This is a genomic window from Lentibacillus sediminis (genome assembly GCF_002763455.1).
GTDB lineage: Bacteria > Bacillota > Bacilli > Bacillales > Amphibacillaceae > Lentibacillus_D > Lentibacillus_D sediminis_A.
In genome coordinates this window covers 1-57,357 of sequence record NZ_NIXK01000010.1, presented here as the reverse complement: position 1 = coordinate 57,357, position 57,357 = coordinate 1, and the positions used below count along the sequence as shown (strand labels likewise).

The 57,357-nt window shown below is 46.0% G+C and carries 60 protein-coding genes, 12 tRNA genes and 1 pseudogene (1 of these 73 only partly in view); 55 read left to right on the top strand and 18 right to left on the bottom strand.

Annotation, left to right across the window (positions count from 1 at the left end):
* The 3 genes from treC to CEG13_RS15520 form a co-directional block, all read left to right on the top strand.
* Positions 1–276, top strand: partial view of an alpha,alpha-phosphotrehalase gene (gene treC, locus CEG13_RS15530; protein WP_100012802.1) — the final stretch only. The gene continues 1,386 nt to the left of window position 1, outside the view; 276 of the gene's 1,662 nt are visible here — the last part of the coding sequence; the start codon falls outside the window, past its left edge; it ends in the stop codon at positions 274–276.
* Between the two features lie 12 nt (positions 277–288).
* Positions 289–1,008 (top strand): trehalose operon repressor, encoded by a 720-nt coding sequence (treR, locus tag CEG13_RS15525; protein ID WP_100012801.1) that lies wholly within the window; start codon positions 289–291, stop codon positions 1,006–1,008.
* A 113-nt stretch (positions 1,009–1,121) separates the two neighbouring features.
* Positions 1,122–1,400, top strand: coding sequence for a YkvA family protein (locus CEG13_RS15520; protein ID WP_100012800.1), 279 nt, complete (start codon positions 1,122–1,124; stop codon positions 1,398–1,400).
* A 37-nt stretch (positions 1,401–1,437) separates the two neighbouring features.
* On the opposite strand, the gene CEG13_RS18935 is transcribed toward CEG13_RS15520, so the two are convergent.
* From CEG13_RS18935 to CEG13_RS15510, 3 genes are all read right to left on the bottom strand, one after another.
* Entirely contained in the window at positions 1,438–1,611 is a 174-nt protein-coding gene (locus CEG13_RS18935; protein WP_192869558.1) for a hypothetical protein, read from the bottom strand.
* Positions 1,612–1,696: 85 nt separating this feature from the next.
* Positions 1,697–2,119 carry a DUF4064 domain-containing protein gene (locus CEG13_RS15515; RefSeq protein WP_100012799.1) on the bottom strand — a complete coding sequence of 141 codons (423 nt, stop codon included), beginning with the start codon at positions 2,117–2,119 and terminating at the stop codon, positions 1,697–1,699.
* 567 nt (positions 2,120–2,686) lie between these two features.
* Entirely contained in the window at positions 2,687–2,845 is a 159-nt protein-coding gene (locus tag CEG13_RS15510; RefSeq protein WP_100012798.1) for a YfhE family protein, read from the bottom strand.
* A 191-nt stretch (positions 2,846–3,036) separates the two neighbouring features.
* On the opposite strand from CEG13_RS15510, the gene CEG13_RS15505 reads away from it, so the two are divergent.
* From CEG13_RS15505 to CEG13_RS15490, 4 genes are all read left to right on the top strand, one after another.
* On the top strand, positions 3,037–3,603 hold the full coding sequence (locus CEG13_RS15505; RefSeq protein ID WP_100012797.1) for an RNA polymerase sigma factor: 567 nt from the start codon (positions 3,037–3,039) through the stop codon (positions 3,601–3,603).
* On the top strand, positions 3,593–4,420 hold the full coding sequence (locus CEG13_RS15500; protein WP_100012796.1) for an anti-sigma factor: 828 nt from the start codon (positions 3,593–3,595) through the stop codon (positions 4,418–4,420). Before CEG13_RS15505 ends, CEG13_RS15500 begins: the two co-directional genes overlap by 11 nt.
* A gap of 199 nt (positions 4,421–4,619) precedes the next feature.
* Entirely contained in the window at positions 4,620–5,972 is a 1,353-nt protein-coding gene (locus tag CEG13_RS15495; RefSeq protein WP_100012795.1) for a copper amine oxidase, read from the top strand.
* A 38-nt stretch (positions 5,973–6,010) separates the two neighbouring features.
* Positions 6,011–6,652 (top strand): class F sortase, encoded by a 642-nt coding sequence (locus CEG13_RS15490; protein WP_100012794.1) that lies wholly within the window; start codon positions 6,011–6,013, stop codon positions 6,650–6,652.
* 460 nt (positions 6,653–7,112) lie between these two features.
* Here the strand turns inward: CEG13_RS15490 and CEG13_RS15480 are convergent, their stop codons facing one another.
* The 3 genes from CEG13_RS15480 to CEG13_RS15470 form a co-directional block, all read right to left on the bottom strand.
* Positions 7,113–7,907, bottom strand: a complete 795-nt coding sequence (locus CEG13_RS15480; protein WP_100012793.1) for a sporulation protein — start codon at positions 7,905–7,907, stop codon at positions 7,113–7,115.
* A gap of 98 nt (positions 7,908–8,005) precedes the next feature.
* Complete coding sequence (locus CEG13_RS15475; RefSeq protein ID WP_100012792.1) at positions 8,006–9,052, bottom strand: DUF2325 domain-containing protein; 1,047 nt, start codon at positions 9,050–9,052, stop codon at positions 8,006–8,008.
* A 112-nt stretch (positions 9,053–9,164) separates the two neighbouring features.
* Entirely contained in the window at positions 9,165–10,388 is a 1,224-nt protein-coding gene (locus CEG13_RS15470) for an MFS transporter (protein WP_158234713.1), read from the bottom strand.
* A 137-nt stretch (positions 10,389–10,525) separates the two neighbouring features.
* On the opposite strand from CEG13_RS15470, the gene CEG13_RS15465 reads away from it, so the two are divergent.
* The 3 genes and pseudogenes from CEG13_RS15465 to CEG13_RS15455 all read left to right on the top strand — a co-directional run.
* Entirely contained in the window at positions 10,526–11,830 is a 1,305-nt protein-coding gene (locus tag CEG13_RS15465) for a helix-turn-helix domain-containing protein (RefSeq protein WP_100012790.1), read from the top strand.
* 208 nt (positions 11,831–12,038) lie between these two features.
* Positions 12,039–12,854 carry a DUF368 domain-containing protein gene (locus tag CEG13_RS15460; protein WP_100012789.1) on the top strand — a complete coding sequence of 272 codons (816 nt, stop codon included), beginning with the start codon at positions 12,039–12,041 and terminating at the stop codon, positions 12,852–12,854.
* A 32-nt stretch (positions 12,855–12,886) separates the two neighbouring features.
* Positions 12,887–13,243, top strand: a pseudogene (locus CEG13_RS15455) (thioredoxin family protein); the annotation flags it as partial.
* A 53-nt stretch (positions 13,244–13,296) separates the two neighbouring features.
* Here CEG13_RS15455 and CEG13_RS15450 read toward each other — a convergent pair.
* Positions 13,297–13,908, bottom strand: coding sequence for a VOC family protein (locus tag CEG13_RS15450; protein WP_158234712.1), 612 nt, complete (start codon positions 13,906–13,908; stop codon positions 13,297–13,299).
* 92 nt (positions 13,909–14,000) lie between these two features.
* On the opposite strand from CEG13_RS15450, the gene CEG13_RS15445 reads away from it, so the two are divergent.
* The 5 genes from CEG13_RS15445 (at position 14,001) to CEG13_RS15425 (ending at position 18,195) form a co-directional block, all read left to right on the top strand.
* Positions 14,001–14,582, top strand: a complete 582-nt coding sequence (locus CEG13_RS15445) for a GNAT family N-acetyltransferase (protein ID WP_100012786.1) — start codon at positions 14,001–14,003, stop codon at positions 14,580–14,582.
* Positions 14,579–15,271: a response regulator transcription factor gene (locus tag CEG13_RS15440; RefSeq protein WP_100012785.1), complete on the top strand. Its 693-nt coding sequence runs from the start codon at positions 14,579–14,581 to the stop codon at positions 15,269–15,271. The genes CEG13_RS15445 and CEG13_RS15440 overlap by 4 nt, the downstream gene beginning before the upstream one ends.
* Positions 15,268–16,611 carry a HAMP domain-containing sensor histidine kinase gene (locus CEG13_RS15435; protein WP_100012784.1) on the top strand — a complete coding sequence of 448 codons (1,344 nt, stop codon included), beginning with the start codon at positions 15,268–15,270 and terminating at the stop codon, positions 16,609–16,611. Before CEG13_RS15440 ends, CEG13_RS15435 begins: the two co-directional genes overlap by 4 nt.
* Before the next feature lie 137 nt (positions 16,612–16,748).
* Positions 16,749–17,366, top strand: a complete 618-nt coding sequence (locus CEG13_RS15430) for a PepSY domain-containing protein (RefSeq protein ID WP_100012783.1) — start codon at positions 16,749–16,751, stop codon at positions 17,364–17,366.
* 229 nt (positions 17,367–17,595) lie between these two features.
* Complete coding sequence (locus CEG13_RS15425; protein WP_100012782.1) at positions 17,596–18,195, top strand: PepSY domain-containing protein; 600 nt, start codon at positions 17,596–17,598, stop codon at positions 18,193–18,195.
* A 38-nt stretch (positions 18,196–18,233) separates the two neighbouring features.
* Here the strand turns inward: CEG13_RS15425 and CEG13_RS15420 are convergent, their stop codons facing one another.
* From CEG13_RS15420 to CEG13_RS15400, 5 genes are all read right to left on the bottom strand, one after another.
* Positions 18,234–19,817 carry a bifunctional metallophosphatase/5'-nucleotidase gene (locus CEG13_RS15420; protein ID WP_239984671.1) on the bottom strand — a complete coding sequence of 528 codons (1,584 nt, stop codon included), beginning with the start codon at positions 19,815–19,817 and terminating at the stop codon, positions 18,234–18,236.
* Between the two features lie 657 nt (positions 19,818–20,474).
* Positions 20,475–21,275 (bottom strand): phosphonate ABC transporter, permease protein PhnE, encoded by an 801-nt coding sequence (gene phnE / locus CEG13_RS15415; protein ID WP_100012781.1) that lies wholly within the window; start codon positions 21,273–21,275, stop codon positions 20,475–20,477.
* Positions 21,275–22,090, bottom strand: a complete 816-nt coding sequence (gene phnE / locus CEG13_RS15410; RefSeq protein WP_100012780.1) for a phosphonate ABC transporter, permease protein PhnE — start codon at positions 22,088–22,090, stop codon at positions 21,275–21,277. The genes phnE (CEG13_RS15415) and phnE (CEG13_RS15410) overlap by 1 nt, the downstream gene beginning before the upstream one ends.
* On the bottom strand, positions 22,087–22,863 hold the full coding sequence (phnC, locus tag CEG13_RS15405; protein ID WP_100012779.1) for a phosphonate ABC transporter ATP-binding protein: 777 nt from the start codon (positions 22,861–22,863) through the stop codon (positions 22,087–22,089). Before phnC ends, phnE (CEG13_RS15410) begins: the two co-directional genes overlap by 4 nt.
* A 111-nt stretch (positions 22,864–22,974) precedes the next feature.
* Positions 22,975–23,928, bottom strand: coding sequence for a phosphate/phosphite/phosphonate ABC transporter substrate-binding protein (locus CEG13_RS15400; RefSeq protein WP_100012778.1), 954 nt, complete (start codon positions 23,926–23,928; stop codon positions 22,975–22,977).
* Positions 23,929–24,161: 233 nt separating this feature from the next.
* Here CEG13_RS15400 and CEG13_RS15395 point away from each other — a divergent pair, with 233 nt between their 5' ends.
* The 5 genes from CEG13_RS15395 to CEG13_RS15375 all read left to right on the top strand — a co-directional run bounded on the left by CEG13_RS15395 (position 24,162) and on the right by CEG13_RS15375 (position 28,052).
* The gene (locus CEG13_RS15395; RefSeq protein WP_100012777.1) at positions 24,162–25,064 is read left to right on the top strand and encodes a diacylglycerol/lipid kinase family protein; all 903 of its coding nucleotides are present in this window, start codon (positions 24,162–24,164) and stop codon (positions 25,062–25,064) included.
* Positions 25,065–25,650: 586 nt separating this feature from the next.
* A complete protein-coding gene (locus CEG13_RS15390) occupies positions 25,651–26,271 on the top strand; it encodes an SDR family oxidoreductase (RefSeq protein ID WP_100012776.1) in 621 nt (206 codons plus the stop codon).
* Between the two features lie 192 nt (positions 26,272–26,463).
* Entirely contained in the window at positions 26,464–26,727 is a 264-nt protein-coding gene (locus CEG13_RS15385; RefSeq protein WP_100012775.1) for a glutaredoxin family protein, read from the top strand.
* A gap of 103 nt (positions 26,728–26,830) precedes the next feature.
* A complete protein-coding gene (locus tag CEG13_RS15380; protein WP_100012774.1) occupies positions 26,831–27,184 on the top strand; it encodes a YppG family protein in 354 nt (117 codons plus the stop codon).
* A 160-nt stretch (positions 27,185–27,344) separates the two neighbouring features.
* Positions 27,345–28,052: an alpha/beta hydrolase gene (locus CEG13_RS15375; RefSeq protein ID WP_100012773.1), complete on the top strand. Its 708-nt coding sequence runs from the start codon at positions 27,345–27,347 to the stop codon at positions 28,050–28,052.
* A 485-nt stretch (positions 28,053–28,537) separates the two neighbouring features.
* Here the strand turns inward: CEG13_RS15375 and CEG13_RS15370 are convergent, their stop codons facing one another.
* On the bottom strand, positions 28,538–29,392 hold the full coding sequence (locus tag CEG13_RS15370) for a DegV family protein (protein ID WP_100012772.1): 855 nt from the start codon (positions 29,390–29,392) through the stop codon (positions 28,538–28,540).
* Between the two features lie 78 nt (positions 29,393–29,470).
* Entirely contained in the window at positions 29,471–30,382 is a 912-nt protein-coding gene (locus tag CEG13_RS15365) for a DMT family transporter (RefSeq protein ID WP_100012771.1), read from the bottom strand.
* 476 nt (positions 30,383–30,858) lie between these two features.
* Here CEG13_RS15365 and cshA point away from each other — a divergent pair, with 476 nt between their 5' ends.
* The 7 genes from cshA to CEG13_RS15330 all read left to right on the top strand — a co-directional run bounded on the left by cshA (position 30,859) and on the right by CEG13_RS15330 (position 36,814).
* The gene (gene cshA, locus CEG13_RS15360) at positions 30,859–32,337 is read left to right on the top strand and encodes a degradosome RNA helicase CshA (RefSeq protein WP_100012770.1); all 1,479 of its coding nucleotides are present in this window, start codon (positions 30,859–30,861) and stop codon (positions 32,335–32,337) included.
* A gap of 278 nt (positions 32,338–32,615) precedes the next feature.
* Positions 32,616–33,095, top strand: coding sequence for a PH domain-containing protein (locus CEG13_RS15355; RefSeq protein WP_100012769.1), 480 nt, complete (start codon positions 32,616–32,618; stop codon positions 33,093–33,095).
* Positions 33,085–34,557 (top strand): PH domain-containing protein, encoded by a 1,473-nt coding sequence (locus CEG13_RS15350; protein WP_239984670.1) that lies wholly within the window; start codon positions 33,085–33,087, stop codon positions 34,555–34,557. The genes CEG13_RS15355 and CEG13_RS15350 overlap by 11 nt, the downstream gene beginning before the upstream one ends.
* Positions 34,558–34,573: 16 nt before the next feature.
* Positions 34,574–35,101: a DUF6141 family protein gene (locus CEG13_RS15345; RefSeq protein WP_100012768.1), complete on the top strand. Its 528-nt coding sequence runs from the start codon at positions 34,574–34,576 to the stop codon at positions 35,099–35,101.
* Positions 35,088–35,528, top strand: coding sequence for a hypothetical protein (locus CEG13_RS15340; protein ID WP_100012767.1), 441 nt, complete (start codon positions 35,088–35,090; stop codon positions 35,526–35,528). Before CEG13_RS15345 ends, CEG13_RS15340 begins: the two co-directional genes overlap by 14 nt.
* A 22-nt stretch (positions 35,529–35,550) precedes the next feature.
* The gene (locus CEG13_RS15335) at positions 35,551–36,426 is read left to right on the top strand and encodes an alpha/beta fold hydrolase (protein WP_239984669.1); all 876 of its coding nucleotides are present in this window, start codon (positions 35,551–35,553) and stop codon (positions 36,424–36,426) included.
* Position 36,427: 1 nt separating this feature from the next.
* On the top strand, positions 36,428–36,814 hold the full coding sequence (locus CEG13_RS15330) for a nucleoside 2-deoxyribosyltransferase (RefSeq protein ID WP_100012766.1): 387 nt from the start codon (positions 36,428–36,430) through the stop codon (positions 36,812–36,814).
* 150 nt (positions 36,815–36,964) lie between these two features.
* On the opposite strand, the gene CEG13_RS15325 is transcribed toward CEG13_RS15330, so the two are convergent.
* The 3 genes from CEG13_RS15325 to CEG13_RS15315 all read right to left on the bottom strand — a co-directional run bounded on the left by CEG13_RS15325 (position 36,965) and on the right by CEG13_RS15315 (position 39,967).
* Positions 36,965–37,699: a YqcI/YcgG family protein gene (locus CEG13_RS15325; RefSeq protein WP_100012765.1), complete on the bottom strand. Its 735-nt coding sequence runs from the start codon at positions 37,697–37,699 to the stop codon at positions 36,965–36,967.
* Positions 37,700–38,347: 648 nt separating this feature from the next.
* Positions 38,348–39,187: an SDR family oxidoreductase gene (locus tag CEG13_RS15320; protein ID WP_100012764.1), complete on the bottom strand. Its 840-nt coding sequence runs from the start codon at positions 39,185–39,187 to the stop codon at positions 38,348–38,350.
* Between the two features lie 18 nt (positions 39,188–39,205).
* On the bottom strand, positions 39,206–39,967 hold the full coding sequence (locus CEG13_RS15315; protein WP_100012763.1) for a rhomboid family intramembrane serine protease: 762 nt from the start codon (positions 39,965–39,967) through the stop codon (positions 39,206–39,208).
* 155 nt (positions 39,968–40,122) lie between these two features.
* Here CEG13_RS15315 and acpS point away from each other — a divergent pair, with 155 nt between their 5' ends.
* From acpS to CEG13_RS15235, 15 genes are all read left to right on the top strand, one after another.
* A complete protein-coding gene (acpS, locus tag CEG13_RS15310) occupies positions 40,123–40,482 on the top strand; it encodes a holo-ACP synthase (protein WP_100012762.1) in 360 nt (119 codons plus the stop codon).
* Positions 40,483–40,541: 59 nt separating this feature from the next.
* Positions 40,542–42,059: an NAD(P)H-hydrate dehydratase gene (locus CEG13_RS15305; protein ID WP_100012761.1), complete on the top strand. Its 1,518-nt coding sequence runs from the start codon at positions 40,542–40,544 to the stop codon at positions 42,057–42,059.
* A 57-nt stretch (positions 42,060–42,116) separates the two neighbouring features.
* Positions 42,117–43,130: a LolA family protein gene (locus tag CEG13_RS15300; protein ID WP_100012760.1), complete on the top strand. Its 1,014-nt coding sequence runs from the start codon at positions 42,117–42,119 to the stop codon at positions 43,128–43,130.
* Between the two features lie 292 nt (positions 43,131–43,422).
* Positions 43,423–44,553 carry an alanine racemase gene (gene alr / locus CEG13_RS15295; RefSeq protein WP_100012759.1) on the top strand — a complete coding sequence of 377 codons (1,131 nt, stop codon included), beginning with the start codon at positions 43,423–43,425 and terminating at the stop codon, positions 44,551–44,553.
* Between the two features lie 155 nt (positions 44,554–44,708).
* Complete coding sequence (locus CEG13_RS15290; RefSeq protein WP_100012758.1) at positions 44,709–44,993, top strand: CopG family ribbon-helix-helix protein; 285 nt, start codon at positions 44,709–44,711, stop codon at positions 44,991–44,993.
* 4 nt (positions 44,994–44,997) lie between these two features.
* Entirely contained in the window at positions 44,998–45,363 is a 366-nt protein-coding gene (locus CEG13_RS15285) for a type II toxin-antitoxin system PemK/MazF family toxin (protein ID WP_100012757.1), read from the top strand.
* Positions 45,364–45,736: 373 nt separating this feature from the next.
* A complete protein-coding gene (locus tag CEG13_RS15280) occupies positions 45,737–46,609 on the top strand; it encodes an RsbT co-antagonist protein RsbRA (RefSeq protein WP_100012756.1) in 873 nt (290 codons plus the stop codon).
* Between the two features lie 4 nt (positions 46,610–46,613).
* Positions 46,614–46,970: an STAS domain-containing protein gene (locus CEG13_RS15275; protein ID WP_100012755.1), complete on the top strand. Its 357-nt coding sequence runs from the start codon at positions 46,614–46,616 to the stop codon at positions 46,968–46,970.
* A gap of 2 nt (positions 46,971–46,972) precedes the next feature.
* Positions 46,973–47,374 (top strand): anti-sigma regulatory factor, encoded by a 402-nt coding sequence (locus tag CEG13_RS15270; RefSeq protein WP_100012754.1) that lies wholly within the window; start codon positions 46,973–46,975, stop codon positions 47,372–47,374.
* Between the two features lie 177 nt (positions 47,375–47,551).
* Entirely contained in the window at positions 47,552–48,565 is a 1,014-nt protein-coding gene (locus tag CEG13_RS15265) for a PP2C family protein-serine/threonine phosphatase (protein WP_100012753.1), read from the top strand.
* Positions 48,566–48,668: 103 nt separating this feature from the next.
* Positions 48,669–49,001 (top strand): STAS domain-containing protein, encoded by a 333-nt coding sequence (locus CEG13_RS15260; RefSeq protein ID WP_100012752.1) that lies wholly within the window; start codon positions 48,669–48,671, stop codon positions 48,999–49,001.
* Complete coding sequence (rsbW, locus tag CEG13_RS15255) at positions 49,001–49,477, top strand: anti-sigma B factor RsbW (protein WP_100012751.1); 477 nt, start codon at positions 49,001–49,003, stop codon at positions 49,475–49,477. Before CEG13_RS15260 ends, rsbW begins: the two co-directional genes overlap by 1 nt.
* On the top strand, positions 49,449–50,240 hold the full coding sequence (sigB, locus tag CEG13_RS15250) for an RNA polymerase sigma factor SigB (RefSeq protein WP_100012750.1): 792 nt from the start codon (positions 49,449–49,451) through the stop codon (positions 50,238–50,240). Before rsbW ends, sigB begins: the two co-directional genes overlap by 29 nt.
* Positions 50,237–50,830 (top strand): SpoIIE family protein phosphatase, encoded by a 594-nt coding sequence (locus CEG13_RS15245; protein WP_100012749.1) that lies wholly within the window; start codon positions 50,237–50,239, stop codon positions 50,828–50,830. Before sigB ends, CEG13_RS15245 begins: the two co-directional genes overlap by 4 nt.
* A 286-nt stretch (positions 50,831–51,116) precedes the next feature.
* Complete coding sequence (locus CEG13_RS15235; RefSeq protein WP_100012855.1) at positions 51,117–53,270, top strand: Tex family protein; 2,154 nt, start codon at positions 51,117–51,119, stop codon at positions 53,268–53,270.
* A 92-nt stretch (positions 53,271–53,362) separates the two neighbouring features.
* Here CEG13_RS15235 and CEG13_RS15230 read toward each other — a convergent pair whose 3' ends face one another.
* A complete protein-coding gene (locus CEG13_RS15230) occupies positions 53,363–54,826 on the bottom strand; it encodes a catalase (RefSeq protein ID WP_100012747.1) in 1,464 nt (487 codons plus the stop codon).
* Positions 54,827–55,032: 206 nt separating this feature from the next.
* Between CEG13_RS15230 and CEG13_RS15225 the strand changes: the two genes are divergently transcribed.
* From CEG13_RS15225 to CEG13_RS15165, 13 genes are all read left to right on the top strand, one after another.
* On the top strand, positions 55,033–55,491 hold the full coding sequence (locus CEG13_RS15225) for a SprT family protein (protein WP_100012746.1): 459 nt from the start codon (positions 55,033–55,035) through the stop codon (positions 55,489–55,491).
* 329 nt (positions 55,492–55,820) lie between these two features.
* Positions 55,821–55,895 (top strand) — tRNA-Asn (locus CEG13_RS15220).
* Between the two features lie 3 nt (positions 55,896–55,898).
* Positions 55,899–55,989, top strand: a tRNA-Ser gene (locus CEG13_RS15215).
* A gap of 8 nt (positions 55,990–55,997) precedes the next feature.
* Positions 55,998–56,069: transfer RNA gene (locus tag CEG13_RS15210), tRNA-Glu, on the top strand.
* A gap of 29 nt (positions 56,070–56,098) precedes the next feature.
* Positions 56,099–56,175 (top strand) — tRNA-Asp (locus CEG13_RS15205).
* 5 nt (positions 56,176–56,180) lie between these two features.
* Positions 56,181–56,255 (top strand) — tRNA-Gln (locus CEG13_RS15200).
* A gap of 159 nt (positions 56,256–56,414) precedes the next feature.
* Positions 56,415–56,490 (top strand) — tRNA-Lys (locus CEG13_RS15195).
* 5 nt (positions 56,491–56,495) lie between these two features.
* A tRNA-Leu gene (locus CEG13_RS15190) sits at positions 56,496–56,580 on the top strand.
* Positions 56,581–56,640: 60 nt separating this feature from the next.
* Positions 56,641–56,724: transfer RNA gene (locus CEG13_RS15185), tRNA-Leu, on the top strand.
* 63 nt (positions 56,725–56,787) lie between these two features.
* Positions 56,788–56,864, top strand: a tRNA-Arg gene (locus CEG13_RS15180).
* Between the two features lie 5 nt (positions 56,865–56,869).
* Positions 56,870–56,946, top strand: a tRNA-Pro gene (locus CEG13_RS15175).
* Between the two features lie 51 nt (positions 56,947–56,997).
* Positions 56,998–57,071, top strand: a tRNA-Gly gene (locus tag CEG13_RS15170).
* Positions 57,072–57,083: 12 nt separating this feature from the next.
* Positions 57,084–57,157 (top strand) — tRNA-Ile (locus CEG13_RS15165).
* Positions 57,158–57,357 lie beyond the last annotated feature (200 nt).

Sequence of the window (57,357 nt, the reverse complement as noted above, 5' to 3'; positions counted from 1 at the left end):
ATTGAACTGCGCAAGCAATATGATATCATTACCTATGGAGACTATCAGCTGCTTTTGGCAGAGGACAAGCGTGTCTTTGCCTTTACGCGCAACTGGCAGAAGGAGAAGATTGTGGTTGTGAGTAATTTTTACGGTGAGGAAACAGCGGCAGAGCTTCCTGTTGACGGGCTGGAAGACGCAGAATTGCTGCTGTCTAATTACCAGGGTGCTGCTCCAATCGCCGATGAGAAAATTTCGCTCCGGCCATATGAGTCTGTCGTGTATCATGTGAAGTGATGAGGGATCAGCATGCAGAAAAAATATTTGACAATTTATGAAAAGCTGGCAAAGGAGATAGAAGCAAAGGTGTGGGCGGCAGGGTACAAGCTGCCATCGGAGAATGAACTATCCACAACCTATGACACATCACGGGAAACGATCCGCAAAGCGCTGAATTTGCTGTCGCAGAATGGTTATATACAAAAAATCCGCGGGAAAGGATCGATTGTGATTGATGTCGATAAATTTTCTTTTCCGGTTTCCGGCATTGTAAGCTTTAAGGAGTTGTCACAGAACCTCGGACTCGATAGCAAAACCATTGTCGATTCGCTAGGGTTTATTGAACGTGATGACAGTGTGCATAACGCACTGGGGACGAAGCCAGCGGATGCGGTGTGGGGAGTGACACGGGTCCGGGAAATTTCCGGGGAGAAGATCATCCTTGATAAAGATTATTTCATCGAGGAGCATGTTCCCCTGCTCTCTGAGGAAACATGCGCGGATTCGATTTACAATTATATTGAAAATAAACTGGAACTGCCGATTGCCTTTGCCCAAAAGGAAATAGTGGTGGAGGAGCCTACTGCGGAAGATCGACGGCTTCTGGATTTGAGCGGGTTCAGTAATATTGTGGTGATCCGCAGTCATGTCTACCTGGAGGATACAACTTTGTTTCAATACACGGAATCCCGGCACCGGCCGGACAAGTTCCGCTTTGTCGATTTTGCCAGGAGAGTAAAAAATCCATGAGTCGTTTTATGGTATAATGACGGGTGGATTCACTGCGTGGCAAATCAGCACAACTAAGGCCCAGGTTTCCACACAGCTAAAACGAGGTATAACAGAACAAGGAAGGTGATTCCATGTACCGCTTTTTTAGACGGATGCGTTTTTTGTTTACCTTTCGAAAATCGATTCCGTTTGCGAAGGATTTTTTTCTGTCCCACGAAGTGACAAAGGGAAAGAAAGGATTGTTTGCTGCTCTTTTGCTTGGATATGTTTTATTCCCATTCGATGTGATCCCTGATTTTTTGCTGATGTTCGGGATTCTTGATGACATAGCTGTCGTGACGTTCCTGCTCCAGCAAATGGTCAAGGCGGCACCGGATTCCCTAAAGGAAAAACATCAATTATTTGAGTAATATAAGAAAGAGGCTGCCTGCTCGGCAGCCTCTTTCATTATTTCTTTTTTTTATCATTGGGGATATACTTGGAAAAATAGGTGGCCATAATCAGGCAGATGAGTGCCAGGCCCCATGCGGCAATTCCGCTCCAGTATAGGTCAACACTGAGTCCAATGACAATAATAATTGCGCTCAGACCAATTAAAATTGCGGTTAAATAACGTTTCACGCCCAACACTCCAGAATATCGCTGAAAATAAGCTTCTACTTTATTATAATATGTTATGCATGATCTTTCTAATTATCCGCCGGTATTATTCAGTCAGTGGTGTTTTAGGTTTGCGCACTAGAAGCATAATTCCTGCGATGAGATAAAAGAGACCGGAGAACATGCCTGCAATGACCATAGTAAACACCCCGATGATGGAAACAACGATCAGGATAATTCCGGCAGCTTTCGGTTTTTTATTACCTTTCATAAATACCAGGGCCAAAATGCCTGCCACAATTGCGACCAGTGCAGAGATCAGTATCATCATTCCGCCTGCCCCTGCCGTTTCAATCATCGTCATCAACTGTTCCTGTGACAGTTCAGGACTCTGTGCGTCCGGCGGGAGGTCCTCCACTATTTGCGAATTGTTGCCAAGCCATATCAAAGCCCCGCCAATCAAAGCAAAAAATGCATAAATTAACATGCCAATAATAACTAATACAATTTCGCCTGTTCGTTTAATCAAAATAAAACCCTCCAATAAATAAGTATAGTAATATGTACGGCGCCCATGAGAAAAAGTTTCATCTTTTTTCGTGTGCTGGGCTGAGCGTGCCGTGTGAGCAAGTTTATCAGGGAATAAACCTGCATGGGGAGCGCAGGATGGTCTGGGCGAGCGTTCTCAAGATCAAAAGAAGGCTACTGGATGCCAGAAAAGACGAATAGTGCGGTTCTCAAGATCAAAAGGGAGCTGCTGGACATCTGAAAAGATTGATAGAACGGTTCTCAAGGTCAAAAGAAAGCTGCTGGATGCCAGAAAAGATTGATAGACCGGTTCTCAAGATCAAAAGAAGGCTACGGGACGTCTGAAAAGATCAATAGACCACTTCTATCGGACAAACTCATGGAAAAAGCTTTAGAAATGTCCAATAGCCATCACCCATGCTCCGTCACATCCAACGCTAGATCGCTGAGAAAAGCTATGGCTTCATCAGTATTGCCCTTTCTCTAATTATATAGAAGTTTACTTTCCTAGTAAAAACATCCACAAAAAAGCACCCTGTCAGCGACAAGGTGCAGTCGAATTTCCTATTTAATTAATCAACTCAGGATTATTCTCTTTCGCCGCTCGGACACGTGGTTTGCGGTAGCCCCCCGCGATGTCGGCCTGTTTGAAAACTTTGGCGTAACGGACTTCCTGTGCGTCGGTCAGCTGTTTATTTTTTGTTGGCTGATATTGTACTTTTGCCATTGTAGAACGATCCTTTCTTTAGATGAATTACTATATAATGTGTATTCCCGAATTCACTGAGCCTAAACATCACAAGAGAGTGATCCAAATTCCATTTTTTTACGTATTCTTTTTATCAGTTATCCTAAATTCCTTTCTGTATTCGGACTATGGTATGCTATAGGAAATATTATATATAGAAGGAGAATATTATGCGAGTAAAGGATGTCGATCTGTTTCAGCGCGTCCAGAGCCAGGACGAAGATGCCTTGGAACAGCTATATGATCGCTATGAGAAACTGTTATTCTCTTTTTCCTTCAAAATGACCAACAATAAATTTCTTGCCGAGGAAGCGGTGCAGGATGTTTTTACGAAAATATGGTCAAAACAGAGGAATTTTGATGAAGGGAAGGGGAAGTTCTCCTCATGGCTGCTGACGGTGACACGCAATACGTGTATTGATTTATTGCGGAAAAAGAAAGATACACCTTATGAGCTGGAGGAGCGCGATTCACTGAACGAGACAGAACCTACGCCTGAAGAGGAACTGGAATGGAAAGAACGCGGGGAAGAGGTTCGCATGGCGGTCGGAGAATTGTCCCAGGAACAGCAGGAAATCATTGAACTATTTTACTTTAAAGGGATGTCCCAATCATCCATTGCAGAAAAACAGGATATTCCGTTGGGCACGGTGAAAGGAAGATTGCGTTTATCTTTAAAGCACCTGAAAGGGATACTGAAGGAAAAGAAAGAAAGGGGGGTTCGGGATGATGTCTAAACACGATTTGCTGCTTGATTATTTTAACGGTCAGTTGTCAGAGGAAGAGAGAAAAGCGTTTGAAGAACATTTGACAGAATGCGCAGACTGCCGGGAAGAGCTTCGAGAACTGGAAGAACTGACAGAAGATCTTCCGTTCAGCAGTGAACCTGTGGCCCCGCCTGAAGGTATGAAAGAGCGTGTTCTTTCCAATATTACAGGGACGGCCGGAGCATCGGATGCAAAAGACAATCCTGAACCAAGTGACAACACGATCACACTGGGGAAAGAAAGTCAGCAACCAGAGCCGAAGCGCAAAAAGATGAGCTGGTATAAACCATTAATGGCAGCAGTGCTCACCCTTTCTCTGGCGGGAAATGGTGCAGCGTTAATCTATATGTCAAATAACGAAACCACGGAACCGGCGCCACCGCAAGAAACACCGCCAGAAGAGACGCCGCCGGAAGAGACACCTGAAGAAACAGAGCAGCCGACACTGGATATTGTACAGCAAATCCATGAACTGCAGCCGTCTGAAGGGGTGGATGCCCAAGCAACAGCGACCATGATCGAACAAAGTGAAAATACGAATCTGGTTGTGCAGGCAAGTGATTTACCGCCACTTGAAGGTGAGGAGACGTATCAGGTCTGGGTGCTGGAAGACGGAACACCATTCAGGGCAGGAACCTTTGTGACCAATGAGCAAGGAGTGGGCGCAGTGTCCTATCTGATGGAGTACGAAGGCGAGCATCAATTTGACACCTTGGCAATCACCAGGGAGCCAAACGCGCACAGTGAAGTGCCGCAGGGCGATATTTTATTAAGTGCGCCCTTGTAGGGAGTTGGAATTTGAGAACCCGGAATGCATGATGAGCGTGCATTTCGGGTTTTCTATGTAATTTTTTTATCCCCGCCACATCAACCCTCACCCACCTTTTTGACAAAAATATTACTTTTTTTTAATAAAATGTGATCCATTTACAAACTCCTTCCGTTAGCCTAGTAGAAACAAAAAAACACAAAGGGAGTGTCAGGAAATGAATTGGAAAAGAGTATTAGTTGCAGCACCACTGAGTGCGACGCTGATTTTTTCAGCAGGCGCAGGAGCAGTAAGCGCGGAGTCAATGGAACATGAGCCAACGGTGGAAACCGCGGCGGTGGATTTGCGGGTGGATCTTGGGCATCTACTTAGTGAACACGCATTTTTGGCCATTGAAACCATGCGTAATGGAGCAGATGGATCGGAGGACTTTGACGCTTCTGTAGCGGCATTGAATTCGAACACGGAAGACCTGACAGCAGCGATCTCCTCTGTTTACGGGGAAGAAGCAGGTCAGTCATTTAATGAAATGTGGAGCAATCACATTGGCTATTTTGTTGACTATGTGAATGCAACTGCTGAGGGAGACGAAGAAGCGAAACAGATGGCGTTGGATGAGTTGTCCCAGTATAAAGAGGATTTCGCCCAGTTCCTTGAAACAGCAACAGGGGAACGCCTGGAAGCAGGTTCTCTCGCTGAAAGCCTTCAAATGCATGTGGATCAGTTGATTGGCGCATTTGACAGCTATGTAGCAGGAGATTATGAGACTGCTTATCAGCATGAAAGAGAAGCAATTAATCATATGCACATGGTAGCAAAAGGATTGTCTTCGGCGATTGTTGATCAGATGCCGGAACAGTTTAACAACACCATGGCTGTGACACCTGCAGGCGATCTGCGCGCTAATCTTGGCCACTTGCTTTCTGAGCATGCCGGTCTTGCAGTAATTGCTATGCAGAATGGAATTGACGGTGCCGAGCATTTTGATGCATCCACCATGGTATTGAGCGAGAACACCGGTGATCTTTCCGCAGCTATTGGTTCTGTTTACGGAGAAGAAGCCGCTCAATCCTTTGAAAATATGTGGTCTGAGCATATCGGCTACTTTGTTGATTATGTAAATGCAACGGCCGAAGAGAACGAAGAAGCAAAACAGGAAGCATTGGATAACCTGTCCACGTATAAAGAAGACTTCTCTGCTTTTATTGAAACAGCAACAGGAGGCAATGTGCCGGCAGAGGACTTGGCTAACGGCCTGCAAATGCATGTGGAACAGCTAATCGGCGCATTTGACAACTATGCACAGGGCAACTATGAAGAAGCATACAACCAGGCACGTGAAGCGTATGGCCATATGTACGATGCAGCAACATTGTTGTCTTCCGGTATTGTAATGCAGAACCCGGATATGTTTGCGAGCGATATGCCATCCGGAATGCCGCAAACTGGACTTGGAACGCCTGCCGATGACAATAACATGGCATGGGCATGGATTCTTGGAGCAAGTGTATTTGGCTTAGCTGGATTTGCTGCTATCCGCAAATTCAAGCCTGCTGAAAATCAGAAGTAAGCACGACGAGAAACCTAAGACGAACAGGAGGAAACAGGATGCGCAAACTTCTCTATCTGCTGCTTTTCCTGATACTGGCAGGATGCAGCCAAACCATGGGCATGCAAAATGGATCCAGTGACCAAATGGATAATGGGGGCGGACAGGAAGATGCGCAGCCTGAGACAGCGGAAAGTCAGGAAACAGACGAGCCGCTTGAGACCAGTTCGTCACCGGTTATCGAGGATCCAAAATATAATGTTATACCTGAGAAAATTACCATTGAATCAATTGGTGTTGAGTCAGCGGTGGTCCCGGTTGGCCTCTTAGAAAATGGCGAAATGGCCGTACCGGAGGATTTCAAAAAAACAGGCTGGTTTGACCTGGGCACCAACCCCGGAAACAGGGGCAGCTCGGTGATCGCAGGCCATGTGGATGATCCGACAGGCGAGGGTGTGTTTTACAACCTGAAGGATTTAAAGCCGGGCGATGAAATCCAGGTAAGCGGCGAGGGGGAGACCTTGACATTCGAAGTAGTCGACAGTCAGGTTTTCCCGCAGGATGAGGCACCAATTGATGATATATTCGGCTACACCTCCAGACGGATGTTGAATCTGATCACCTGTATTGGCGATTATGATGTGGAAAATGGGGGAAGAACGGAGCGGCTGGTGGTGTTTACGGAGTTGGTAGAAGAATAGGAGAGAGTAGAGCCACTGATTATCCTTTGAGGATAATCGGTGGTTTTTTGTGTTGATGAAACCCAGAATTGCTTTAATAAAGTAGTTTTCACAATTTTATGATTATTTGATTATAGAAGGGTGTTATAATAATGGTAACAACCAAAGGGACGGGGAAAATCATGAAATGGTCAGAGGTCTGAGAAATATACCCCAATCAATTTGTTAAGTTAAAAGTATTATCGTCTCACATGGAAAATAGTCAGGAATTTTTTATTGAAGATATAGCGAATATAAAACCTGTGTCCGACAAAAGGGCAACAAGGGAACTAGTAAACTCAAAAGGTGACGAACTGGTCTATCATACTGCTCATGAAAACATTGTGCTTGAGGTTCGCCAAGATGTTGGGTTTATTAATTTATCAACCTTTATCTAAAAGACACAGAAAAGACCAATCCGCCCAGCGAATTGGTCTCCCCATCAAACCACACTATCAATAATATCCTCCAACTGATCACAAACATGATCAATGTCATTTATAATCGTTTCATTTTCAAGCGTAATCGATCCCCGATATTCATTCAAGTTCAGTTTATCAAAAATGGACCCGCTTGGTTCTCCTGTGTATTTATCCACTTCAAAATATACTTGTGTTTCCTTTTCACCTGGAACAATATATAGCTCTAATTCTTCCAGCTTGCGGGCGTATTTGCCGAGTTTCGGTTCAAATTCGAATTGCTGCACATAAGCACGCTCGGTGTCAATTGCTCGTGGTGTTTTTTCATTTTCCATTTGCCGAAATCCGAAGCCGAGCATTTTAACGGCGTCAATGATTCGTTGATACGATTCTGTCGGTTCCACCGAGATATTGTCTTTGTCCCTTGGGTCAAAGGCTGCTTTGATCTCCAGCCCTGTTTCTATCCATACAGGCGGAACATTGAGTTGGGTTTCCGGATCCCACATGGTCATTGGGGTATCGAGAGGAATCTCAAAAGAGAAAGGGATTTCTTTCTTTTCCCCTTGCTTTATCGTAAATGGTTCGTTGACCTTATGTGTAAGGATTTCTGCCCTTGTCAGACTGTCGGTGTTTTCACGTCCATACAGCGTCATGAGTTGGAGTTTGATAGATTCGATTTCTTGCTCTGCGTCACCCCCGAGGACGATGATCGATCCATGAAGCGTTTCTCCCTGTTTGACAACGTCATTGGTGACCTTCGTATTGACTTTGGCCGAACCAATCCCGAAACTTGCAATCGTTTTCTTCAGTAATGACATGTATCTAAGCCCTCCTGTGCATTTATTGAAACTTACTTAAAGTCTATCTTATTTAACATTGGTGATGCAATAAAAACTAGCATATTCCATTATTTGTTTTAAAATTCTTCAGCAATGCGCAGAATAGAAGACTGGCCATTGCTCCAGGTGGTTTCAAAAATAACATTATGGTTTTTACACATTTGTTTAATATGCTCCATGCCGGTATGGCCGGAGACACCCAATAAAAATACCACAATATCTGCCTTTCTCACTTTTGCTTCAACACGGGTAAAATCTTCTTTTGCATCGCCCCATAAAAAGGTGCCTCCTCGCTGCTCAATGGAATATTGATATAGACTTTTCTTCGGTTCATTGCCGATCACAAGAATGGTTTTTTCTTTTAATGTCTGATCATAGATGGTTACAGGCTTTTTTTCCGGTTTTTCGCTCTTTTTGCTGGTATGATTTAATGTCTCGGGGATAGATAGGCTGGCTTCTTTTATCTTATGGGTCCAGATCACCTTGGCATGGGTCGGGGTCCCGTCAAAATACGCAATATCGACTAAGTCGCCTTCATTGATGCGCTGCTTGAATACATCATCTTCACTGAGCACAATCGTGTAAGGGCCTTCATTAAAGCGGATGAATTCCCCGGTTTCTTCGCTTTTTTCCACTACGAGCCTGCCTGCTTCTTTTTTAACTGGACAAAAATTCAACTGAATGCGATACGGGGCATCCTCTCCGTCTCCCTTTTCCGCAATCTCATATTCAAAATGGGAGCGTTGCGGATCGTTCGTATTAATGGCCTTGGCATAGACCATGTCGCCGTGCTCCAGCCCCAGCTTTCTTACAACCCCCTCCGGCACGAAGCCATCAATTTGTGGGACAATACCACCGCGCAGTTTGCGCTCAAACTGGTATGATTTTCGTTCCGGGGGAGCGCTGGGTTGGCTGGGTTCAGATTCCTCATCTTCTTCTAAAGTCTCAGGTTGACCTCCGTAAGATTCATTTTCTTTCAGTCTGTTAATTTCCCACAGATGGCTGATGACTGCCGCTTGCTTTTCCAATAAATGTGTCTGTGTGTCCATGTTGTCCTGATCCATTTGCTCAATGTTTTCGAGGATGTCCTGTTTTAGCTGCTCTATCATTTCTAACTCTTTCATTTGATTCCCTCCCTTGCTTTAGAATTGTAAAGGCGTTGTTAACATTATATCTGAAAATTGGTTGCATTTGGTTGTTTTTTGTAATATTTTTTAGGTGAGGGTTTATTTTAAATTAGCCTTCAGGCAGCTCCTTAATGGAACGGACATCTTTATCAATAAGAGGGAAGAATCCGAGTGCTATCATCCAGATACCCGCAAACAGAAACAAATAATGCACCTGGAAAAGGTCGGCCACATAGCCACCGGTAACCGCAACTACAGGGATTAACAGGGAAGCAAGTGCACTAGTGAGTGTCATCACCCTGCCGCGAAATTCATCTTTTACCAGAATGATTAGTAAGGAGCCAAACACAATATTGATGATGATACTGCTGAACGTCATCAGAAGGAAGAAAAATGTACCTATGTATAAATTCGTGACCATCCCCATGCCAATAAAGGCCAACCCTCCCAGCAAGTTCATACTGCCTAACATAATATTCGGCTTTGCCACGTGAATAATTTTGCTGGCAATCAATCCGATGATAATTCCCATCAGAGCTCCGGCAGCGTTCATAAAACCAAACTGTATAGCGTTTGCTCCATATCTATCGATTACAAGCACAACCAGGAGTGAACCTGCGACTGTAGTGACATTCAGGGCTGTAGCGAAAAGGACCATTTTAAAAATTGGCCGGTTCCGGTAGAGCGTTAAGAATCCATCTTTCAGTTCCCTGAACCAACCAGACGTTTTAGAAGCTGCAGCTGTTTCTTCTACCCCCTCAGAAGTTTTCTTTATCGAAATAACAAACATCAGCAATATACTTGCCAGAAGATATATTCCGGAATGGGTAAGCATGACACCGGCAAAACCAATCAGTCCGATTAGAAAACCGCTGATCGACTGACCAATCAAATCCCCAGTTTTTCCGGTCGAAGAAATATAGCCGTTGACACGGACAATACGACTTTCCCCGACAATGCGCGGCAAAAGCTTTCCAAGCGCTGGGTTGATCAACACCATGCACATATTTTGGATAACGATCGCAACATAAATAAACATTAATAAGACATCAAGCCAAAGCATAAACACAAGACTCAGCATGATTCCAACGAAAATCATGAGACAATAGCCAATTTGCATAGATGTTTTTGGTGTGGTGCGGTCAATAAAAACGCCGATCAGCGGTCCGGCTGTGATTCCTGTTAGAACCACAATGGCCGTCACCATAGATGCATACAGTGCAGAATCCGTCAGCTGATAAACATACCACAGAATTGCCAAATCGAAAATGCTGTCCGCAATGGCAGTGAAAAACTGATTAGTGACGATGAGCGACATATTCCGTTTGATCAAGCGAGACATCCTCTCTTTTAATTTGTTGAATTTAAGTTTAAATATATTTAATAATTAAAGCAAGAGGTTTTGCGAATTATTTTTAAATATATTTAAATGTGATAAACTAAAAGTATCCTGCTGAAAAGAGGGAGCTCATGCAACAGATAGGTGAAATCATAAAGAAACGAAGACAAGAAAAGAAACTAACCTTGGCTGAAGTCGCCAATGGCAAAATGTCGCCAGCAATGGTCAGTCTGGTGGAAAACGACAAAACTAGCCTTTCTGCTGATAAACTGCAGCATATCGCCAAGCAACTTGATTTAAACGTTGCGGATTTGCTGGGCGGGATGCCAAAAGAGCAGCTGCGGAATGAACTGGCAGAGCTGGAAAACACACTTTCAGGAATGATAGAGACGCAGGTACTACGAAAAACACTACAGCACATCACCACACTTCTCCCTGGATTGGGCAGCAACTTCGAATCGGCCAGAATTTATGAACTTTATGTGCTGAATTTGTTTCGTTATTATCTACTGGACCAACGTGGTTTTGATCAACTGGAGGACAGCGACTGGAACAGATATGCAGCGGTGGCAGCCAGAATTTACGAAGACTTGCAGATGGAAAGCAGAGTGCTTCGAATTCAATATTTTTATGCAGCAGTCGAGTCTCATCATGGAAATTATCAGAAGACCCTGGAACAGATTGACAAGAGTCTCAGTCAGGTACGGTCAGAAAAAAATTATGAAACTATCGCCATTATGATTGAATTCCTGCTGCTGAAATTGTATACACTGATGGCGCTCGGGGAGACGGAGCAATGTCTGGCTACTCTGGATGATGTTATTCAGTTATCCAATAAATATAAAATGTTTCACGAGTTTTTTGAGATTCATAATAAAGGGGCTTTAATCCATTACAATGAGGGGAATTTTTCCAAAGCAAGGGAATACAAAAATAAGATTGAGACATTTTTTGAATTAATTGATGATGACGATTATCTCTATTTGGATAAGGAACTTATTTTTATTCATTACATGGAATTTTTTGAAAGGGAGCCGCAGACTGCGCTAGAAATGTTGGATCAGTATGAACTGCGGATTGCTTCTATCTCAATCCCAAACGCAAACCTCCGGCAGACACTGGAGGATCATATTGCAGACGCAAAAGCGAGATGCTACACGCAACTGGGACGGCCGGTGGAGGCCTTGCCGCTCTTCCGTCAATTGGTAAAGGATGAGCACAGCTATATTGAAATGCACCCAATAGACGTGGCGCTTCGGGAGATAACAAAAACCTACCAGGCGCTGTGCTACAAGGAAACAGGGGAAATAAAAAGAGCGCTTGATTGTGCTGGTGAAGCTGTGAAACGTTTGCGGAGGCATCCGCATACCGCCTATTATCACTTTGCCAGAAGAGTACTGCATGATCTTCAATCACATAAAAATAGAAGGGAGTGAGAGCGAGAATTTTCGCTGGTAAACGGAGACTTCCGTCCAGCAGAAACTTCTCCCAAGAACGTTGCAAGCTCCACTTCAATTTCATACAAAAGCCAAACATTCTCTGATATACTTGTTTTGGCAGGTAAGGGTGTATAAACCTTCTTATCGTGCATAAGTTCAACTAAGGCTTGTCTAATTAATTGACACTGCAAGGGAGACAACGAGAATGGAATGGAAAAATTTATACCGCGGTTTGTTCATGGGAGCCAGTGACGTTATTCCCGGCGTGAGCGGCGGAACGATTGCTGTATTGCTCGGGATCTATGATCGGCTGATTGCAGCGGTGAATGGAATTTTAAGCAAAGATTGGAAAAAACATCTGCTGTTTCTTGTGCCCTTGGGGATAGGGATTTTGACGGCCATTTTCCTTTTGGCCAATGTGATTGAATGGTTGTTTGAGCATTATCCGGGACCGACCCAGTTTTTCTTTTTGGGATTGATTCTTGGCGTGTTGCCGTACCTGTTCCATCAGGCAGATGCCAGGCATGCGTTTAAACGCAGCCATTTTGTGCTGCTAATGATTGCGGTACTACTTGTGGGTTCGATGGCATTTTTCACCCCCGATGAGGGCGGGATTATAGAGAATCTTACTGCCTCGACCTTTATTCTCTTATTTGTTTCCGGCTTTATTGCCAGCAGTGCGATGATTATTCCGGGCATCAGCGGTTCGTTTATGCTGCTTTTGATTGGGGTTTATCCCACGATTATTGCGGCGATCAGCAATTTGCAGCTTGCCATCATCGCGGTAACCGGGGTTGGGATCGTCCTTGGACTTTTGACGATGAGCAAAATCATTCATTACTTTTTGACCAATCATTATACTGGTACATTTGCCATCATCATCGGACTGGTAATTGGATCTGTTTTCGTGGTATTTCCGGGATGGCCGGGAAGCACGGACTTATTGATGCTTAGTGTGGTGGCATTTGCGGCAGGACTTTTGAGTGCGTATCTGTTGGGACGACTGGAATACAAGACATGAGCAAACGATAAGACAGCTGCAGGCAAAACGATTACAATGGAACTAGATTCAGGAAAGGAGCAGATTCTATGGAACATATTCAATCCGAAGAGCAATTTAATGAAGTGATCCAGAGCGAGGAACCGGTTATTGTGAAGTTTTTCGCGGACTGGTGCCCGGACTGCAAGCGAATGGACATGTTCATTGGCGATATTTTGGATGAATTCAACAACTATAAATGGTATGAAGTCAACAGTGATGAAGTCAGCGGGCTTGCCGAAAAGTATGATGTGATGGGCATCCCAAGCATTCTGATTTTCAAAAATGGTGAGAAGCTGGCCCACCAGCACAGCGCCTATACAAAAACACCGGAATCGGTTACGGACTTTCTGCATCAGCAGTTGGCATAGAGACGAAAAAAACCGCTCAGGACAATGGAGTCCCTGAGCGGTTTTTTTCGTCTCTACTCCAAAGAGAAATCCATTTTATTGTCGCCTGTCAGGTGCAGGTGGCTGTTTTCAAGCTGAATCCCACGGAACACTTGCCGAAATACCTCAAGGTTCTGCGGATAGGTGACCGAAGCAATCGATCGCTGGTTGATCAGCTGCTCATCTTCCGGCATGTTTTTGCCATCGCCCCATTCTATCAAAAACGGAAGCACTCCACTTTCTGCTTCAGGGAATAGCATTTTCCAGTTCAGCATGCTGCCATCAGGCTTTTGCCGGCTGCCGGGGATTGGCCCGGTAAAGCGGATAGACGAATTTTGGAAATGCTGAACCATATGATCCATGTCCTGCGTTCTCAGGGCAAATTGCACCGGCCCTTCCAGATGTTGTTTCAGCGCGTGGGAGACCTGATGAATCAACGGGTTGTCCGAATTCGCAGCAGTCGTTTCATCAAAAATACCAATCCACTCTATATAGCAGTCATTAGCAAAATTGGCCAGATGATTATAGGTGCCCCATTTCTCATGCCTGCCGCCTTCCATCGTCTTTACATGATATTTTGCGGCAAACGCCTTTGCAGCGCTGGCTGGGTCCTCTGCTGTGATGACAATATGATCAAGTTCAAACAAAGCTATCATCTCCTAATCAATTAATTATCGCCATAACTCTTTAAAATCAGTATAATAAAAAGAAAGAGAAATAGCGAGAGGGGAGAAGTTTGGTGGAACCCATATTGAAAGATTTTCCCAATGAATTTTATACGGAACGTCTTCTGATCCGTCTGCCACTTCCGGGAGATGGCGAGGCCGTGTTTCAAGCCATGCAGGCAAGCAGGGAAGAACTGAAAAAATGGATGGCCTTTGCACAAAAAAACCAGTCCTTGGAGGACACGGAGGTCAATGTGCGCGAGGCTCATTTGCAGTTTCTCAAACGGGAGAATATGCGGCTGCACCTATTCAGGCGGGAGACGGGTGAATTTATTGGCACTTCTGGTCTTCACCGGATTGACTGGGATGTGCCGAAATTTGAGATTGGCTACTGGATCGACCAGCGACACAACGGGAAAGGGTACATAACCGAAGCGGTTGAAGGCATTACGCAATTTGCTTTTCGGGAATTAAAGGCGAACCGTGTGGAGATCCGTTGTGATGCGAAAAACACGAAAAGCAGAGCTGTACCTGAACGGCTGGGATTTGCACTGGAAGGCGTGCTGCATCAGGATTCAGTTGAGATTGGCGGCGACCAGCTAAGGGATACTTGTATTTATGCAAAGGTCAGAAAAAAGGCAGGTGAACAAACATGAATCAGCCAGCAATTCTGATCGTGGAAGATGAACAAAAACTCAGCAGGGTGCTGCAACTGGAATTGGAATACGAGAATTACCGGACAGAAATTGCCAGCAACGGAAAAGATGCACTGAAACGGGTCGAGGATGAAGAGTGGGATCTGGTGCTCCTGGATATTATGATTCCCGAATTGAGCGGGCTGGAGGTACTCCGGCGCATGCGGCGGACAGATGCATCTACGCCAGTCATTCTGCTGACTGCCAGGGATGAGATTCATGATAAGGTCGGCGGGCTGGATTTGGGTGCCAATGATTATGTCACCAAGCCGTTTCAGATTGAGGAGCTGCTGGCCCGTATCCGTGTGCATCTCCGGCAGCCGCAGATGAATAAAACGGAAGAGCAGCAACTGACAGTAGGAGATCTCCAGGTGGATCTCAACAGCCGGGAAGTGAACCGGGACGGCCAGCAGGTGACGCTCACTCCCCGGGAATATGATTTGCTCGTCTGTCTCTTGAAAAATAAAAATATCGTCCTTACCAGGGACCAGCTGATTGAACAGGTGTGGGGCTTTGCTTACTTTGGCGACACCAATGTGGTTGATGTATATATCCGTTATTTGCGGCAAAAAGTCGACAAGGGATTTGACCAGCCCTGTATTCAGACAGTCCGTGGTGTCGGCTATACGATTAAGGATCAGGCACAATGAAGCTCAGAACCAAGATTCAGCTGTTTGCCAGTTTGTTTATGCTGCTGATTTTGCTGCTTGTTAACACATCGATTTATTTTCTGTTTTATAGAATTGCTGCGGAGGGGGAGCTTGATCAGCTCTCCACCCAGTCCAATGCGCTTGTGGAGACACTGGCAGACTCTGAGCTAGTGTCAGACGAACTGCTAAATGCCTACTTGCCCGCCGATGGAATGATACGGGTTATTGGAGAGAATGGCCTGAAGGTACCGGTAAAGACAAGGGCAACTGAATATGAGTCCTTGCCCGGGGAATTTTCTACTACAGAGTCTCAGGAGATTGTGGAACATAACAACATACCGACAGCTGTTATCGCCAAGCCAGTAATTTGGAATGACGGAGAGGTTGTTACGGTCCAAGTTTCCAATCAGCTTGTTCATTTGCGGGAAACGATGACGACGTTGTTCTATGTGCTCGCAGCGGCTACGGTTATCATGCTGGTTCCAACGGTAATTGCCGCAGCCGTGCTAAGCCGATTTTTACTAAGGCCGATTCAAAAATTGATTCAAGCCATGAAAGAAAACACCGGACAGGGCAAATGGGAAAAAATCGATCTGGAAAACCGATCGCGGGATGAATTGTACGAGATGGAGAAGACATTTAATGAAATGATTGATCAGCTGCAGGAGAATTTTTCCAAACAGGAACGGTTTGTGTCTGATGCTTCCCATGAGCTGAAAACACCAATTTCGATTGTGAAAAGCTATGCCCAGCTGCTGGAGCGAAGGGGAACGGACAATCCTAAACTTGTGAAGGAATCGGTGGAAGCCATTGACACCGAATCCGACCGGATGAAAAAGCTGGTGGAACAGATGCTGGCGTTGGCGAAAAATAAGCAGGCACAGAAAATGGAAAAATTTGATCTTGCCGAGCTTGGCGAAGAAACGGCCTCGACATTCCAGGGCGCTTATCCGACACGAGATATCCGCTTTGAGGCAAATAAGGAAAGTCTGCCTGTCACCGGCAGTCGGGATCAGCTGGAGCAGGTGCTGTATATTTTGCTGGACAATGCATTGAAATATACGAGTGAAAATGTCGATTTGCGTATTTCCAACGAGGATGGGCAGGCGGTTGTACGGGTCAGGGATTATGGCAAAGGGATTCCTGAAACGGAGCAGGCACGGATTTTCGAACGATTTTACCGGATTGATAAGGCAAGAAGCAGGGATACTGGAGGAACAGGGCTCGGACTGGCGATTGCTGCTTCGATTGCTGAGGGGCATGGTGGCAGACTGGCTGTGGAGAGTGAAGAAGGCGCAGGGGCGACATTCATACTGCGGCTGCCATTGGAAGGATTTTAGCGTTTCTCAGCAAATTCTCATTTTCTTCACAGCAAAATATCATTCTTTTTCCGTATACTAAGGTAAACAATGCCTGGTGACGTCAGGCAGCCGGAGAGTGATTTTCTACCGGTTTTTCCGATAGGGGGTCATCGATTATGATAAAAAAAGTAATATTGCCTCTGGCCGCAGTGGTGGTCGCTGTTGTTCTGGGGTTAGCGATCTTCCAATCGAATGCCTTCACCTCTTCGCCAGAACTTTCGGCAGAGGAAGTGAAAGGGCTCTTGGAAGCACAATATGGAGGGGCGGTGCCAGATATCGCGTTCCTTGAAAAAACAGGCACCTATCAAGCAGAATTGGAGCGGGAGGGCGTCCGCTACCATGTGACTGTGGATGGAGAAAATGGAGAGGTACTGAATTTACAGACAAGCGGTGAGACACCAGAAACTTCAAGCGAAACCGGCGATCAGCAGGAAGAGCCTGCTGAGAATGCAAAAGAGGAGTCGGGAAGCACAGAGAATCAGGGAAACGAAGAGGAGCAGTCCAAAGATAATCAGCAGACCTCCAACGATGGCACCCTTTCCAAAGAAGAAGCAAAAGCTATAGCCCAAGAGGAATTTTCCGGAACAGTGGAGGAACTGGAACTGGATGGGGATGACGGCCGGCTTATTTATGAAATAGAAATGGTAAATGGAGAAGACGAAGCGCAGATTGAGCTCGACGCCTTCACCGGTGAAGTGATCGTTTTGGAAATTGATCGGGAAGATGAGGATTAAATGAGGTGAAGGAGGCTGCCAGGGCATGGATGATGCTTTGGCAGTTTTTTTGATTTTGTGAGAGCGGGGCATTATTCAGCGGAAGCACCACAATATCCTTGCTTTTAATAATAAGGGGATAAGATTACGGAAAACAAATTGTTTTCTAATCAAATTCTAATCTGGCTCACAGCTTCTTTTCATACGCGGCGGCTATGATAAGAGTATCAAAGAAAAGGAGGAAACAATCATGAAAAAGAAATCAATGATATTTGCCGGTGCCCTGACAGGAGCTGTGCTGCTGGTGGGGGGAGTTTATCAGACGAGCGCCGATCAACAGGAAGGGGAATTATCCGCCGATAATATCCGGCAAATGGTTGGGGAGCAATATACCGGAGAAATTACCGAGCTGGAATTGGAGAAAGAACAAAACCGCAGAGTCTATGAGGTGGAAGTGGAAGACGGAGATCAAGAAGTTGAACTGAAAATGGATGCAGCAACCGGAGAAGTTTTAAACGAACGCGTCAAGGATCAAAATGGCCGGAATGAGAATCAGCGTGATGACGGGGGCGATGATAGAGATGATGACCGTGATGACCAGAACAACAATAGCGTGGACAAAAGCGAACTGATCAGCTCCGAGGAAGCAGGGAAGATTGCCAAGGGTGAATTCTCCGGGAAAATCACTGAACTGGAATTGGATGAAGACGACGACCGGTATAAGTATGAAATCGAGCTGGTCAATGGAAATGAAGAGGCAGAAATTGAAATCGACGCACGAACCGGAGAAGTATGGGAAGTAGATGTTGATACAGAAGATCAAGACGACGATGACAACGATGATGATTAAAAAAAGAAGAGGCTGCCCGGCCTCTTCTTTTTTTAATATCAGCTTTCCGCGATAACAGTAAAATTCCTGGTTGCCTTAGCTTTGACAGTGCCATATTTTTCAAAGTAACCGTAAATCAGTGCAACGGCGTCTTTTTGAATTTCTTTCACAACGGGTTTGTGCTGGAACATGATGTAATTGCCGCCGCCGGATGCACGGTAATTATTTAACACGACCTTATAAGTTCGGTTTTCCTCGAGTGGCTCTCCCTGATAGCGAACATCTTCAATCCGCGAGCCGACTGGTTTGGCAACATTGATCGTGTACGTTATGCCTTCCCACATATCATAATTATAGTGCTGCGGTTTAGGCTCCACATAATCAGGGTTCACCGTAATTTCTCCGTTTTCATCAAGCATGAAATATTCCGCGCTCTTTTCCAGGGCTGCAAGAATATCGGCCCCGGTTAATTCCAGTACGACCAATGTGTTTGGGTACATATAATTGGCGACAATATCCCGCATGGTCACAACAGAGGAAAAGCCGGTTGAGTTGTTATTAAGGAGGGAAGTCACTGAAATATCCGCACCGCTGGCTTCCATCTGCACGTTTTGGATAAATTCAATAAACGGATGCTTGGCCAGCCGTGCTTTCAGTGGATCGGCAATCGTCATATCCCCGTCAATATACCCTGCCGGCTGATCGAGCCAGCCCTGAGTGGATGTCTCCATCTCTTCCATATAATCGAGAATTTCCGGAGCGGCTTCCACATCTTTTAGAGGCTGCAGGCTGGCCTGTTTATCAGTTATGGTCCATTTGCCATCCTGCTGCTCCAGCTCGATCTGGATTTCTCCATAATTCTGCGCATTATTTCCGGGCTGAACGACCAGGACATCACGAAGAAAGTTGGTCAATTTACGGTGCTGATGCCCGGTTAGCAGGACATCAATCCCGTCAATTTCCATCGCCATTTGGTAACCCTGATTTTCCCCGGTCAGCTCCTCGGTGGGTTCACCGCTTTCCAGGTCGCGCTCAAATCCGCCATGATACATGGCAATTAGCACATCCGGCCGTTCCTTGCTGCGAATTTCCTCCACCTGTTTTTTTAAGGTGGAAAAAGCATCGGCAAACTGCACGCCTTCAATGTGAGCAGGTGATTCCCAGTTTGGAATATAATGAGTCGTCACGCCGACGATGGCTGCTTTGACACCATTATTCAGTGTTTTGATAATATATGGCGGTCCATAATACGGTTCTTGAGAAGTTTTGTCCAGTGTATTTGCCGACAGCCAGGGGAAACGAGATTGGTCTATGGCATTATTCAAAATGCCTTTGCCAAAATTGAACTCATGATTGCCGATCACGCTGGCTTCAATGCCAATTTGGTTCATAATCCCGATCATCGGATTTTCCTTATCTGTATGGGACTTCACATAATGTGTCATCAGCGGTGTGCCCTGAATTAAGTCGCCATTATCAAGCACCAGCACCTGCTCCCGGCTGGAACGGGTGGATTTTACTGCTGTTGCATAACGTGCCAGCCCAATACTCGCTGGCTGATTGGTGCCATAGGAAATTGGCATGGCGTGACCATGAACATCGCTGGTGTAAAGAATAGTGAGAGTTGTATGATTGCGTTGCAAAATTGGTACATCCTTTCTTGTTGTTGTTGCTGAAGTTGTTGCAGTAAGTATTTTTTATAGGTAAGGCTGTTTTCTAAATAGAATGTTGTTTTTTGATAAAATCTATAAACCGTGACTTAACTTAACTCTGGTATTACAAAGGATAATTCGACATATGTGCTCGTTGATTTCCGCTGCGGGCAGCCGCGCACCTTAGGGCACGGCTTCAGCCTCGGGCTAACAGGATGTTAGTCATGAAGGCGCCTGAGACAAACGGTTTTCGGTGGGACGAGCATTTACGCGCAGTCCCAGGACGTCGCGATTTTAGCCTTCCATCCTTTGCCACTTCCTGCTCAGGTCTAGACTCGTGCTTTCCCCCAGGAGTCGGCTGCCCTCCGCTTCAATCAACCATCAAAAATGTGGATAGCTGTTTTTTGAATGAAACAAGCGGTAAATAAACGGGATGAAGGTGCAAAGCTCATCACCTAGCGGAGGGTATTTCCGCAGCGGCAGGTGCTATGTCACAGTTTTCATCAACTATGAAATAAATAAGCAACGAAACTTACGAATAGAGCCATAGTTAATGTTCTTGGTTAGGGGGAGCTCGACTCCATGCAGTCTCCTGTTCATCCCCACCCACGACACAAACAAAAAACCCCACCACAGTGGGGCTTCGCTTTATACTATTTTACGTCTGATTCTGGCTGATGTAAAGTCGATCACCGTAACGACAATAATGATTGCCAGCAAGATCATGCCCATTTCGTTCCAGTTCCGGTTGTTGGAAGCGAAGATGATCATCGTACCGATACCGCCGGCACCGACGATACCGAGGATGGACGATGCCCGGATGTCCACTTCAAACCGATAGATCGCAAAGGATAGGAACTCCGGTATAATTTGCGGCATGACGGCATAAAACAGCACCTGAATTTTGTTGGCGCCATTCGCTTCCATGCCCCGTACTACTTCCATGTCGATCGACTCGATAATTTCCGAGAACATTTTACCAAGCATCCCGGTGGAGCCAATGGCGATTGCCATCACCCCGGCGAACGCATTCGGTCCGACAGCAACCACGAACAGAATAGCAAGAATCAACTCAGGAAACGCACGGACGGCGGAAAGAATCCATTTCCCTGTTGCGGAGAAAATTTTCCCGCCCATCATATTCGATGCAGCCAAAAAGGACATTGGCACAGCCAGGATGGCAGCCATCAGGGACCCGGCAAAGGCGATAAATACCGTTTCAAGCATTGCCAGAGAAACTTCACCGGCTGCCGACCAGTCCGGACTGAACAATTCAGGAATGACCCGCTGGAAGTTATCCATTGCCCGCTCGATGGCCCGTGCCCAGTCAATATCGATGCTGGCAAAGGTCCATACATACATAAGGACAATCAGAACAGCAATAACGATCCGCTTTGCCATTTTAACGCCTGAGTTCTTTGGTTTTGGAGGTAATTGATAATCTGCCATTAGATTAATGCCTCCCTTAATTTATTACTGATATACTCAATAATCAATACGACCGCAAAAATAAGAATTACGATCGCCATGGCATTCGGGTAATTATAAAAACCGAGCTGCTGATCGAGAATCAGGCCAATACCGCCAGCACCAACCAGTCCTAATACCACGGAGGCGCGGATATTGATTTCAAACACATACAAAGTCAGTGAGGTGAACTGCGGCAAGACCTGTGGAACCAGGGCATACCAGATCACCTGGAAGACATTTCCCCCGGAAGCGCGCATGGCTTCGAGCGGGTTCATGTCCACCGCTTCAATTGTTTCACTGATCAATTTCGCTAAAATCCCTATAGAGAAGATGAATAATGCCAGGATACCAGGGAACAGACCGATGCCGAACAAGCCAACAAAAATAACGGCAAGGACCAGGTCAGGGATCGTCCGCAAAATATTCAAGAATGTTCTTGATGCAAAATAAAGCGGCCGGTATGTTGTAATGTTTTCAGCTGCCAAAACAGCCAGCGGCACGGTCACAATTGCCGCTCCCGTCGTCGAGATAATCGCCATTTGGATCGTCTCTACCATAGGATCCCAAATTGCCGGCAGGACAGCGAAGTTCGGCGGGAAGAATTTGCTGATAACATTAAACATATTGCCAAGCGCACCATCAATTCCGCCAACCATTTCCCGCTGGGTCCAGTACATGCTGAATAAATAAACTGCCAGTACGGCGAAAAAGATGATCGTAACCTGCTTCTTTGTTTTTGCCGGATAAATGGACGGTGTTTTCCCTTGGGTTACCGGATTTTTTTCGTTTGTCACGATTCCTCTGCCCCCCCGCGCAAGTCATCTTGGCGGATGGAACGGCCGTAGATTTCTTCAAATGTTTGCTCTGACACTTCGGAAACCGGGCCGTCAAACACCACTTCACCCGCCCGCATACCGATGATCCGGTCGGCATATTCCATTGCCATATCGATAAAGTGCAGATTCACAATCGTGGTAATGTTATCTTCCTTATTGATCTTTTTCAAATAGGTCATTACCTGATGAGAAGTAGGCGGATCAAGAGATGCCACCGGTTCGTCCGCTAATATGTATTTCGGCTGTTGCGTCAGCACACGGGCGATGCTAACGCGCTGCTGCTGGCCGCCACTCAGTTCATCTGCCCGATTGTGAACTTTTTCTTCAATATTGACGCGCTTCAGACTCTCATAGGCCAGGCCGACGTCTTCCTTTTTATATAAGTTGAGGACCGAACGAAATGTTCCGGTATGGCCGAGCCTTCCAGCAATCACATTTTTCAGTACATTGGAGCGTTTTACCAGATTATAGTTCTGGAAAATCATGCCAACCTTTGTGCGCAGTTTGCGGAGCTCCCCGCTGTGATAGCCAATAATATCTTCTTCATCCACCTGAAGCGAACCAGTAGTAGGTGTCACAAGCCGGTTAATGCTGCGGATGAAGGTGGATTTTCCGGCCCCGGACAAGCCGACAATGACGACAAACTCTCCATCATTAATGGTAACATTTATATTTTTTAAGCCTTCGGTACCGTTTGGATAAACGAGGCCCACATCTTTAAATTCAATCATAATCCATATTTCCTCCAATATAGGTTGGTGCCGGAATAACCCCGGGCATTAGGAAAAAAGGGGAGTATGCGCTCCCCTTTAGTCAATGTGCTATTATGTTATCGATGGATCTTATAGTTCAATGTTGTCTTTGAACTCCTGGTACACGTCTTTTACAACTTGATACTCTTCGTCCGTTGCTTCGTCAATGGCATCCCAGTTATATACATCATTCATAATCTGAATCATCTCTTCATCTTCATTGAAAGAAAGGAAAACCTCTTTGATTTGCTGAACGAATTCGTCATCAAGTTCTTTTGTAACCGAAATCGTATCGTTTGGAATCTCATTCGTGTAAGTAAGCACGCTCAGTTCTTCCATGACGTCCGGATATTCTTCTTCCAGTTCTGTACGAACATCATCGAATGTGGTAGCGACATCTGCGTCCCCTTCATATACAGCAATAGCTGAGTTGTCGTGGCCGCCGGATTGAACCACGCCGCCGAAGAAATCCTCTTGTAATTCTGTCGCTGTTTCATAACCGAATTCCTGCATTAATTGGTTAGCCGGAAAAAGATAGCCTGAAGTGGAACCCTGATCGGCATAGGCCCATGTTTTGCCTTCCAAATCTGCCAGGCTTTCAATTCCGGAATCGGAACGTACCAGGTATTGTGCTTTATATGTGCCGGAACCGTAACGAATCGATTTCAGGATAACTTCCACACCATACTGCTCATTCGCTAAAACATAGCCGAATGCCGGGATGAAACCGACTTGGACCTGATTGGCGCCCATTGCTTCAACCAATGCGTTGTAGTTCGTCATAACCTGACCTTGTACTTCAATTCCCAGTTCCTCGCCAAGGCGCTCGGCTAAAGGTTCAACCGTATCAGCAATTGTTTCGGAATCCTGGGATGGCACAAACCCAATAACCAGTGTGTCGGGAATCATTCCTTCGCTTTCTTCTGTGCTTTCACCTTCAGCACCGGCATCACCGCTCGCTGCGTCCTCTTCACCCGAACCGCCGCAGGCAGCCAATAATACGACCAAACCCAAGATGAGCAGCAGACTGTAAAACTTCTTCATGTTGACCCTCCTATGTAATATAATGTATTATGTCTTACTCCTATATTAAATACTATCTGGGGGAAAAATACTAGTCTATTTTTGGTTTTTTTACAAAAAAATTATATCAGATTCGTAGGAACAGTATGACTTAATGTCAAACTATGTTCACATGTCATAGGGAGAGCTTGCTTAAGCCGGGTTTTTCATGTTTAGGAAAGGGTATAACTATGGAGAGACAGGAGAGAATCGTGATGCCAAAATACAGAAAAGGATTATTCCTCTACAACGGAAACGCTGGAAACAATAACATAGAGCAAAATCTCAAGCTTACCCTGCCTGTACTGGCCCAGGCCATTAAGGAGCTTACCGTCATCCAAACAGCATCGGAGGAAGAGGCGCAGGAATCCTGCAGGACATTTGCTAAAGATATTGACATTCTCATCATTCTTGGCGGCGACGGAACGGTGAATGCCTGCATCAACAGTCTTGCTCCACTGGAAAAACGGCCGGCAGTGGCTATCTTGCCAGGCGGGACCTCCAATGATTTCAGCAGAATGCTTGGCATACCGCAGCAGCTGGAGCAGGCGGCTTATGCCATTGTGCGTGGTGAACCCACTGCTATCGACATCGGGAAAACAGGAGAGAAATACTTCCTGAACTTCTGGGGCATCGGTCTGGTTGCCGACACGTCGCAAAATATCGACGATGATCAAAAGAGAAGCTTTGGTGTCTTCAGCTATATTATGAGCACGCTCCGCACGGTCAGCCAGACAGAGCCCTTTCCTTATGAAATCACCACAGGAGAACAGACCTACACAGGAGAAGCGGTCATGGTGATTGTTTTAAATGGGAAATTTCTCGGGACAAGGGAGCTGCCTGTCCCGACGATTGACCCGTCAGACGGGAAATTTGATGTGTTAATCGTCAAAGACTCCACGATTGCCACTTTCCGTGAGCTGCTGTCTATGAATAATCCGAATACGGAACAAAGCCAGCTGAGCGATCTTGAGCATTTTCAGACAGATAAATTAACGGTGGCTGCTGATCACCCGAAATCGGTGGATATGGATGGGGAAATCACCGGCAGCACCCCTGCAGAAATCGAGGTGCTGCCTGGCCACATTCAGCTAATCCAGGCTCCGGCTTTTTCATAAGGTTGTTTTCTAAATGATTGGGACTGAGATTATTCGCCCTATCGAAAACCGCTTGTTGTTTTGAGAGAATATCTATAAATTGCCGCTGCGGAAATACCCTTCGCTTTCCGGGAAGCTGCCGATCCCCCTTGTGCTGGCGCACTGCGGGGTCTCGCCTAAGCTCTTCTTCCCGCAGGAGTCTACGGGTATTTCCTCCGCTGGGGGATGTGCCTCTTAAAAACAAACAACAGTTACCCACTCTGTATCTGGTTGATTGGAGCAAAGGGACAGACTCCTGTGGTAAAACAAGAGTCTGGTTAAGGGACGGAAGGCTTAAATCGCGAAGTCCTGGACCGCGATTACTCGTCCCATCGAATACTGTTTGTCTCAGACGCCTTCATGACTAACACCCTGTTAGCCCGAGGCTGAAGCCATGCCCGCGGAAAGCGACCGGCCGCAGCGGAAATCAACAAGCACTATGTCGCATTTTTCATCAACCACGAAATAAATAAGCAACAGAACATACGAATAGAGTCCTTCATAAAAAGAGGTTTTAAATTTCCTCCCAGCGGATACATTCTATGGAGAAACAGAGGAGGAAGATAATATGCGTGTATTAGTCATTGGAGCAAATGGTTCTGTCGGAAAGCAGGCAGTTGAAAAACTAAAAGCGTCAGAACATGAGCCGGTAGCTATGGTACGTAAGGAAGAGCAGCTTTCCCAATTTGAAGAAATGGGAGTACAGACCGTGCTCGCAGATCTGGAGAAGGATTTTGAAAAAGCGTATGACGAGATAGATGCCGTAATTTTCGCTGCCGGTTCCGGTCCGAACACCGGCCCGGATAAAACGATTATCATTGACCAGGAAGGGGCAATTGAGGCAATCGATCTGGCGAAAAAAAACCAAGTCGAGCGCTTTGTCCTGCTTAGTTCCATGGGAGCCGACAATCCGAAAGACGCAGAAAAAATCAAACATTACCTTTATGCAAAACACCGTGCGGATGTGTACCTGAAAAACTCGGGAGTGGACTACACGATTGTACGTCCGGGTGGACTGACCGACGATCCGGGGACCGGAAAAGTCAGCCTGGAGAAAAAACAAGCATCGTTCGGGCAGATTCCCCGTGAGGACGTTGCATCTGTCCTGGTGCACCTTGCCGGAAAACCGGAAGCGGCAAACAAACAATGGGAACTGATCGAAGGAGATACAGCAATTTCTGAGTTGTAATTGATTTAATGAGGGCTCAATTCTTGACTATTTCAGAAATAATTCCGCTTTTTCCTTTAGGAGAGGCGGGATTATTTTTTCAGTAATTTATGTAAAGGTTTTGTTACAAAAAGGTTACAAATAAGGTTTATCTATAAAAAAGCCTGGGTATATAGTTTTATAACGAAAGTTTAGCATCAAGGAGGCGACACAATGAATGATAAAAAAACAGTAACCATTTATACAGGCAATGACAACGAACAATGCATTGCATTGCTTGAGCAGATGGATGAATGGGAAATTCCCTATAAAGAAAAAAATATCACGGATAATGAAGAATATAAGAAGGAATTGCAGGATCAGGGCATTTACGGAACCCCGGCCACTTTTATTGAAGGGTACCGGCAGGCGATTCTGGGATTCCAGAAAAATAAACTGGAACAGAGCCTGGGACTTGGCAGTTTCCCGTACCGGTAATGGAAGTAATGATGTCCTGATCTTTCGCACATCCAGTGTCTCGGCAGCATAACCTGTAATAGTAAATGCTTACTTGAAAGAATGCCGAAAAGGAGGGTGTGCATTGATTCACCATCATCCTTATTATCATTGGTCCATACCCCATAACGAAGCACCGTACCATTATATTCCATACGAACCGATGCAGCCTCATACTCACACTACGTTTCATGGGCCGATGACGTATAAAACACCATATGAACAATTTGCCAAACCAGAACAGCCGCAATACTGGCCGGATCCCAGTCAAAGTTTCGCAGCCTTGGAGCAGCCCTATTCTGCTTCATCGCAAACGGCCAAAGGTGGACAGATTGATTTTGATAAAATGCTGGCGACGGTGGGGCAACTGGCAGGCACGTACCACCAGGTTTCCCCGATTATCAAAGAGGTCAACACACTGATAAAAGCATTCCGCTGACCGCGTTAGCCAGCTCGGGGACATGCGTATAAAGCATCCCGGCAAAACGTATGCTAACATCATGCCGGAACACAGCAATTTGTGCTGCAAACGCCAGGCAGCGGCATCTGGGATAAATGATGAGAGATTACAACATGTATGCAACAAGGAGAAATGGACGATGATTGGTTGTTTGATCATTCATGGCTATACGGGAGGTCCATATGAAGTGGGCCCCCTGGCGGATTATCTGAGAGAACGCACCAACTGGCATATCGATGTTCCGACATTGCCTGGTCACGGAAGAAACTTAAATCTGGAAAACGTTTCGTATCAAAAATGGATCGAAAAAGCAGAAGAAGCTTTAAAACAAATGGCCGAGCATTACGATGAAATTTACCTGATTGGCTTTTCGATGGGCGGGATGATTGCTTCCTACCTGGCGGCCAAGTATAAGGTGGATAATCTGGTGCTCCTGGCCCCTTCCGGTAAATTTTTATCCTTAAAACAGATGAGCCTTGACTTTGCTTCTGTCATCGCGGATGGCATGAGAGGCAATCTGGATAAGAATAAATTTTATACACATTACCGGAAAAAAGCGGGAAATGTTCCGCTCAAGGCCAATCTGGAATTTCTTAAATTAGTGAAATTCACCAGAAAGTATTTGAAGAAAGTAACTGCACCGGTCCTGATCGCCCAGGGTCAGCTGGATGGAATGGTCCCCTATAAGACTGCGTACTACCTGGACAAAGAAATCACTTCCGAGCAAAAGGAAGTAGTCTTTTTTGAACGGTCCCGTCATCTCATCTGTCTCGGCGATGACAAAGATACGTTAAACACCATGGTATATGAGTTCCTGACCAAAGCAAAAGCAAAGCCTGCCTCGTAGAGAGCGGGCTTTGCTTTTTACTTAGGGTAAACTATAATATGAAACGTCACTTTAAGGCATCGCGAATATTTCGGGGTGAATCCCCCGGTAGAAAAGACCGACAAAAGCGTTCTCAAAGACATTTCGCAGTGATTTCCGTGCAGAAATGTCTAATAGAAGCATTCTCAAAGACATTTCGCAGTGATTTACCGGCAGAAATGTCTAATAGAAGCATTCTCAAAGACATTTCGCAGTGATTTACCGGCAGAAATGTCCAATAGAGGCGTTCTCAAAGACATTTCGCAATGATTTACCGGCAGAAATGTCCAATAGAAGCGTTCTCAAGGACATTTCGCAGTGATTTCCCATCCGAAATGTCCAATGGATGATTTTCAGTTTCTTACTCCCCAAAGATTTCTTCCGCCTTGGTCGGTTTATTTTCAGCCATGAATATCCGCCTCATTTCGTTGGAAAGTAAAGTGCATTTGCTTTCCGAAAAGCCATCATCAATCCTTGAAAAACGAAATAACCAACGCACCCTCACCGCCGTATGCAGCAATCAGCGGCCCCATTTCTGTCAAATAGGCATCTTTAAACGGATATTTTTCCCGGATGGCTGCCAGAACATTTTTGGCCCGGTCTTCTGCTTGGCAGTGGGTCATCGAGATAACTTTGTCTTCCACGTTTTGTGTGTATTCGCCGATTTGCTCGATAAACCGCCGGATCGATTTTTTATCACCTCGGACTTTTTCAGTTACTTCGATGGTGCCCTCGTCGCTTGCACGCATTAGCAATTTGATATTCAGCGTTTTGGCAAGTGTGCCTTTCATTCTGTCCAGACGACCGCCCAAAATTAGGTTTTCCAGTGTTTTCAGTACGAATAGCGTAGACGTTTGTTCCACCCGCTCTCGCAAATGGGCAGCAAGCTCTTCAAAGGAAAGCCCTTCTTCCAGCTTTTTGCCTGCTTCATGGAGGAGGAGCGCGATGCCGCACGAGGCAGTTTTTGTGTTAATCACTTCAATCTGCCGCCCGGGCTCTTCTTCCAGCAGCATGTCTTTCCCCATCACGGCGTGTTCATAGGTACTGCTCAGGCCATTGGACAAGCTAAGCATAATAATCGGCTTGGACGCATCTGCCTGTTTGTATATCTCGTAAAAATCGTTCGGGCTCGGGGCGGCAGAGCTGGGCAGTTCTTTTGCCTCGCTTATTTTCCGGTAAAAACCGGGCAAATCCAGGTCGACACCACTCTTGTAAGTTCCATCTTTAAAATGCAAATACAGCGGAACCACGGTCACATCCAATGTTTCTTGCAGGCGTTTTGGAATATCCGCGCCGCTGTCTGTCATCAATTGAATTTCCATGCCTTCCCCCGCTTTCCTTATAGGCTTGACGTTTTAATCTTTCTCCCATTATAACACAGTAAAGGTATGGCCATGTTGCTAGTCTCCTTCTTTCCTGGCAATGGTGATATTGCGTTTTTTGGTCGTACTCAACACAAATAAGAACAAGCCGAATATCACAATCGTACCGCCAAGCAGCTGCGGCCAGGTAACAACTTCCCCAAGAATCAGGTAGGCCAGAATCGAGGCGCCGATCGGTTCAAACACAATCGCCATGGAAATGGTCGAGGTGCTCAACCATCTCAATGCCCAGTTAAATAAGGTGTGGCCAAAAAAGGTCGGGAAAATCGCCAGCGTCAGGAAGATCCACCAATGGTCTGCCGGATAACCGAAGAATGCATTGCCCAGGATCAAATTATAAAGGATCAAAGTAATTGAACTGACGCCATAAACAACAAATGTATAGGTAATGAGTGACAGGTTGCGCCGCGCGCTCTGACCTGCCAGGAAATAAACGGTAACCGCAATCGCACCGAGCAGTGCCAGCATGTCTCCAAATAAAGCCATTCCGCTTATTTGAAAATCTCCCCAGGAAATGATGAAACTGCCAAACAGCGCGATCAGCATGCTGATGATCGCACCAAACGTAAATCGTTCCTGAAACAAAAAATAGGTGCCCAGAAAAGCAAAGATCGGCTGCAGGGTAACCAGCACTACCGAGCTTGCGACAGATGTATAATTTAACGATTCAAACCAGAGAATAAAATGCAGAGCCAGAAACACACCGGCAAGGGCGGACAGCAGCCAGTCTTTTTTGCTGATCAGCCGAAATTCATGCCGGTATTTTAAAAGAATAAGCGGCAGCATGATTAAAACAGCGAACAGCAGCCGGTAATTGGCAATAATGCCTGCGGGCGCGCTGTCCGCCAATTTCACCAGTACGGCCGAGGATGAAACAGAAATCACACCAATCACAACGGCGGCATATGGGTTGAACGGAGGGACTCGCATGTCATTCCTCCTTCGATCTATTTTAAGTAAGAACTTGTTTTGCATTAACGGGTTTCATTTTACCACGTGGCGGACAAAAAATCATTTCAGAGTTAGTCTCAGCGGAAATTATGTGTTATGATGAAACATGAGTTTTCGAGTGAGGCCTCTTGGCAGATGAAAAGTATAGACTTTCTTATTCTGCATAAGTACAGGCGTTGACTGCCGCCACAAAATTTGGCGGCAAGCCAGGGTTTTTACAGCGTTTAATTGCGAAAAAAGAGCAAGCCGGGCTGCTTGCAGCAAAATATAGATGAATTCAGCATCATTCCATTTAGCTGCGTGAAAAAGAACGTGATAAATTTAAGGCCTCTTCTGCGAATTAATTCCAAAGCAGCATGGCGAACTCGCCGGTTCATTCCGGCAAAAAAAGGCCGTGGCTGACACCGGCAGATACCATTCTGCCAAAGAAAATAGAAGAAGGAGTAGACGTATAGGTGACAACATTTAATGAACTGGGTGTCTCAAGCCCCATATTGAAAGCATTGGAAAAAATGGGATTTGAAGAAGCGACACCAATTCAAGCAGAAACCATTCCCTTGGCGATGGAGGGGAATGACGTAATCGGACAAGCACAGACAGGTACAGGGAAAACCACCGCATTTGGCGTACCGATGATCGAAAAAATTGACCCCAAAGAACGAAAAATTCAAGGGCTGGTCGTAGCGCCAACCCGCGAGCTGGCCATCCAGGTAGCAGAAGAAATTAACCGACTGGCCAAATTTCGCGGCATCCGGGCATTGGCCGTATTCGGCGGACAGCATATGGAACGGCAAATCCGTGCATTGAAGGATGGCCCGCAAATCGTCGTGGCTACACCAGGCAGACTCTTAGACCACATGCGCCGTAAAACGATCCGTATTGATAATGTGCATACAGCCGTTCTTGATGAAGCAGACGAAATGCTGAACATGGGCTTTATCGATGATATCCGCGATATTTTAAAAGGGATCCCGGATGACAGACAAACCCTGTTGTTCTCTGCGACAATGCCAAAAGAAATCCGCGACATTGCGACTAATTTGATGAACGAACCAAAAGAAATCAAGGTCAAAGCGAAACAAATGACCGTGGAAAACATCGATCAATCTTTTGTCGAGATTCCGGAGAAATTCAAGTTTGACACCTTGAATAATCATATGGATATCCATGCACCTGAACTGGCCCTTGTTTTTGCCAGAACGAAAAAACGTGTGGATGAAATTGCTGAAGGGCTGCAGGCCAGAGGATTCCGTGCTGAAGGCATTCATGGCGACCTGACTCAAGGTAAACGGATGTCTGTGTTGAATAAATTTAAAGGCGGCCGGGTGGATGTCCTTGTCGCGACCGACGTAGCGGCACGCGGATTGGATATTAGCGGCATTACCCATGTCTATAATTTTGACATTCCGCAGGACCCGGAAAGCTATGTACACCGTATTGGCCGTACCGGAAGAGCCGGACGCACAGGGGAGGCAATTTCCTTTGTTACACCAAGAGAAATTGCTCATCTTAAGCTGATTGAGAAAACAATAAAAAGCAAGATGAACCGCCTGATGCCTCCAACTAACAAGGATGCGCAAAGAGGCCAGCAGCAGGTAACCGTTGATAAGATTCAAAAAACGATCGAGCAAAATGATTTGAAATCCTATCATGAGACGGCCAATGAACTGCTCGAGGAAAACGATTCGATCTCGGTAATTTCTGCAGCACTGAAGCTATTGACCAAAGAACGCCGTGACACACCGGTGAAAATTTCTTCGGTGGCACCAGTCAGCGTGAAGAAAGCAAAAGAGAGCGGTGGCGGGCATCGTCGTTCCAACAATAAACGTTTCCATGGTGGCAAGCGAGGCGGCCAGGGACGCAATCAAGGTGGAAGAAACCAAGGCGGACGCAACCGCAAAGGGAACTACCAGAAACGCCGGAATCGTGATTAAGAAATAAGCATGAACAAAAGCTCCTCTTATGCAGGAGCTTTTTTTCTAGTACATATTTTGTAAGGCTCTTTTTCGGGCAGAAGATTTCGTTCACGGGTTGAAGTTCTCTTTACATGGGTTGAAGTTTCTGCTCTTGGGTTGAAGTTCTCGCTCTTGGCCAGGAGTTATACCACAGTTTATAGATAGGGTGATAAAATCAAACGCCCTATTGCAAAGATGAAACTTTTTGCTTACTACCTCGTAATAATAGTAGAAGCAAAAATAAGGGGGAGATAATAATGAGACAGCCGCCTGTGAATACGATCGCTCGAGATGCGATCAAGGCCTGGAAAATAACTGCTGCGCTCTATGTGGCTATTTTGTGGCTGATTACCATTGGGCTGTTCTGGTTAATCGTCGAATTTGACTTGCCTGGCTGGATTGGCTGGACCGCTGCTGGAATCAGTGCTGTGAGTACTTATTTATTTATCTTTCTGCTGCCGGAATTACGCTGGCGCAGATGGCGTTATGAAGTGTTTGAGCAGGAGATATACATACAGCACGGCATCTTAATTGTGACCCGTACGATTGTACCAATGATTCGTGTCCAGCATGTTGATACAAGTCAAGGTCCGATTTTGAAAAGGTTCCAACTGGCCAGTGTGACGATTTCCACTGCCGCAACAACTCATGAGATTCCGGCACTTCTAGAGGAAGACGCATCCGAACTGAGGGACCACATTTCCAGATTGGCAAGGGTGGATGAAGATGATGTCTGAGGCAAAACGGCTGCACCCGGCAGCAATCATTTTTAATTTTATCCGCAGTCTCCGGGAAGCAATTTTTCTTATTATATTTGGTTATCTTACATTCAGTGATACGTATTTCCTTTATTTCATATTGGGCGGTGTGGCACTGCTGCTGGTGCTGATTGCGACGAGTGTTCTGTCGTGGTACCGGTTTACATACCGTGTGGAAGAAGAGGAATTACGGATTGAATATGGCGTTCTGGTTCGCAAAAAGCGGTACATTTCCAAAAACCGCATTCAGTCAATTGACCTTACGTCCGGTGTCCTGCATCGTTTGCTGAAGCTGACCAAGGTAAACATTGAAACCGCGGGGAGCGGAACAGATGCCGAAGCGTCTCTGAAAGCCGTGAAGCTGGCTGAAGGAGAGCGTTTGCGCAGTGAACTGAAAAAGGGAGCAGGACAGGAGACCGTCGAGGCGCAAACCGAAGAAGATGAAGAAGTAGTGCCGCAGGATCAGCCGACTTTTAAGATCACATTCAAACGATTGTTTATTGCCGGGACGACTTCCGGAAGTATTGGGGTTGTGTTTGCAGCCTTTGCATTTTTCTTCTCCCAATTCGAGCAATTTATCCCGGATGAGGTTTATGACACGACGATGAATTGGGTGATTGGCTTAGGCATTGCGCTGATGATTGGTTTGGCCATTCTCGTATTGCTTGTGCTTTGGCTATTGGGGATTGCCGGTACGATGATTAAATATGGGAATTTTACTATTGTCCGCAATAAAGATGAACTGTTTATTACAAGAGGGTTGCTGGAGAAAAAGCAGCTGACGATCCCGCTGAATCGGATACAGGCGGTAGGTGTACAGGAAAGCCTGATTCGCCAGCCACTGGGGTTTGCTACTGTCTTTGCCGAAGTGGCCGGGGGTTCGATGGATAAGGGAGAGGACTTTTCCACCGTGCTGTTCCCAATTATGAAAAAAGAGGAAGTCGAGGGATTTTTGCAGGAGCTAATGCCGGATTATGCGGACCAGGAGGAGCCGTTCAAGCCACTGCCGAAGCGGGCACTGAAAATTTATTTGGGGTACGCAACCTGGCCGTTACTATTCGTTGGAGCAGCCGTCCTGTACTTTATCCCGCAGTTTTTCTGGGCAGTATTGATCTTAATTGCCGTCTTCTTGTTTTTAGGGTACCTGCAGTATAAAGATGCCGGATTCCGAGTAGAAGGCAAACGGCTGAGTATCAGGCACCGCACGTTTGGCAGAATGACAGTCAATATTTACCATAGGCGCATGCAGGCGTTTGAAAAAAAGCAGCATAAACTGCAAAAACTTCAGCGGCTGGCCAGTATGAAGGTGTCGATCATCTCCAAATTTGGTGCAGGAAAGCATTACAAGCTGACGCAGCTTGAGGAGGAGGATGTTGACAGTCTGGGTGACTGGTATTCTTACAGAAAGGAAAATGAGGTGCCCGGTAGTTCAGCAGAGTAAAAGGGGTGAATATTGGGTGGAGAAGGAAGCGGATGTTTTGTATCGTGAAGTGCAGCGATTTCGTCAGGTGTGGATATGGGTCCTTGTAATGCTGGAGGCAGCCATCTTTTGGTACGGGTTTATCCAACAGATTGTGTTTGGTATCCCGTTTGGTAATAAACCTGCGCCGGATGCAATAATGGTTTTTCTCTGGCTTTTGTTCGGGATTGGTTTTCCTGTATTGATGCTTTGGGTGACGAAACTCGTTACCGAGGTGCGAAGGGACGGACTCTACATTCGTTTCACTCCTTTTCATAGGCGCTGGAGGATTTTTTTGTATAAAGACATACGTGAGGATAAAGTAATCACCTACAGCCCCTTAGGTCGTTTCGGCGGCTGGGGCCTTCGAATTAATATGCATGGAGAAACGGCCTATACGATGAGCGGCAAGCAGGGAATTCGGCTGAGGTTGAAGTATGAAAAGATTGTGGTTGGGTCTGAGAATCCGGATGAATTGAAGGAAGCGATGGATGCGACTAGGGAGGCAGAGTATGATGAATCGTAAATGGTGGATCCTTCCTGCAATTCTATGCTTTTTATCCGTTTTCTTGTTTCCGGCATCTTCCCACGGCACATCGTGGGCATATTCCTTTGTGGTATGGGACGGATATATTTATAAAGTAAGCGGTGAATATGTAACCGACATAAATAGTGAAATAGGAAAAGTCACGAGCTATTCGGATATGGAACAGTATACTGGAAACTTTTCCAACGTTTATGAAGAAGGAACGAAATATTTTTCCATCCAAGGAGTGGATACAGAGGATGCGATCGCCATTCAGGAAGAAGATGGCAGATTTATGAAAGCGCTTCGGGATGGAGAATACACGTATGAAGAAGGAAGATCCAGTGGCATGCTGGCAGTCGCTGGGGTGGCGCTGTTGAGTATTGCGTTTGCAGTCTATTTAGTAATTAGGCGAGTGAATAGATGAATGAGATGGTTTAGGGGAAGGGATGAGCACAGTGATTATGCGAATGAGCGATGGGGCTGGCCTGTATGTGGAACGAAGCGGAGAAGGGACTCCGTGCATATATCTGCATGGCGGACCTGGCTATTGGAGTGAGACTTTTAAGCATTTTACCGGAAGCTATTTGGAAGAGCAGATGGATATGATTTACCTCGATCAGCGTGGCTGCGGCCGTTCGGAACATGATAAAAACAGGGATTATTCGCTGGGCCGACTAGTCGATGATATAGAAGAGGTCAGAAAGCAGCTGGAAATTCCAGCATGGTATGTGATGGGGCATTCCTTTGGCGGCATTCTTGCACTTCACTACGCTCACTGTTATCCGGCAGCCACGAGAGGTATCATATTGACCAATGCTACCTTACATCTAACAGACTCTTTCAGTCATCAAATCACAAAGGGACATGAAATGCTAGATGCAAAATCTATCGATACCCCGGCAAACGATCTGCCCTCCTTTATGAACTTGTTTTATTCAATGCTGGGGCAGCTGATCGCTGAGGATAAATATTTTCATTTGCAGTTTAAAGACGAACATATTAAAGAGGAGATGGATCAGCTGGATGAAGGGTTAAACACAGATCCCTCTTTTCAGCATGATGTATTTACGACAGAAGGTTACTTCCAAGATTTTACATATTTAACCGAAAAAATAGATCTCCCGGTATTAACTATAGCTGGAAAACATGATCACGCTGTCGGGCCGGAGCATCACGAAGCCTTTAAATTCCCTGATAACACCGTTGTTGTGCTGGATAGCGGGCATCATTCTTATGCAGAAAATCCAAAAGAGTTTAGCAGTGCAGTTTTAACATTTTTGGAGCATGCGACTAAATGTGATCTTCGATGGGGAGGTGTATAGATTGAAATTTTACATTGCCTCGAGTTTCAGCAATATTGCTGTTGTTCGCGAAGTCAGTGAGTGGTTGAAAAACAATGGCTGGAACCAGACGTATGATTGGACACAAAACGGAAAGGCTTCTTCCATTCCAATGCTTCGCGAAATAGGTGAGAAGGAAAGAAATGCGGTGAAAGAGGCTGATATTGTTGTCATTATGCTGCCGGCCGGGAAAGGAAGTCATGTAGAATTGGGATTGGCGCTTGGTTTTGGGAAACGCGTTTTTCTCTATTCTCCGGATGAACGAATAAATGATTTCGCGCTCACAGCAACCTTTTATCATTTGCCGGAAGTCGAAAAATTTGTGGGTACAATAAATGATTTCGTTGAGAAGCTGCTTTCGGCAAAGTGATAGAGTTTCAGAACAGTATTTTTCCCATGCCTTGATAACAACATTACTGTGCAAAGAAATGCATAAAAAACTCTCTAAGTGTTAGACAAGTTTGTTAAAACTCGAGAACGCTTTAGGGAATATTTTTTATAACATTACTCGCAAAATGCATCAAGCTTGTGATTTATGCTGAAATGGACATTTTCCTTTAATAGGTTCAATATCGTCACCAATAAAGAATTGCTTCCATTCGAGATGCGTCGGGTCGCCAAAGTGACCGATATCTGGATGTTTCGGTAGCTGATCCCAAACTTCTACACGTTTGCGAACCTTTTCACGTGACATTATACCACCTTTCTCGGTTCCTTCTAATCCTTCAAATATCTTGCGGGGCTGGAATCCAAGTACCATTGCATTTCCAAGGTCTCGTGTCTTTCGCTTCTTATATGCAGGAGCATTTCCGAAAACAAAAATTGGCTCACCAGAAAAGCGGAAATCCCATAAATAGTGTTCTGGATCGCGGGGACTGTCTTCTGGCCATTCAACTTCATCAACCTCATGCAAGTATTGGAGAATATCCCAAAACTGCTTTCGATAATCTTCAATGGAACCTTCCTGCTCAAAAGGTTCTACAAATACAAAAAGACCGTGTCTCTTGTAGTTTGGAGATTTAAATAATTCCAGAAAACCTTCTACTGCAGACGGTAGATTACTCCAGTCGTCTTGATTGATATAAGCATAGCGAAGCTCGCCTTTTTGTTGGCCACTCATTCCAAAAATGCATGGGAACGTGCTATCTGTCACCGTCTCATCAAAAGTTTCGTATTCTTTATAAAGCCAACTTGGTAAGTCTGTTCGTTTTTTAAAGTCTTCTTTAGTTAGTAAATCTCGTTCTTTTGCACGCAGACGATCGCCTCCATAATTGTATTTCCTCGTGCTTATGGTTTACCCCAGTCTAATTTTGTCGAAACACAACATTATGGAAATCAGTAATCTTCGAAGTATGGTATTATTTAAACACTGTCTAACATGGCAGACTTATAAGGTTAGAAAATCATGGAAGAGAGTACAATGAAGCATATTGACTGCGTGCAGCTCAACAGGAGCAGCAGAGGAGGATAATGAAAATATTTTAACCGATGGCATCCGCAAAGCCGGGGAAAGTGCCACTGGCTTTGCAGGGGGTGGCGCTCTTACAGAGGACGATTCATTGCAAGGAGAACGGACATTTGGAGTAGATGAATATGCTGGTACTTATCAGGCTGAATATCAAGGATTTTCCGGCAGAGAAATATTGTTTGGCGGAACATCGTTGGAAAGAAAATCAGGTGATACACTTCAAATTCAATCTGATGTGAATGCGCAAAGTGGTGAAATAAAGGTTTATTGGAATTCTGGTGAATCTGAGCCTGAATTATTATTTAAAGGAGCTGGGGAACATTCAGCAACGATCCAGTTAAAAGGAGGCTGGGAGTACCTTAGTATTAGGGGACCGAATTTACAGGGGACGTTCGGATTGAAGTGGAATAAAGAACTGGGGGTATGTGAGAGGCCTCACTCCCCCAACCCTACCTCACGCACACTCCACTCCCAAAGCCTTCTAGCTAGCATTTCATCCTCTGCCCGTTTTGAGACCGCTGCTTCATCATGATTGTGAAAGTATTTTCCCGAAAGATGGCGTAAATGGCTGTCCACGGCTAAATGAACGGCTGTGTTGGCACCTTCTGCAGGTGTCTGAAAAAATGGCCGCAGTAGACGGACGATTCCCTTGCCGAAGCCTGTTTCCCGGTCGATGCCAAGTCCGGTGGAGACCGCACCTGGGTGGACGGCATTAACCGTTACATTTGTCGTGCGCAGACGCTTGTCCAATTCTTTCATGAACAAGACATTCGCCAATTTGGACTGACCGTAGCCTTTGAAAATATTGAATCCTTTCTCCATGTGGGGGTCGTCGAAATGAATGTTGCCCCATTTGTGCGCTCCGGAAGAAATAATCACAATCCGTCCGTCCTCCGATTCCTTCAACTGCTCCAATAATAGATTGGTTAACAGAAAATGTCCCAAATGGTTGACTCCCATCTCCAGCTCAAATCCGTCCTTTGTCTCCGCGCGTTTGGGGGTGACGACGCCTGCATTGTTGATGATAATATCGAGACGGTCGTACCGCGTTTTGAATTCGTCCACGAAATCTCTCACGCTTTGCAATGAAGCCAAATCCAGCAGCATCATATCAATATGGGGAGTGCGGCTCTTCTTTCTGGCCTCTTCCAGTGCCGTTTTCCCTTTTTCTTCATTTCTGCAAGCCATGACAACATGGATTCCTTTTCTGGCCAGGTCAATGGTCGTTGCCAGCCCCATTCCGGAATTGGCGCCTGTGACGATTGCTGTTTTCATTACTTTATCTCTCCCTTTTTACAGTCGATTCCAAATAGCAATCAGAACAAGAATCCCTACAATAATCCAAATGATTTTTTTGGAACGCTTTTTCTTCTGCCAGCGGTTCGGATCAAATTGGACGTCACCCTCATCTTTTTCCCGGTAAAAATGCCGCCGATTCCTCCAGGGAGAGTAAGGGTTTGCCCTAATCAAGACGATTGGTGCAATCAGGAAGCCTCCAATAGCTCCGAAAATATGGGCGGTGGAGTTGATATTCGAGCCGATGAAAGTCATGACCAAACCGATAATAAAGATAATTAAAATCACCTGTCTGCTGCCGGAGTCGATAAAATGTTTGCGGAAAGCGAGCATAAACAAATAAATGCCGAAAAGACCGTAAATCGAGCCGGAAGCGCCCAGATGCACATAAAAGATTTCCGCTGGGCCAAAGATGAAAGTGGCGATATTTCCGATGATTCCCGCTGTAAGAAAGGCGATGAGAAACTTCACTTTCCCCAGCATCTGCTCCAGCGCTGGACCGAAAATCACCAGGGCAAAGGAATTAAACAGCATATGCATGAGATCGCCATGCAGGAAGATCGGCGTAACGAGCCGCCAGTACTGTCCCTGATCAACAAAAAAGTTATTCCCGGCTCCCCATTGATAGATCAGATTTCCAAACGGAAGCTGCAGAAAATCAATAATCAGCCATAACGCCATAAAGACTATCACAAGCACTGATGTCACAGGATAATACTGGATAAATTCTTTTATACTTCTCTCATTTCGTATAAACATATTGGGTTCCCCCTGCGGCAAAATTATTTTATCTTTCATGTTTGTCGGGTACTATTATTATAGTTGAGCACGGAAGCAGGTATAACTTCCTTTTAGCTTACTAAATGTTGAAGAAGAATGGAAAAAATATGTACACCGCAGGAAGGATATAGACAATGATAAAAGGAATTGGCATCGATATCGTGGAATTGCACCGTATCGCGCACAGCCTGGAGAAAAGTGAGCGGCTGGCTGACCGGGTGCTGACACCGAAGGAAAAAGAGTTATTTGAACGCATGCCTACAGACCAACGTCGCAGTGAATTTCTCGCCGGGAGATTTGCTGCAAAAGAGGCATTCGCCAAAGCTACCGGCACAGGGATCGGCATCTTAAGTTTTCAAGACATAGAAGTAACAACCGATAAGACGGGGGCGCCGAATATCCGTGCAAACGGCTATGAGTCTCTCCGCCCTTTCCTTTCGATTACCCATTCACGGGAATATGCGGTTGCTCAAGTTGTCCTGGAAAGCAAATGACTGGTGCATATTTGCCAAGGTTGTCTCATATATTTTAGTGCGGGTAGGAGGGAACAATTTTGTTTATTTTCACCGCAAAAGAAATGAACGATATGGATCGCATAACGATGGAGGAAACCAGCCTGGAAGGTAAAATGCTGATGGAAAATGCGGGAAGGGCGATTTCCGAGAGGCTTGAACAGATGCGCGAGAAGTCAGACCGGATACTGGTGCTTGCGGGCTCGGGCAATAATGGCGGCGACGGATTTGTCGCGGCAAGGACGCTGATGAACGATTTTTATGACGTTCAAGTGGTACAAGTCGTGCCTGATGAGAAAATTACCGGGGATGCGCTTTATCACAAGCAGCTCCTTGAAAACTTCGGGGGAGAGGTTGCCAGAATTTCCGAATCTGCTGAGCTTGGGGCTTGGCTGAGTGAAGCGGATGTGGTGGTCGACGCCATGATCGGAACGGGCATAAATGGTGAATTGCGTGAACCGCTGGCCGGAATGGTGAAACTTCTCAACGACTCGCCTGTAAGGACGATTTCGCTGGACATTCCATCAGGTCTTCCGGCAGGTGAAGGGGTGCAGGAATTTACGGCAGTACAGGCGGATCAAACAATCATCGTTGCCGCGCCAAAGATAAGCGCCTTTCTCCAGGCAACGGCATCCTACTACGGCAGTTGGGAGACTGTATCGATCGGCATGCCAATGAAGGTTCTCAGGCAGCATGCGACAAGACAGGTTTGGACCGCAGAGAACTTTCGCCAGACGATGCCCTCGCGCCAGCAAAATGATCATAAAGGCGATCATGGAAAAGGCCTGGTGATCGGAGGCAGTGCGGAAATGCCAGGTTCGCTCGCCATGACGGTACGAGCTGCATTGCGGACAGGAGCAGGTCTTATCACCGCAGCAACGACTGAGCGGGTGATGAACATGATTGCTCCCTGGAATGTCGAAGCAACCTATCTCACTCTTGGCGAAACGAATGGTGTGCTGAACAATGACAAACCCGTTCCAGCAGATGCGTATGATGCGGTCGCGCTGGGCATCGGGATGGGACGCAGCAAGGACACCGAGGCGCTGGTCCATCAAGTCATGGAAAAAGCACCAGGCCCAGTGGTGGTTGACGCAGATGCTCTGCACCATGTAAAAGCCGATCTTGCCATCCTGGAAAATCGTACAAACCCGACGGTGCTTACCCCGCATCCCGGAGAAATGGCGATGCTTTTAGGATTAGAGGTTCCTGAGCTATTGGCCAAGCCGTTTGCCTATTCCGAGGAATTTGCGCGGAAGTACCAGGTTTATGTGGTGCTGAAAGGCAGCCACACGATCATTACCGCACCCGACGGCACTCAAGGAGTGAACCCGACCGGCAATCCGGGACTTGCCAAGGGCGGGAGCGGCGATATCCTGACAGGCATGGTCCTCGCCATGGTGATGCAGAAGCAGGAAGTTTTTCCGGCATTATGCAATGCATGCTATCTCCACGGGGAAGCAGCCGATCGTTTAGTGGACAAGAAGCACAGTTATCATGATCTTTTGGCTTCTGATGTGATCGAAGGAATAGCAGATGCATATCGCAGCATTTCTTAGTTAATTTGCGTGAAAATGTTCCCTCTTGTTTGGACTGACAACAAGGGAGATATGTTCATGAAAAGAATCTTAGCGATTAGCTTAACGGTATTCAGCTTGATTTTTGTGCTGGCGGCCTGCGGAGAGAAATCGCAGGAGGATGTAGCGGCCCAATTGCAAGAGAATTTGGAAGAAATGAGCGGATATAAGGCGCAAGCTGTCATGGAAATGAACACCGGGCAAGAATCGCAGCAATTCAACATTGACATTTGGCACAAGAAAGAGGACTTCTACCGGGTGGCGCTGGAAAATAGCCAGGATGAACAAGGCAGCCAGGTGATTTTGAAAAATGAAGAGGGAGTCTTTGTGCTGACACCTGCGCTGAACAAAAGCTTTAAATTTCAATCGGAATGGCCGGACAACAGCAGTCAGCCATATTTGTACCAGTCCTTGGTGCAGGACGTGCTGAATGACGAGGAAGCAGAATTTGAAGCAACCGAATCCCATTACGTTTTCCGTACAAAAACCAACTATCAAAGCAATAATAACCTGCCGTTCCAGGAAATCCATTTTGACAAAAATACCTTAACGCCGCTGTTGGTGAATGTGCTCGATCAGGATCAGAACGTATTGGTGCAAGTGGAATTCACGGAATTTGATACGTCGCCGGAGTTCGCTGAGGATGACTTTACGATGGAGAAAAACATGGCAACAAGTACAGCAGCCCCGACAATGTCTCACCAGCAGCAAGATGGATCACTGGCCGTGCTGATGCCGACATTTACTGCAGGTGCTGAACTGACCGAGAGAAGTGACACGGAATTGGAAAACGGGCAGCGGACGATTCTCCAATATTCCGGAGATAAAAATTTCACCCTGGTACAGGAAACGGCAGAGGTGCAGCCGACTTTCTCCGCTCCACAGCCAGTGAATGGAGAGATCGTCAACCTCGGCCATACCGTGGGATCCATTTCCGGGAACAATATAGAATGGACCGCAAATGGCGTGGAATACATGCTGGCAAGCGAAGAACTTACCAGGGAAGAGATGATCGAAGTCGCACAATCCGTTCAGGGAATAGCAGTGAAATAAATGGATCACAGGCAAGCAGACTCACAGGTGGAGGGGGGTCTGCTTTTTTGTGTTTGATAATTGTGGGGAAGTGTTGGCATGGATGTTAAGTCGCGGGGCCAAGATGTTAATTCGCGAGACAGACACCTCAAATAGCGCGAACTCAGCGCCGAATCGCGCGGACACGGCATCAAATCACGCGCCCCCCCCTAAGATCGTGTTAAAATAAAATTATACTCGTGGACTTGGTTGACACCAACCGCACAAACAGAAATAATAAAGAAAAACTGCTATAGAAGAAGGAGTACTAACAGTGAAGGCAAGTTTTTATCGAGATACATGGGCGGAGATCGATCTGTCGGCCATCGACCACAACATCCGGCAAATGGCGGAAAAACTCCCCGACACAAGCGATATTATCGCCATTGTCAAGGCAGACGGCTATGGCCATGGCAGTGTGGCGGTGGCAAAGCAGGCACTCAAGGCAGGGGCGAAAGCGTTGGGTGTGGCTCTTTTGGAAGAAGCGCTGGAACTGAGAAAGGCTCAGATCGATGTGCCGATTCTTGTGCTCGGCTGGGTGCCGCCAAGAGGAGCGCCAGTTGCTGCAGAGCACGATATCACGCTCACATTTTTTCAGGAAGAATGGCTGGAGGAAATAAGCAGCTACACACTTCCAAAACCGCTGAAGGTGCATATGAAGTGGGATACGGGGATGGGTCGGATCGGACTTCGGACAGAATCCGAGCTGAGAGACATCCTTTATGCATTAAATAAAAATCCAAGCATATATTTAACTGGAGTGTTTACGCATTTTGCAACGGCAGATGAGAAAGATTTCACCTATTTGCGAAAGCAGCAGGATTGCTTTGAAAAACTGCTCGCCGTCTTTCGCGAAATGTGGCCGCATCCGGTGACGATCCATACCGGCAATAGTGCGGCGTCCATCCGCCTGCCGGGGGAGATGTATGATGCCATTCGATTTGGCATTTCTATGTATGGTCTGTATCCATCTTCTGTGGTTAAGTCGGAGCAGGGAATATCGCTGAAGCAGGCCTTCTCGCTCCACAGCCGACTTGTGAATGTCAAGCAAGTGGCAGCTGGCGACACGATCAGCTATGGCCGCACCTATAGCGCGCAGGAAGAGGAATGGATCGGCACCATTCCAATTGGCTATGGGGACGGGTGGATTCGCAAACTGCAGGGGATGGATGTGCTGGCAGACGGAAAACGAATGCCAATTGTCGGCAGAATTTGCATGGATCAGACGATGATTCGGCTGGATCAGGCATATCCGATCGGCACAAAGGTTACCTTGATTGGACACCAGCAGGGAGCATTCATCGACATGGATGAGGTGGCCGCACATCTGGAGACAATTAATTATGAAATCCCCTGTATGATCAATGAACGTGTTCCGAGAATATATTCAGGCAGTAAGCGATAATGTTTTCATATACCACTTCGAGACAGTTTCTAAACGACAAAAACAGCTTTTTTTATAAAAACTTGCAGAATCCCTTTGCAAACGTGTCGGATGAATGATAATATTAAACGTGACATTTATATGGTTCGTTCAACAGTTGGCGGAGGTGTATGGTTTTGTCAGAGAGTTTACAGGAAGTGTTAGTTAAATTACCAACAAACCTACTGAATGAGGTGGATGGATTCATGAAATATGAAAACAGCGATTTGAGTGACTTCATTAGTCAGGCGACGAGAAACTACTTGCAGCATAAGCGCGATGAACACATCCAGAGCTTTTACGAAACGATGCAACGTGGTTATGAAGAAATGGCCCGGATTAATCTAACAATTGCTTCCGAGGCTTTTCAGGCCGAAGAGGAGGCTGAAACCACTCTAGAGCGCACTGTGATCGGGGTGTAACAATTTGATCGTTCAACGAGGCGAAGTCTATTTCGCCGACTTATCCCCAGTAGTGGGGTCAGAACAGGGCGGCGTCCGGCCAGTACTGATCCTGCAAAATGATATAGGTAACCGTTTTAGTCCTACCGTGATTGTTGCTGCAATCACAGCTCAAATCCAAAAGGCTAAACTGCCAACCCATGTGGAGATCAACGCCAAGCGGTACGGATTTGACCGCAATTCCGTCATATTGCTGGAACAAATCCGCACATTGGATAAGCAGCGCCTAACGGATAAAATCACAAAGCTTGACCAGGAAATGATGAAGAAGATTAATCACGCGCTGGAAATCAGTCTTGGTTTAAAGGATATGTATGGTAACGGTAACTAGCCCCCCTTGTGAAGAGGAGGGTTTTTTAGTTGTGTGTAGGGGTAAGCGGGGGATTCAGCGGAAACTCCAACCAGAGAACGAGAACTCAACCGGAGAAGAGGGATTGGGACTCGAGGGGCGGAGAACTTCCGCCGGAGAGCACAAACTTCCTCCCGAGCACCACCACACCAACCATTCCGCCTAACCCCAGAACGACCACCCCGCCCCCACTGCCATAACCCGCCAAAATTATTCCCGCGTTTCCGCATTTTTCCAATATGCTCAGGATGTTTCGAGAGTTTTCACAGATTATATGTTACAATAGTCTATAAACGACTACATTAATAAAAATACAACAAGAAATAACAATAAATAAATCAACGGGGGTACGAGAATGGACGGAAAGCTTAAGGAAATCGTATTGGAAAACAGCGACGTTATCGTGCAGAAGTGGCTGGAGGAAATTAATTCTGACAAGGAAAAAAGCAATATTAAGTCGATACCTGATGAATTGTTTGAGACCACAAACAGGGAATTTGTTAATGTTATCTTTAGAAGCATCAAAAATAATATGGAGCCTGCTTCGGTGGAAAATTTTGCGGAGAAGGTTATTAATCTTGGCTGGCCGCTGAGCTATATTACGGATGGTCTGCAGGTATTCAGGAGAGTCATGGTAAACTATATCGTCAATCAGCCTGCGGAACAAAGGGATATTGCCGATTTCACTGAAGTTATGAAAAGTGTCGATGACTGGCTGGATCCAATTATTCGTCAGCTCGTTGATGAATATACCGGTAGCTGGGAGCAGACCGTCTCCATGCAGAAGGTTGCTCTTCAGGAATTATCCGCTCCAATCATTCCACTGGTTGATAATATAACAGCCATGCCGCTGGTGGGCACCATTGATACGGAACGTGCCAAATTAATTATGGAGAATTTGCTTGACGGGGTGATCAATCACAATTCCCAAGTTGTACTGATCGATATTACCGGGGTGCCGATTGTCGATACGATGGTAGCTCATCATATTATCAAGGCAGCTGAAGCTGTGCGTTTGGTCGGTGCCACTTGTATTCTCGTAGGTATCCGTCCGGAAATTGCACAGACAATCGTCAATCTGGGGATTGATCTAAGTAAATTCCCAACCCAGAGCACTATGGAAAAAGGATTTAGGCGGGCTCTTGAACTCACTGACAGAAAGATCGTTGAGTTTGATAGGAAAGATGAGAACGTTGAAAATCTAATCCATTCCATAAAAGGGGAGTGAGAGCATGCGAATTCCTATTTTAAAATTAAACAACTATCTTTTGATCTCGATTCAAACAGAGATAGATGACAATACAGCTATACAATTTCAGGAAGATTTACTCAACAAAATTCATCAAAACGGTTCCTCGGGTGTAGTAATTGATCTAACCTCCGTGGAAATTATCGATTCCTTTATTGCGAAGGTTCTTGGTGATGTTATATCAATGTCTGATCTGATGGGGGCGAAGGTAGTACTAACCGGAATCCAACCGGCGGTGGCATTAACACTGATCGATCTTGGCATTCATTTGCAGGATGTCCCTACCGCCATGGACCTGGAACAAGGGCTTGTCAAACTCTACCAGGAACTGGGGGAATAGGGATGGAACCTCAATCTTTTGTTGAAATAAAAGAGGAATGGGATATTGTCGGCGCCAGGCAAATGGGCCGCAATATTGCCAAAGAGGCTGGTTTCGGAACGGTGGATCAGGCGCGGATTGCCACAGCAATTTCCGAACTGGCCCGTAATATCTATTTATATGCAGGAAGCGGGACAATCAGCTATGAAATTCTGGAGAAAATGGGGCGCAAAGGGCTAATCATTACTGCCACCGATTCAGGTCCCGGTATTCCTGACCTCAGTTTGGTGATGGAGGACGGCTACACGACTTCAGGCGGACTCGGGGCGGGGCTTCCGGGCGTAAAACGTCTCTCGGATGAATTTGACTTGCGGTCAGAGGAAGGAAAAGGGACCACTGTGCAGTGTATCAAATGGGTTCGCTGAGTGTGGAATTGGAATTCGTTGAATGACGAAAATGCACGAGTGGAGGGCATGCTCCGCATAATCAGTGGGGGGTCTCCGTATAAACCGTCCCAATTAGTAAACAATACAGCGAAAATTACTATATAAAACGGAACAGAAAAACAGAAGTCCTGACAATCAGTTAGGGGGGGATACGAGATGGACAACGCGATAAAAATCGACGCAGCAACATATAAAGATTTGCTTGAGCATTATATTAAAACCCGGGACGAGCAGTCACTATACGGAGCGGAACAGGTCAGTAAATCATTTATCAAAAAACAAATCCTGCCAGATGAAATCGTCAATTTGTATATCCAGGCAATGGCCGAGCTTTATCCGGAGATGTGTAAAGATGTCCAGGCCTCCATGGATTTTTTGCTGGAGACGATGATCGCTTATGGTCTCGCCCACCAAGAGTACCAGAATCTGCGTGAAGAGCAGCTTACCCTGAAGTCGGAAATCTCGGTTGCAGCCAATATGCAGAAAACTTTGTTGGGAACAACGAAACCGGAAATTGAGGGACTGGATATCGGGGTGGTGAGTGTCCCAGCTCATCAGATGAACGGCGATTACCACCATTTTGTTAAAGGGGAAGATGGATCTCTCGGGATTGCTATAGCCGATGTTGTCGGAAAAGGGATCCCGGCTGCTTTATGCATGTCGATGATCAAGTACTCGATGGAAACCTATCCGGAAGAGTCGACGAGTCCAAAGAAGATGTTAACAAACCTTAATAAAGTAGTGGAGCGTAATGTGGACCCGGGAATCTTTATTACGATGTTTTACACCCATTACCTCCCCTCTGAGAGTACATTGCGGTATGCATCCGCCGGGCATGAACCAGGCTTTTACTATAATGCCGAAACAGATTCTTTTGAAGAAATCCACTCAAAAGGGATCGTGCTGGGTGTGACGCCTGATACGGAATACCAGCAATATGAGCTCCCGATTTACCCGGGCGATATGGTGGTCCTGCTGACAGACGGCGTGACCGAAGCCCGGGATGGGGAACGATTTATCGAGACCGAGGAATTACTTGATGTGATTAAGCAGTATGCCGATCTCCCTGCCCAAGAGATGGTGCAGCAGGTTTATAAGCACTTTGAGCGGTTGCAGGATTTTCAGCTGCGCGACGATTTTACCTTGTTAATCTTAAAAAAACAGGTTTAAGGATAATATGATGCGGGAAAATAGAATGATGATACGATGTAAAACGGTTGAAATGTTGTGCTCGGCACCATACAGCCGTTTATTCATTTTCAGGAGGTAGAATATGAATTTAAAAATTGATGTCGTGGACGAGTCGGGCAAATCAATCGTTCATTTATCAGGAGAAATCGATACTTATACAGCACCTGACTTACGAACAGCCCTGCTGCCATTGACAAAAACTGAGGGTGAATTGGTGGAAGTCGATTTGGCAAAAGTTAACTATATGGACTCCACAGGGCTCGGTGTTTTTATCAGTGCGCTGAAATCCACCAAGGAAAATGACAGCAGCATGCAGCTGGTGAATATCCAGGATAGCGTGCGCCGTTTGTTCAGGATTACAGGGCTGGATGAAGTAATAACCATAAAAGACGGGATTCGGGGTGGAAGTGAGTAATGGATATGATGGATTTTATTGAAATGAAGCTCCCCGCAAAATCGGAATATGTTGGTGTCATCCGGCTAAGCATCTCAGGGATCGCAAACCGGATGGGTTTTTCGTATGAGCAAATAGAGGATTTGAAAGTCGCGGTTTCTGAAGCACTTACAAATGCTGTATCTCACGGTTATGAAGACTCCGGTCACGGGGAGATCACCGTAGGATTTGGTGTATACGAAGACCGGCTGGAAGTGATGGTTGCCGATCATGGGGGAAGTTTCAAACTGAACGAAATTAAAGATGGCATCGGACCCTATAAACAATCGGAACCTGTCGAAAACCTTAGAGAGGGAGGTTTTGGTCTCTTCTTGATTAATGCACTGATGGATAAGGTGCAGATTAATACAAATTCTGGTGTAATTGTAATCATGACTAAGTTTTTAAATGAAGCTGAGGTGTTCTCTGATGACGACCAAATCTCAACCAGACAATAAAGGGCGAGATGAAGTATACCAATGGATTGAACATCTTCAAGCAGAACCGATGGACGAGAAAGTACAGGAGAAAGTCGTCCTGAAATATGAAAATCTCGTGGAATCCATTGCCAGAAAATATTCCAAGAACTCCACCATTCATGAAGATTTGGTGCAAGTTGGCATGATTGGTCTCTTGGCAGCGGTGAAACGTTATGATGCATCATTTGGCAAATCCTTCGAGTCTTTCGCTATCCCAACGATTATTGGGGAAATTAAACGGTTTATCCGGGACAAGACATGGAGTGTACATGTTCCGAGACGAATTAAGGAGCTCGGACCGCGAATCAGAAAGGCTGTGGATGAACTGACTACAGCCAATCAGGAATCGCCTTCTGTGCAGCAGATTGCCGATTACTTGGAAGCAACCGAGGAAGATGTCCTGGAAACGATGGAGATGAGCAAAAGCTACAAGGCGCTCTCTGTAGACCATAAAATAGAAGCCGATTCCGACGGCAGTACTGTCTCCATTTTGGACCTCGTAGGCAATGAAGAAAATGGTTATCAAAATATAGACCAGCGGATGATTCTGGAAAAAGTTCTTCCGGTACTTTCTGAGCGTGAGCAGCAGATTCTTAAGTACACCTATTTTGAAAATTTAAGCCAGAAAGAAACAGGAGAACTGCTCGGCATCTCGCAAATGCATGTCTCCAGATTGCAGCGCCGTGCACTAAGAAAACTCCGGGAGGCCATTCAGTCGGAAAGTTCGGAGGTTTTTGATTGAGCTCTTCAAGCAAGGTAGAAGTCTCTGTTTTTCAAAAGCCCAAAAAAGGAAATTATCAGTGCGGCGACAGCTACTTTTATACAGAATCTGATGGCTTTTTTGTATGCGCCATTGCAGATGGCCTTGGAAGCGGAGAACATGCCAAAGAATCCTCGCAAATTGTAATAGACATTATTCAAAATAATGCCGGGGGCGCAGTCGGGCAGCTGGTGAAGCTTTGCAACCAGCAGCTGGCTGGAAAAAGGGGAGTGGTCGTTGGTATCCTGAAGCTGGATTTCCATGCCCAAACGTCCTCTTTTTCCTCTATTGGGAATATCGGCATGATGACCATTAACGGCCGGAAGAAAAAGCGCAATATTCCCAATGGGGGCTATCTGGCAGGCTATGAGCGCCCATTTAAGGTGGTCGAAGAAAAATTGGAACCGGAGACAAATTTTATCATGTTCTCCGACGGTGTGACCGATAAGGAATTAGCAGAGCGGTACTTACTGAATGACAATGTACACACCATCACCAATACGTTTTCTGTGATGAGCGACGAGGTTCGTGTAGATGATACGACATTGATTGCGATAAGATATGAAGGGTGAAGGCTGGCTAATGGGAGTCAGTCTTTTTTGTGGTGGGAACTTCCTGCCGAGAGAGGAAACTTCCGGCGGAGAGAGGAAACTTCGGGCCGAGAACTGGGACTTGCGGTCGAGGGCAAGAACTTTCGTCCGAGAGGAGAAACTTCCGGTCGAGAGTAAGGAACCCCCGCCCGAAAGCGAGGGGTATTTCCGCAGCGGCAGCTTAACCTTTCAAGCTTTATTAGGCACGCCACACGATTTTTGATAAACTATAAAGGTAGAGAAAGGTGGAGTCACAGTGGCAGAGGAAATGAAACAAGACTTGATTGGTTGGGTTTCCAGAGAGACAGAAATTGCGAAACGTACAGTGGATAAAGTAATTACACTTTTAAACGAAGGGAATACCGTGCCTTTTATCGCCCGCTATCGGAAAGAAGCCACGGGCAGTCTGGATGAAGTGCAGATTAAAGATATCCAGGACAAATGGACATATGTCGTTAATTTATCGGAAAGAAAAGAAGAAGTGCTCCGAATTATCGAGGAACAGGGGAAATTAACCGAAGAATTAAAGCAGGAAATCATCCAGGCGGATAAACTGCAGCGTGTGGAAGATTTGTACCGGCCATACAAGCAGAAACGCCGCACCAAGGCGACCATTGCCAAAGAAAAAGGACTGGAGCCGCTGGCCGAACAGGTTTGGCAGCAGTCCATCAGCAACGTGCACAAGGAAGCGGAGAATTATTTTTCCGAGGAACATGATTTACATACAACAGATGATGTCCTTCAAGGGGTCAATGATATTTTGGCAGAGTGGATGTCCGATGAGCCGGTGTATCGTGAATACATTCGCGAGGAAACCTTCAAGCGTGGGGCGATGCAGTCAGCGGTGAAAAACGAGGAAAAAGATGAAAAGCGTGTGTACGAAATGTACTATGACTACTCAGAACCTGTGCGCTCTATGGTTTCCCACCGGATATTGGCATTAAACCGCGGGGAGAAAGAGGAAGTGCTGAAGGTGTCGATCGAACCGCCAAGAGATCGGATCATCGGCTACTTGGAAAAGAAAATCATCAAACAAAGCACCCAAGAAAAGGGGAAAGAGGTGCTGAAGGCCGCTATTGAGGACAGCTATAAACGGTTGATCGAGCCATCGATTGAGCGGGAGATCCGCAGTAGTTTGACGGAAAATGCAGAAGAACAGGCGATTTCTGTTTTTGCCGAAAACCTGAAGAATTTATTGCTGCAGCCGCCTTTAAAAGGAAGAACCGTCCTGGGAGTGGATCCTGCTTTCCGGACCGGCTGCAAACTGGCGGTTATTGATGAGACAGGAAAAGTTCTGGAAGTGGGAGTAATGTACCCGACAGCTCCAAGAAAAGATGTGCGGCGAGCGGAAAAGATAGTTCTGGGGCTGGTGAAAAAATATAACATTGAGCTCGTGGCAATTGGTAACGGCACGGCCTCCCGCGAGACAGAGCAGTTTATTTCTGATGTTATTTCCGAAAACAGCCTGGAACTGCCATACATTATCGTCAATGAAGCAGGTGCCAGTGTCTATTCTGCATCCAAACTGGCTCGGGAGGAATTCCCCGACTTGCAGGTGGAGGAGCGGAGTGCGGCTTCGATTGCCCGGCGGGTGCAGGACCCATTGGCCGAACTGGTAAAAATTGACCCCAAGTCAATCGGTGTCGGGCAGTACCAGCATGATGTCAGCCAGAAGGAGCTGAATGCTTCACTGACCTTTGTAGTGGAGACGGCGGTAAACCAGGTTGGCGTCAATGTGAATACAGCTTCCGGTTCCTTATTGCAATATGTTGCAGGCTTAAGCAGCACGGTTGCGAATAATATTGTGAAACAACGAAATGAAGAAGGAAAATTTACTAATCGGAAGCAGCTAAAAAAAATACCGCGTCTTGGTGCAAAAACCTATGAACAGGGCATCGGATTTTTACGTATTACGGATGGCGAACATCCACTGGATCGTACACCGATTCACCCGGAAAGCTATAAAACGACGGAACAATTACTAAAAATTCTCGATTGCAGCCAAGCGGATATTGGAACCGAACAACTGCAGGAAAAACTCCAGTCCGTCAACAGCCGGGATATGGCAGAACAGCTGGAGATTGGCGAACCGACATTAATTGATATTATGCAGGCACTCGGCCGTCCGGAGCGCGATCCGCGTGATGATTTCCCGCAGCCATTGCTTAAACAAAATGTCATATCTCTGGAAGACTTAGCACCTGGAATGGAGATGCAGGGAACGGTACGGAATGTCGTCGATTTTGGTGTGTTTGTTGATATTGGAGTGAAACAGGACGGACTTGTGCACATTTCCAAAATGGCAAACAAATTTGTCAAACATCCGATGGACATCACAGCAGTAGGGGATGTGGTGACTGTTTGGGTGGAGCAGGTAGATGTACAGAAAGGGCGTATTGCTCTGTCTATGGTGAAAAAGTAGATGGGATTAAGTGAGAAGCTCGTTCAATGACAGTCAAATATATTTAGTATAAAAAAGAGCCGTGCAACTGTGCACGGCTCTTTCATATTATCTTATTTTACACTCTCTGGAACCGACAGGCCGAGGAGTTCTGCAACTCTTTCGCCCCATTCAGGATCCGCTTTGTAGAAGTGTTCAATTTGACGCAGTTTGATTTCGTCACTTTCGACTGGACGCATATGGTCCGCGAAGTTTTTAACGAGGCGGGCTTTCTCTTCCTCGCTCATTAAGCGGTAGAGGTTGCCAGGCTGCGTGTAGTGATCTTCGCTGTCATATGCCACGCTGTCTGCTTCGCCGGAAACTTCAAACGGGTTGGATTTTTTGGTCAGATCTTCCGCCGGTCCATTGAGGCTGTTTGGCTCATATACTGGAGCGGCTCCGCCATTTCCGTTTACGGTCATGTAACCATCTTTCTGATAGTTGTTTACTTCAGATTTCGGACGGTTTACCGGAATTTGCTGATGGTTAGCACCAAGACGGTAGCGATGAGCGTCTCCATAGCTGAAGATACGTCCCTGCAGCATTTTATCTGGTGATGCTTCGATTCCTGGTACAAAGTTGCCTGGTGTCAGAGCTGACTGCTCAACCTCGGCAAAATGGTTTTGCGGGTTGCGGTTCAGCACCATTTTCCCAACTTCAATCCGCGGGTAGTCTTTCTTGGACGCTATTTTCGTTACATCAAACAGGTCCCACTCGTACGTTTTGTAGTCTTCGAAAGGGATGATCTGCGCGTACAACGTCCAAGAAGGATAATCACCTTCTTCAATGGCGTTGAACAGCTCTTCCCTGTGGTAATCCGGATTTTCACCGGCAATCTTGTCCGCTAATTCCGGGTCAAGACCTTTCACACCCTGGTCACTGACGAAGTGATATTTTACCCAAAATGCTTCTCCTTCTTCATTTACCCATTTATAGGTATGGCTTCCGTAGCCGTTCATATGGCGAAGTGTCGCCGGAATACCACGGTCGGAGTGCAGATAAGTGATCTGATGCAGCGACTCTGGTGAAAGGGACCAGAAATCCCACACCATGTTGACGTCTTTCAAGCCGGTTTGCGGATGACGTTTTTGCGTATGAATGAAATCCGGAAACTTGATGGCATCACGAATGAAAAAGATTGGTGTGTTATTGCCGACAAGGTCATAGTTTCCTTCATCTGTATAAAACTTGACCGCAAAACCGCGCGGGTCACGAACGGTATCAGCTGAGCCAAGTTCTCCGGCAACTGTTGAAAAACGGATGAACATATCGGTGCGTTTGCCTTTTTCGCTAAGGAAATCAGCTTTTGTGTATTTGGAAATTTCATCATTGGTCACTTCGAAGTAGCCAAATGCTCCGGCGCCTTTTGCGTGTACAACACGCTCCGGAATACGTTCTCTGTTGAAGTGTGCCAGTTTTTCAATTAAATGGTAATCCTGAATTAATACAGGTCCTCGCTGCCCGGCAGTAAGCGAGTTTTGATTATCCCCTACAGGTGCGCCGTTTCCTGAGGTAAGTGTTTTTCTTTCCTTACTCATATGTGTATCCCCTCTCCATTTGCAGAATGTATGTCCACTATTTATTATAATACATCACAGATAAAAATCAATGTTTAATTAAAATCATTTTAAATAACATCGACTTTCTCTTACTACTATATTAATAGGAGCATCTCTGATTTACAAGAATATTGTTTGTCCGTATAATAGGGAAAAAGGTATAAAATCTAAGGAAGTTTTCGCAAATGGCACTTTTAACTGATAGAGAGTTGCATGAATTGGTAGATTCACTCTCCCGCCAGCATTTCCACAAACCATTCCAGGATCAGGTTCAGTTTAACTTCAGACTCCGTACCACAGGGGGCAGATATATCCCCGTAAAGAGAGTCATTGAATTAAATCCGAAATATGCGGCGGAAATGGCAGGGGATGAGTTCATCGGCATCATAAAACATGAATTATGCCACTACCATCTTCATATAGAAGGGAAAGGTTATAAACACGGGGATGCTGATTTCAAAAAGCTGCTGAAACAAACCGGCTCGCCAAGACATTGCACTCCACTTCCTTCCCAGCCCGAGTATAAGTATCTATACCGCTGCAAAGACTGCGGCCAGGAATATCGCCGCATGCGCAGAGTGAATACGGGAAGATACAGGTGTGGCAAATGCCGGGGCAGGCTGATGAAGGCAGAAGGCGAATGAGTATTGAGGGAGGCAGTATGCGTATAGGAGTCTCTCTTTCCAAGCTGAATTATTGGGGAAGGTTATTGCGGAACTTGCAAGTGTAATGAAGAAACATCAAGGTATTCCTGGTGTTTAAAGGTTGAACCCAAGTTTTTTAATGAAATCCATTGACGAAAGTTGTCATCCGTGATAAATTATAAAAGCTGACAAATTGCCTGGCGCAATCAGCTGAAAAAAGTGTTTGACATTATTTTAAAAATACTGTATTATATTTAACGTTGCATTTGAATCAAAAATCTTCGAAGACAGCAACTGGACAGTCAACATATATTGATTGATAGGATTATTCCACAGTAGCTCAGTGGTAGAGCTATCGGCTGTTAACCGATCGGTCGCAGGTTCGAATCCTGCCTGTGGAGCCATTCGGAGAAGTACTCAAGTGGCTGAAGAGGCGCCCCTGCTAAGGGTGTAGGTCGTGAGAACGGCGCGAGGGTTCAAATCCCTCCTTCTCCGCCATTTTATATGGCCCGTTGGTCAAGTGGTTAAGACACCGCCCTTTCACGGCGGTAACACGGGTTCGAATCCCGTACGGGTCATTTCCTTAATTATTTTTTAAAAAGAGCTGGGTCCGGTAGTTCAGTTGGTTAGAATGCCTGCCTGTCACGCAGGAGGTCGCGGGTTCGAGTCCCGTCCGGACCGCCAGTTGTTGGGCCATAGCCAAGCGGTAAGGCATCGGGTTTTGATCCCGTGTACCCCAGGTTCGAATCCTGGTGGCCCAGCCATTTTTATTTCTGAGTGAGGAAAATCATAAAACGTTTAGTGCAAACACGTTAAATTTGGATAAACTGTTGTGTGCATACCTTCAAGGAGCGCATTATCGCTGAATGAATGATGGTGTTGAAATGAACGCTTGCGAAATAACAGTAAAACTTCAATTATAGGAGCCATTAGCTCAGCTGGCAGAGCATCTGACTTTTAATCAGAGGGTCGGAGGTTCGAATCCTCCATGGCTCACCATTTTTGCGGATGTGGCGGAATTGGCAGACGCGCTAGAATCAGGCTCTAGTGTCCGTTTAGGACGTGGGGGTTCAAGTCCCTTCATCCGCATCACTTTAATTGCTGCTGAATTTATTGCAGCAATTAATTTTTCCTTTTAAACAGCACAATGCGGTCGTGGCGGAATGGCAGACGCGCTAGGTTGAGGGCCTAGTGGGAGTTAATCCCGTGGAGGTTCAAGTCCTCTCGGCCGCACTTCTTTCCAATATATGATAGTGAATGTGTGAAATACATGTTATATTTAACTATCATGCTTTAGCGCCCGTAGCTCAATTGGATAGAGCGTTTGACTACGGATCAAGAGGTTAGGGGTTCGACTCCTCTCGGGCGCGCCATTATACGGGAAGTAGCTCAGCTTGGTAGAGCACTTGGTTTGGGACCAAGGGGTCGCAGGTTCGAATCCTGTCTTCCCGACCACTCCGGATAATATAGTATGCCGAGGGTATAAAAACAAATTTCTCACCAAATGCGGGTGTAGTTTAGTGGTAAAACCTCAGCCTTCCAAGCTGATGATGTGGGTTCGATTCCCATCACCCGCTCCATTTAATTTTTGTGGGCCTGTAGCTCAGCTGGTTAGAGCGCACGCCTGATAAGCGTGAGGTCGGTGGTTCGAGTCCACTCAGGCCCATTGTGCTTTTTTATTAAAATTAAGCATTGACATCCGCTGTTTATTATTGTATACTTAAAAACTTGCTAGAAAAACAGCAATTAAGATTTGCTCTTTGAAAACTGAACAAAACAACCAGTATGAACGAAACAAGAGGAAGCCATTGGATGCTTTTAGCAAACGATGGTTCCCCTGAAACAATTTTTGAAGCTAAGACCATC

Coding starts and splice junctions, on each gene's coding strand:
- CEG13_RS15490 (WP_100012794.1), top strand. CDS start 6,011: ATGCGCAAACTTCTCTATCTGCTGCTTTTCCTGATACTGGCAGGATGC.
- CEG13_RS15370 (WP_100012772.1), bottom strand. CDS start 29,392: ATGGAAATTCAATTGATGACAGACAGCGGCGCGGATATTCCAAAACGC.
- CEG13_RS15275 (WP_100012755.1), top strand. CDS start 46,614: ATGCGAATTCCTATTTTAAAATTAAACAACTATCTTTTGATCTCGATT.
- CEG13_RS15510 (WP_100012798.1), bottom strand. CDS start 2,845: ATGGCAAAAGTACAATATCAGCCAACAAAAAATAAACAGCTGACCGAC.
- CEG13_RS15495 (WP_100012795.1), top strand. CDS start 4,620: ATGAATTGGAAAAGAGTATTAGTTGCAGCACCACTGAGTGCGACGCTG.
- treR (WP_100012801.1), top strand. CDS start 289: ATGCAGAAAAAATATTTGACAATTTATGAAAAGCTGGCAAAGGAGATA.
- CEG13_RS15315 (WP_100012763.1), bottom strand. CDS start 39,967: ATGTTTATACGAAATGAGAGAAGTATAAAAGAATTTATCCAGTATTAT.
- CEG13_RS15265 (WP_100012753.1), top strand. CDS start 47,552: ATGGACAACGCGATAAAAATCGACGCAGCAACATATAAAGATTTGCTT.
- CEG13_RS15430 (WP_100012783.1), top strand. CDS start 16,749: ATGATAAAAAAAGTAATATTGCCTCTGGCCGCAGTGGTGGTCGCTGTT.
- CEG13_RS15235 (WP_100012855.1), top strand. CDS start 51,117: ATGAAACAAGACTTGATTGGTTGGGTTTCCAGAGAGACAGAAATTGCG.
- CEG13_RS15375 (WP_100012773.1), top strand. CDS start 27,345: ATGATTGGTTGTTTGATCATTCATGGCTATACGGGAGGTCCATATGAA.
- CEG13_RS15465 (WP_100012790.1), top strand. CDS start 10,526: ATGCAACAGATAGGTGAAATCATAAAGAAACGAAGACAAGAAAAGAAA.
- phnC (WP_100012779.1), bottom strand. CDS start 22,863: ATGATTGAATTTAAAGATGTGGGCCTCGTTTATCCAAACGGTACCGAA.
- rsbW (WP_100012751.1), top strand. CDS start 49,001: ATGGATATGATGGATTTTATTGAAATGAAGCTCCCCGCAAAATCGGAA.
- CEG13_RS15350 (WP_239984670.1), top strand. CDS start 33,085: ATGATGTCTGAGGCAAAACGGCTGCACCCGGCAGCAATCATTTTTAAT.
- CEG13_RS15395 (WP_100012777.1), top strand. CDS start 24,162: ATGCCAAAATACAGAAAAGGATTATTCCTCTACAACGGAAACGCTGGA.
- CEG13_RS15440 (WP_100012785.1), top strand. CDS start 14,579: ATGAATCAGCCAGCAATTCTGATCGTGGAAGATGAACAAAAACTCAGC.
- CEG13_RS15320 (WP_100012764.1), bottom strand. CDS start 39,187: ATGAAAACAGCAATCGTCACAGGCGCCAATTCCGGAATGGGGCTGGCA.
- sigB (WP_100012750.1), top strand. CDS start 49,449: ATGACGACCAAATCTCAACCAGACAATAAAGGGCGAGATGAAGTATAC.
- CEG13_RS15355 (WP_100012769.1), top strand. CDS start 32,616: ATGAGACAGCCGCCTGTGAATACGATCGCTCGAGATGCGATCAAGGCC.
- CEG13_RS15505 (WP_100012797.1), top strand. CDS start 3,037: ATGCGAGTAAAGGATGTCGATCTGTTTCAGCGCGTCCAGAGCCAGGAC.
- CEG13_RS15260 (WP_100012752.1), top strand. CDS start 48,669: ATGAATTTAAAAATTGATGTCGTGGACGAGTCGGGCAAATCAATCGTT.
- CEG13_RS15385 (WP_100012775.1), top strand. CDS start 26,464: ATGAATGATAAAAAAACAGTAACCATTTATACAGGCAATGACAACGAA.
- CEG13_RS15475 (WP_100012792.1), bottom strand. CDS start 9,052: ATGAAAGAGTTAGAAATGATAGAGCAGCTAAAACAGGACATCCTCGAA.
- CEG13_RS15425 (WP_100012782.1), top strand. CDS start 17,596: ATGAAAAAGAAATCAATGATATTTGCCGGTGCCCTGACAGGAGCTGTG.
- acpS (WP_100012762.1), top strand. CDS start 40,123: ATGATAAAAGGAATTGGCATCGATATCGTGGAATTGCACCGTATCGCG.
- CEG13_RS15340 (WP_100012767.1), top strand. CDS start 35,088: ATGATGAATCGTAAATGGTGGATCCTTCCTGCAATTCTATGCTTTTTA.
- phnE (WP_100012781.1), bottom strand. CDS start 21,275: ATGGCAGATTATCAATTACCTCCAAAACCAAAGAACTCAGGCGTTAAA.
- CEG13_RS15230 (WP_100012747.1), bottom strand. CDS start 54,826: ATGAGTAAGGAAAGAAAAACACTTACCTCAGGAAACGGCGCACCTGTA.
- CEG13_RS15390 (WP_100012776.1), top strand. CDS start 25,651: ATGCGTGTATTAGTCATTGGAGCAAATGGTTCTGTCGGAAAGCAGGCA.
- CEG13_RS15365 (WP_100012771.1), bottom strand. CDS start 30,382: ATGCGAGTCCCTCCGTTCAACCCATATGCCGCCGTTGTGATTGGTGTG.
- CEG13_RS15480 (WP_100012793.1), bottom strand. CDS start 7,907: ATGTCATTACTGAAGAAAACGATTGCAAGTTTCGGGATTGGTTCGGCC.
- CEG13_RS15335 (WP_239984669.1), top strand. CDS start 35,551: ATGAGCACAGTGATTATGCGAATGAGCGATGGGGCTGGCCTGTATGTG.
- CEG13_RS15520 (WP_100012800.1), top strand. CDS start 1,122: ATGTACCGCTTTTTTAGACGGATGCGTTTTTTGTTTACCTTTCGAAAA.
- CEG13_RS15500 (WP_100012796.1), top strand. CDS start 3,593: ATGATGTCTAAACACGATTTGCTGCTTGATTATTTTAACGGTCAGTTG.
- CEG13_RS15270 (WP_100012754.1), top strand. CDS start 46,973: ATGGAACCTCAATCTTTTGTTGAAATAAAAGAGGAATGGGATATTGTC.
- CEG13_RS15300 (WP_100012760.1), top strand. CDS start 42,117: ATGAAAAGAATCTTAGCGATTAGCTTAACGGTATTCAGCTTGATTTTT.
- CEG13_RS15280 (WP_100012756.1), top strand. CDS start 45,737: ATGGACGGAAAGCTTAAGGAAATCGTATTGGAAAACAGCGACGTTATC.
- CEG13_RS15225 (WP_100012746.1), top strand. CDS start 55,033: ATGGCACTTTTAACTGATAGAGAGTTGCATGAATTGGTAGATTCACTC.
- CEG13_RS15400 (WP_100012778.1), bottom strand. CDS start 23,928: ATGAAGAAGTTTTACAGTCTGCTGCTCATCTTGGGTTTGGTCGTATTA.
- CEG13_RS15435 (WP_100012784.1), top strand. CDS start 15,268: ATGAAGCTCAGAACCAAGATTCAGCTGTTTGCCAGTTTGTTTATGCTG.
- CEG13_RS15460 (WP_100012789.1), top strand. CDS start 12,039: ATGGAATGGAAAAATTTATACCGCGGTTTGTTCATGGGAGCCAGTGAC.